The following is a 57,671-nucleotide window of genomic DNA, read 5'->3' on the forward strand; positions in this document are numbered from 1 at the left end:
TAAACCTTTATTCGTTACAACTACTTTCATACCATCGCTATCGTATTCAAAAAATTTAGATACAGAATGTATAATAAAAAACAAAATTCCAAAACTTAATGCTATAATAAAAAATAGTACTAGTGGGTTATTACTAATTGCATTAAATGTTCTAAACATTATTGCAAAAATAATAGCTAAAAATACAAGTATGAAATATACAGAAACTATGAATTTTCTTGCTTTATTATTGTTTGTTCTCATTTATATTATTTTCCTTAAGATATAATTTATTTATTTTTCTTCTTCTATTATATCTAACTCCACTTTTAAATTATTAATAATAAACTCTTGTCTTGTAGGCGTGTTTTTTCCCATGTAAAAATTTAGTAATTCTTCAATAGACATATCTTTATCTAACATTACAGGGTCTAAACGAATATCTTCACCAATAAAATGCACAAACTCATCTGGAGATATTTCACCAAGACCTTTAAATCGAGTGATTTCTGGTTTTGGTTTTAATTTGTCTATTGCACTTCGCCTTTCGTCTTCGGAGTAACAATAAATTGTTTCCTTTTTATTACGTACTCTAAACAAAGGTGTTTGTAGAATATACAAATGCCCTTCTTTTATTATTTCTGGGAAAAACTGCAGAAAAAAGGTTATTAATAATAAACGAATATGCATACCATCAACATCGGCATCTGTTGCAATTACAATATTATTATATCGCAAATCTTCTATGCTTTCTTCAATATTTAAAGCTGCTTGAAGCAAGTTGAATTCTTCGTTTTCATAAACTATTTTTTTACTTAATCCATAGCAGTTTAAAGGTTTTCCTTTTAAACTAAATACAGCTTGTGTATTAACATCACGGGATTTTGTTATACTACCAGATGCAGAATCTCCCTCTGTGATAAACAAGGTTGTCTCAAGGTTTCTTTCGTTTTTAGTATCTCCAAAATGCACACGACAATCGCGTAGTTTTTTATTATGAAGATTGGCTTTTTTTGCTCTATCTTTTGCTAGTTTTCGAATTCCAGAAAGCTCTTTACGTTCACGTTCTGCTTGTAATATTTTACGTTGAATACTTTCCGCTACATCGGTGTTTTTATGCAGAAAGTTGTCTAGATATTTTTTTAGAAAATCGTTAATATAGGTTCTTACCGTTGGTAATTCTCCTCCCATATCTGTAGAGCCTAATTTGGTTTTTGTCTGACTTTCAAAAACTGGTTCCATTACTTTTATAGCAATAGCACAAACTACAGATTTACGTATATCTGAAGCTTCATAGTTTTTACCAAAATACTCTCTTATGGTTCGTACCAATGCTTCTCTAAATGCAGCTAGATGCGTTCCTCCTTGTGTGGTATTTTGTCCGTTTACAAAAGAATGATATTGTTCACTATATTGTGTTTTACTGTGTGTTAGTGCTATTTCAATATCGTCTCCTCGTAAATGAATAATTGGGTATGTACGGTCGGTTTCATTTATGTTTTCGGATAATAAATCTTTTAAACCATTTTCGCTGTAGAATTTTTCGCCATTAAAAACAATTGTTAATCCTGGATTTAAATACACATAATACTTAAGCATTTTTTCTACATACTCGCTTCTATACTTATAGTTTTTGAAGATAATTTCGTCTGGTACGAAAGACACTTTGGTTCCCTTTCGTCTGGAAGTATCCTCTAATAATTCTTGATTGGTAAGGTTACCTTGCGCAAATTCTGCGGAAGCGCTTTTACTATCTCGAGTAGATTCTACTCTAAAAAATGAAGATAAGGCGTTTACTGCTTTGGTACCAACACCATTTAAACCTACCGATTTTTTGAAGGCTTTCGAGTCATACTTTCCTCCTGTATTCATTTTAGATACTACATCTACCACTTTACCTAAAGGTATACCACGACCATAATCGCGAACAATTACTTTACTTCCTTGAATAGAAATCTCAATGGTTTTTCCTGCTCCCATAACATACTCATCGATAGAGTTGTCTAATACTTCTTTTAAAAGAATATAGATACCATCGTCTGGTGAAGAGCCATCACCAAGTTTCCCAATATACATTCCTGGACGCATACGTATATGTTCTTTCCAGTCTAATGAGCGTATATTATCTTCGGTATAATTGGTTTCTTGAGACATAATTGAGTAAAAAAGTATGATAAGTTGCTAATATAGTATTTCGCATTAAAAAATGAAATACCCAAGGCACAAAGTAATTAACAATAAAATAGTAATGTTGTTGAGAACATTAATTTAATAGATCGTTGAGTTATAACGTGTTATTTCTTCTTGCTTTTTGAAACCAATAATACTCCTAAAATAACGACTACTGTTCCTAATATTTGTAAATATGTAAGTTTTTCATTTAAAAAAATAACTGCAAGAATAATTGTTGAAATAGGTCCTATCGCAGCAACTACTGCAAAGTTAGAAGAGTTTATTAATTGTATAGATTTTGAAACTAAAAAAGAGGGTATTACTGTAGCAAAAAAAGCGACACAAAAACCTAAAGCATAAACTTGCCATGGATAATTTAAAATTTCCTTATTTAATGTTATTCCAAAATGAATAAAAACACAAATACAAGATACTATCATGGCATATGCTGTAAAACGTATTACTCCAAACTTAGGTATTAACCAACCACTACCAACTAAATAGGATGCATAAGTTAGAGCGCTTAAAAAGACAAATAAACCTCCTAAATAGACATTTTTACCATGCAAACTAACTTCGCTTCCAAAAGTTATTATAATACCAATATAAGTAATAAAAATTGCTAGTTTTTGTTTCTTTGAAATTGGTTTTTTTAAGAAAAACTTATTAAATAATAAGACGATTGTTGGATATACAAATAAAATGATTCGCTCTAAACTAGCTTTAATATATGTTAGTCCTATAAAATCGAAATAACTAGCTAAATAATACCCTACAACACCAAAAAATATAAGCCATAAGTAATCTTTTTGTAGATTGGGTATGTCTGTTTTTTTACTGCTATAAAAATAGGCTATAGCGATATAAAATGGAAAAGAAAATAACATCCTTAAAAATAATGCACTAATAGCATCTATCTTATATTGATACATTAGTTTTACCATGACTGCTTTAGAAGAAAACATAACAATACCTAAAACACCTATTAAAATACCATATGTAAGTTTTTTTCTATCTTTCATAAGATAAAAGTAAATACTTAAATTTTAGACAAAGATATTTATGAGGCTTCTTTACGATAGTCAAACGATTAATATTCTTGTTTTCTATATCTTAAGAACTTATTTCTAAGGAGTAACAGCTTTAGAGTATGTGATTTTAAAACACCATAAAACGCATATAAAATTTTACAAAACAAAAAACGAGATGAAAATTCATCTCGTTTTTTGTTGTATTCTCTACTCTATTTTCTTTAACCTTTTACACGTTAAATAAGAAGTGCATTACATCGCCATCTTTAACTATATAATTTTTACCTTCTACTCGCATCTTACCAGCTTCTTTTACTTTAGCTTCACTACCAAAAGCAACATAATCATCGTAAGCTATTACCTCTGCTCTAATAAAACCTTTTTCAAAATCGGTATGTATAACTCCTGCTGCTTGTGGTCCAGTTGCCCCTACATTAACTGTCCAAGCTCTAACTTCTTTTACTCCTGCTGTAAAGTAGGTTTGCTGATTTAATAACTTATAAGCCGAACGAATTAATTTTGCTGCTCCAGGTTCTTCTAATCCAATATCTTGAAGAAACATTTGTCTTTCTTCATAATCATCCAATTCATTTATATCTGCTTCTGTACCAACTGCAAGCACTAATACTTCTGCATTTTCATCTTTTACAGCCTCTCTAACCTTCTCTACATAATCATTTCCAGAAACTGCCGCTCCTTCGTCTACGTTGCAAACATACATTACTGGTTTGTCTGTAATTAATTGACTAGGCTTAACAAACTCTAGATAATCTTCTTCACTAAACTCTAAAGCTCTAACCGAAATTCCTGCTTCTAAGTTTTCTTTTATCTTTAATAAAATAGCTTCTTCTTTTTGGGCTTCTTTATTCCCGGTTTTAGCGGCTCTTTTTACTTTTTCTAATTTTTTATCTACAGTTTCTAAATCTTTTAACTGTAATTCCATATCTATAGTTTCCTTATCTCTAATAGGATCTACATTACCATCAACATGCACAATGTTATCATTATCAAAACAACGTAAAACATGTAAAATAGCGTCGGTTTCTCTAATATTTGCAAGAAATTGATTCCCTAAACCTTCTCCTTTACTTGCTCCTTTAACCAAACCTGCAATATCTACAATCTCTACAGTTGCTGGTAAAACACGTTCAGGCTTTACCAATTCCTCTAACTTTTCTAATCTTGGATCCGGTACATTTACTACTCCAATATTTGGTTCAATAGTACAAAACGGAAAGTTTGCACTTTGCGCTTTAGCATTAGATAAACAATTAAATAAAGTTGACTTTCCTACGTTTGGTAATCCTACAATTCCTGCTTTCATATGTGTTTTTCCGCAAATGCGAAAATCTTTAAATTAAACTTCTTTTTCCTACTAAAGGCATGTACCTTTAAGGAAACTATTTTTTATTAGCGATTGCAAATATAGTTAATTATATACTTTTTTAAACATAAAAAAACCGAGCAATTGCTCGGTTTTTTTATGTTTAAAATATATTAAATATTTAATCTTCTGGATGCATAAATTTTTGCTTTCCTAAAAGTACTTCTTCAGTTTCTACATGATCATCATCTGGTACACAACAATCTACTGGACATACAGCAGCACATTGTGGTTCTTCATGAAAACCTTTACACTCTGTACATTTATCTGGTACAATATAGTATATTTCGTCACTTATAGGTTCTTGTGCTTCATCTGCATCTACCGATTTTCCATTTGGTAAAACCAATTTACCATCTAAACTTGTTCCGTCTTTGTATCTCCAATCGTCAGCACCTTCATAAATTGCTGTATTTGGGCATTCTGGTTCACAAGCACCACAATTAATACATTCGTCTGTTATTATTATTGCCATAGCGTAATATTTCTATTAAATTTTATAGTGTTAAAAAAAGATTCCAATTGTACAAAATTGAAATTTTTATTGAATCCATTTTATTCCTTTTAAAAAAATAGAATTAAAAAAAATTCGTTCATTTCATTTTTCTAACTTTGCGCAAAAATAACGCCAAAAGTATTCATAACCAAATACAAGATGAATTTAGACCAAAGAATTACCGCTTTTGCAAAATTAGGAGCCTTTTTAAGCCAATTTACTTCTGAAAACTTTCAGAAAAAAGAAAATATTGCGCATAATGAATTATTCTACGAAGGATTCAAACATCAAATAAAACTAGCACAAGAACATAATGGCTGGTTTACTAAAAAGAACCTCATTTTTACTTTTAATAATTGGTCTAGATCTTTAACAACCCAAAACATAAAAAGCTGGTTAGAAGTCTATGATCTTAAAGCAGGAAACACACAAAAAGTAGCGATAATCATGGCAGGAAACATCCCGCTTGTTGGTTTTCATGATTTTTTATCTGTTTTAATTTCGGGACATGAAGTTTTAGTTAAGCAGTCTAGTAATGACAAACACCTTCTACCCTTTTTAGCAAAATACATAGAACATGTAGAACCAGGTTTTAAAGGAAAAATAACTTTTACAGAAGAGAAGCTTCAAGATTTTGATGCAGTAATAGCTACAGGAAGTGATAATACTGCACGTTATTTTGAATATTATTTTAAAGGAAAACCTTCAATCATTAGAAAAAATAGAAATTCTGTTGCCATTTTATCAGGAAACGAAACAGAAGAAGAACTTAAAGCCCTATCGGAAGATATTTTTAGATACTATGGTTTAGGATGTAGAAATGTATCTAAGCTTTTTGTACCAAGAGCCTATAATTTTGATAGTTTTTTTAAAGCAATGTATCACTGGAGTCCAATAATAAACGAAAGTAAATACGCCAATAACTACGACTATAATAAAGCAGTATATTTAATGAGCGAATTTGAAATGCTAGAAAACGGTTTTTTAATGATTAAAGAAGATCTAAGTTTTGCATCACCAATAGCTACTGTTTTTTATGAATATTATAATAGTCCAGAAGCGCTTAAAACATATATTGATGCTAACACAGACAACATTCAATGTATTGTATCTAATGGTTTTAACGAAAACGAAATAGTATTTGGTAAAACCCAGCAACCAGAACTTTTTGATTATGCAGATGGTGAAGACACAATTGCATTTTTATTAAAAATTTAGTGAATAATTATCATTTTAATAACATAATTCCCTTCAAAAATTAGCACCTTTGTAACTGTTTAAAAATAAAAATTTCCGGTTTTCGGAAATGAAAAATAAATTTTTCAATGAAAAAACATAATTTTAGTGCAGGACCTAGTATTCTTCCACAAGAAGTATTATTAAAAGCTTCAGAAGCTATAATGGATTTTAACAATGATGGATTATCCTTATTAGAAATATCACACAGAAGTAAATCTTTTGTAGATGTTATGGAGAAAGCAAGATCATTAGCTTTAGAGCTTCTTGGTTTAGAAGGTAAAGGTTATAAAGCTTTATTTTTACAAGGTGGAGCTAGCACGCAGTTTTTAATGGTTGCACTTAACCTTTTAGAAAAAAGAGCTGCATATTTAAATACTGGAACCTGGAGTGATAAAGCTGTAAAAGAAGCTAAGATATATGATGATATTCTAGAAGTAGCATCTTCTAAAGATGCTGGTTATAATTATATTCCTAAAGGATTTGATATTCCTAGTGATCATGATTACTTACATATCACATCTAATAATACCATTTTTGGTACACAAATGAAAACAATTCCTAACTCTCCTATTCCTCTTGTTTGTGATATGAGTAGTGATATTTTTTCAAGAACTTTAGATTATTCAAAGTTTGATTTAATTTATGCTGGAGCGCAAAAGAATATGGGACCAGCTGGAACAACTTTAGTGATTGTTAAAGAAGATGTTTTAGGAAATGTATCTCGAAAAATACCATCGATGATGGATTATAAAGTGCATATTAGCAAAAGCAGTATGTTTAATACACCTCCTGTATTTGCTGTTTACACATCTATGTTAACCTTAGAATGGTTAAAAAACCTTGGCGGAATTAAAGCTATAGAAGAAGTAAACGAAATGAAAGCTCGTGTAATGTATTCGGAAATAGATCTAAATCCATTATTTAAAGGATATGCAAACAAAGAAGATCGTTCTAACATGAATGCAACCTTTACACTTGCTAACGAAGACTTAAAAGAAACCTTCGAAACCATGCTTAAAGAAGCAGGTATTAGTGGTTTAAATGGTCACAGAAGTATTGGCGGTTATAGAGCATCTATGTACAATGCATTACCTTTAGATAGTGTAAAGGCATTAGTAGAAGTAATGAGCGAACTAGAAACAAAAGCATAAAATAAATTTTAATTTAAAGTGGAAATGGTAATCGTGTAAAAACGTTTTGTTTTCCACTTTCATATAATATATAAAACATGAAAGTATTAGCAAATGACGGAATTTCTCAAAGCGGAGTAAAAGCTTTAGAAGAAGCAGGTTTTGAAGTTTCAACTACTACAGTAGCACAAGAACAACTAATAAACTACATTAATACAAATGATATTAGCACATTACTAGTTAGAAGTGCAACAACAGTACGTCAAGATTTAATTGATGCTTGCCCAAGCTTAAAAATTATTGGTCGTGGTGGTGTTGGTATGGACAACATCGATGTAGAATATGCACGTAGCAAAGGTTTAAACGTAATTAATACTCCAGCTGCATCTTCACAATCTGTTGCCGAATTAGTTTTTGCACACTTATATGGTGGTGTTCGTTTTTTACATGACTCGAATAGAAATATGCCACTAGATGGAGATTCTAAATTTAAAGCATTAAAGAAAAATTATGCTAAAGGAATCGAATTAAGAGGAAAAACTATTGGTATTATTGGCTTTGGGCGTATTGGACGTGAAGTAGCAAAAATAGCTTTAGGTGTAGGTATGAAAGTAATAGCTGCAGATATGTTTATTGAAAATGCTGAGATTGCTCTTGATTTCTTTGATGGACAGTCATTAAAATTTAATATCGCAACACAACCTTTAGAAGCGGTTTTAAAAGAAGCAGATTTTATTTCTTTACACGTACCAGCACAAAAAGACTATGTTATTGGTAAAGCACAATTTGAATTAATGAAAGATGGTGTTGGTATTGTTAATGCAGCAAGAGGTGGTGTTATTGATGAAGTTGCTCTAATTGAAGCTTTAGAGTCAGGAAAAGTTGCCTTTGCAGGTTTAGATACTTTTGAAAACGAACCAACTCCAGCTATTCCAGTTTTAATGAACGGAAGAGTTTCTCTTACTCCTCATATTGGTGCAGCAACAAATGAAGCACAAGATAGAATTGGTACTGAATTAGCAGAACAAATTAAAAACATACTTTTAAACGCATAAAAGAAACACTTTATCGTTGATTTTATGTGAATTAAAAAAACAAAGCCTTAACAAAAACGTTAAGGCTTTTTTTGTGTAAATTAGTGGTATACCTTTTGGTATATAAATTTTATTATTAATTTAAATACAAAATAAAAATGTCAGGAATTTTAGACTTATTAAACAGTGACCTTGGAAAAACTATCATTAGTGGTGTATCAGGTTCAACTGGAACAGATCAAAACAAAACTAGCAGCGTATTAACTATGGCTTTACCAGTTTTAATGAAAGCTATGGAGCGTAACGCTTCTACTCCTCAAGGTGCCGAAGGTTTAATGGGAGCCTTAAGTGGTAAACATAATGGAAGCATACTAGATAACCTTGGTGGTTTATTTGGAGGTGGTGTTGATGATGAAGTTACTAATGATGGTGATAAGATTTTAGGTCATGTTCTTGGTGATAAAAAACAAGGAGTTGAAAAAATTCTTGGTGAAAAATCTGGTTTAGATGCTGGTTCTGTTGCCAACATCTTAAAGGTTGCAGCCCCAATTTTAATGGGAGTTATAGGAAAGCAAGCAAGTCAAAACAATGTTAGCTCTTCAGGAGATTTAAGTGGATTATTAGGTGGATTACTAGGTGGTAGCGGAGCACAAGAAGAACAAAGTTTCCTTGAAAAAATATTAGATGCTGATGGAGATGGTAGCGTAATTGATGACGTTGCAGGAATGGTTCTTGGTAATGCCAACAAATCTGGTGGACTTGGTGGTTTATTAGGTGGTCTTTTTGGAGGGAAATAATTATTCCTCATTTAATTTAACTTAAATGCCAAACGAAAGTTTGGCATTTTTTGTATTTTTATATAAATAACTCCATATGAAATCTTTAATCTATATACTATTTATTTGCACTTTATTAGTTGCTTGTAATACAACTAAAAATAAACCTGTTGTACAAGAAACAAAACATGCAATAGAAAACGATACGGTTAGTATAATAAACAAAGAATTAGAATATGAGGTAATAATTATTGAACCTGGTTTTAATACTTGGCTAGTTAGTAGAGCTAAACCAGAAGGTTATTACACACAAAGTTATTTAGAGAATAAAAACATTCTATTTGTAAATGAATGGAATACACGTGTTCTTAACCCAAGTAAGTATGATCCCAATCTATATGAAATGAGAATAAATTACGAATATGGTGTCGATTATGGCTATGAGGTTAATTATAAAATATACAACTACTTTATATTCTTTCAATTACAATATAATCAACAATTAACAGGTTTTATTCCTAGAAATTAAACTCTGTTATGTATTTTTGCATGGAAATAAAATGCATGGAAAAATTTAAACAACGCTGGGAAATTCAAAAAAATTGGCAATTGCTTTTTCCTTTACTAGGTATACTAATAATTTTGTACTCTGCTTTTAAAATTTCTAATAGATTAGCTGCAAATTTTCATACTAGCATTAAAATAGTTCTAACTATAGTTTTAGCTTATGCATTAATGCATTTCTTTTTATATCTATTTAAAAAAGTAAAAAATAAGTGGCAAGTAACCTATAGGTGGGAAATGATTACCATTTTTATTGTTTTTGCAATAACGGGTTCTTCTTCCTTATTTGTTGGAAGACCATTAATGAAGTGGATAGGAATTACTAAAGAAAACCTAAACATATTTGTTTATTGGATTCTTTATATTATTATTGGGCTAATTTTCTATCAAATACTATTAGTAACATTTGGTTGGCTATTTGGACAACATAAATTCTTTTGGGAATTTGAAAAGAAAATGCTAAAACGATTTGGCTTAGGTAGATTTTTATAATACATGAAACCCTTTCAAGAACATAGCGTCTTTAAATTACTATCTATAATCTTGATAGTAACTTTACTTACACCAAGTTTGGTGAAAGTAGGACATGTTTTTGAAAACCATAAACACGATGTTTGTACAGATAATTTAAGTCAAACACACCTTCATGCTCTAGACCTAGATTGCGAATTTTACAAGTTTAAGTTAAATACAAAATATTATACCGTTTTAAATAATTTTAGATTAAGTGTTGAAGAAAACTTCTCTAAAATTAACAATACATTTTATTACTTTCTTAATAATCATCAGCAATTATCTTTTTCTCTTCGTGGACCGCCTTCTTTAGTTTAATAAAAGTAATTATTTAAACTAAATTTATTTACAATGAAATATTATGTAATGATTTTGTGTTGTTTTTTATTCAACATAACACAAAGTCAAAACTGTAATTCTTCTTTATATGGAGAAATACATGATTTTCATGATGGTACAGCAATATCAAATGCTACCATATTTATTGAAAATCTAAACAAATATACAACCACAGATATTGATGGAAAATTTTCTGTAGCTAACCTTTGCGATGGTCAAATTACTATTGTTGTCTCACATCTAGCATGTGAAACCAAGAGATTAGAAATACAGGTTAAAGGGGAAACTTTTAAAACCATTAATTTAGAGCATCATATAGAAGAGCTTCATGAAGTAGAAGTTAAAGGAAGTGCAAACTCCAAATTAACCAAAACCTCTCAAGAAACACTCTTAAAAACAGAAACTATTGAGCGCTATAGTTCTCTTAATCTTGGAGATGCTTTAAAACAAGTTAGTGGTATATCTTCTATTAACACAGGTAGTACTATAGTAAAACCTGTAATCAATGGATTACATAGTAGTAGAATTATTGTAATGACAAATGGTGTTAGGTTACAAGATCAAGATTGGGGTATTGAACACGCTCCAAATATCGACTTAAATACAGCTGGAAGCATTACTGTTTTAAAAGGAGCTAATGCCTTAGCTTATGGAGGAGATGCAATTGGTGGTGTAATTGTAATTGAGCCATCTAAAATTAGATTAAATGATTCGCTTTACGGAAAAACAATTATTAGTGGTCATACCAATGGCAGAGGCTATAGTTTTAATACTTCATTAACCAAAACCTATCAAAAAGGATGGTATCTAGGTGCACAAGCTTCTATGAAACGTTTTGGTGATTTTGAAGCTCCTGACTATAGTTTAACCAACACTGGCTTAAATGCTAAAGGATTTTCTATTAATGGAGGTTATAAAACATTTGAACAAGGTTTTAATGTAAATTACAGCTATTTAGATAATGAAATTGCAATTTTAAGAGCATCTCACATTGGAAACATTGAAGACCTTGTCAATGCCATTAATAGTCCACAACCCTTAGTAATCAATGATTTTAGTTATGATATAGAGGCTCCAAAACAAGAAGTGACACATCAAATTTTAAAAACCTCTTTTTATAAACGTTTTAAAAATTTTGGGAGATTAGAAATACAGTATGACTTTCAAAACAACCAACGCTATGAGTACGACGTAAGACGGGATAGTGATGACAATGATAAGCCTGCTGTAGATTTAACCTTAAAAACACACACTTTAAAAACAAGTCTAAAATTAGATGCTAAAAGTAATTTCACCTATAATTTAGGTGTTAATGCTGGTTATCAAAATAATTTTGCCGACCCAAGTACAGATGTTAGACGTTTAATTCCGGATTATGATAAGTATGACTTAGGTGCTTTTATTATTACGAATTACAGAATAAATAATGACGTGCATTTGGATTTTGGGATTCGATATGATTTTAACCAAATTGATGCAAAGAAATACTATCTAACTAGTCGTTGGGAAGAACGTGGTTATGATGTCGATTTTAATGATATTGTTATAGAAGATTTAGGAACACAATTATTAACAAATCCTAAATTTGAATACCATAATATCTCTGCTTCTGCTGGAGTTTCTTATAAAGTAAACGATAAAAATAGTTTCATTTTAAATTATGGTTTATCCAATAGAGCGCCAAATCCTTCCGAATTATTTAGCGATGGATTACACCATTCGGCAGCAAGAATTGAATTAGGAGACTTACGTATTCAAAAAGAGACTTCTAATAGAATTTCTGGGACGTACCATTATGAAAACAAAGGACTTTCATTAAATTTTGAAGCATTTTATAATCATATAAACAACTATATTTTTATAAAGCCAACTGGAGTTGAATACACTAATCGTGGTGCTTTTCCTGTATGGAGCTATAATCAAACCAATGCTGCTTTATATGGATTAGACTTAACTGCAAACTATAATTTTAACACGCAGTGGTTTTATAAAAACAAATCGTCTTATATAAAAGGAAACGATTTAAGTCAAAACGAAGACTTAATTGACATTCCATCTATAAAGACAGTCAATATTATTGGGTATTCTAATGAAAAATGGTTGCATTTTAATACCGAATTACAAAGCGAGTTGGTGTTGAGACAAAAGGATTATCCAAATAATAATTTTGAAGTTTATATTCCAACAACTGAAGAAATGGTAGAATTAGATATTAGTTCTACTCCACCAACCTATCACTTATTACATTTACAAAGTAATATTACACTAGATCTATCTAAAAAAACAGATGTAAACATAGGTCTTAATATTACCAATATTTTTAATACTAATTATAGAGAAAACCTGAATAGATTACGATATTTTGCTGATGATCTAGGAAGAAATATCATGTTACAATTAAAATTAAATTATTAACAAGTTAAAAAACACAAAATGAAAACATTAAAAAACACATTATTTATATTATTAGCCACTGTAGTATTTTCGGCATGTTCAAGCGATGATGACAATCCTGATCCAGTAAACGAAGAAGAAGTGATTACTACTTTAACTGCAACTTTAACACCTGTTGGTGGCGGTACAACGATTACTTTAAAATCACAAGATTTAGATGGTGATGGTCCAGATGCTCCTGTTATTACGGTTTCTTCTCCTATAGCTGTGAACACTACTTACAATGGAAGTTTAGAATTATTAAATGAAACAGAATCTCCTGCAGAATCTATTAATGAGGAAATTGAAGAAGAAGATGACGAACACCAGTTTTTTTATCAAGCATCTAATAGCATAGCTACTTTTGCTTATCTTGATTTTGATGGTGATGGTAATCCTGTTGGGTTAGAATTTACGGTAACTACGGCTGCAACAGCAGGTTCTGGAAATATTACTATTACATTACGTCATGAACCTAGTAAAGATGCTTCTGGTGTAAGTGATGGAGATATTACGAATGCTAGTGGAGAAACTGATATTCAAGCAGTATTTCCTGTTACTTTACAATAGGTTTTATTTCTTTAAAGTAAAAAATCCTTTCCATTTATTTGGAAAGGATTTTTTGTTTTTATGGTAATTGTTTTCTAATATTCGCTATTCTGCATCGACTTCTATAATGGTATCTTCTGGTTTTGTTTTTTTTATCACATTGGTATAAAACCACATAATAGTAAATGTTGGTATAAAATCTAACCCAGGAATCGCTTCTTCTATAAAAGTAATTATCCCAGCGTATTTTCCTATTTCTCCTTTATATAGCTTTGTCATTATATAACCAGAAAGTGGAGCCCAAACGATATCGATAAAAGGTATTAAACCAATAGCATCTAAAATGATACTAAAAGCTAAAAGTTTGTATTTATTTTTAAATTGTAAATTCATAGTAATTATAGTAAACAAAAAAAGTGCCAAGATTATTTGACACTTTATTAGTATATATTATTACCTAAATGTTACAGTGTAAGCGTTTAAGAAAGACTTGAACTAATCAATTTTAAAAATTCGTTTCTAGTTTCTATTTTTTCAAATTGTCCTCTAAATCCAGATGTTGTAGTTACAGAATTCTGCTTTTGTACACCACGCATCATCATGCACATGTGAGACGCTTCAATAACAACTGCAACCCCCTCGGGTTTTAAAGTATCATTAATACAATCTAATATTTGATGTGTTAATCGTTCTTGTACTTGTAATCGCCTAGCAAAAACATCCACAATTCTTGGTAACTTACTTAATCCAACAATTTGCCCATTAGGTATATAAGCTATATGTGCTTTTCCGAAAAATGGCAGTAAATGGTGTTCGCATAAAGAGTATAATTCTATATCTTTAACAATTACCATATCCTTATAATCTTCTTTAAACATAGCACTTTTAAGAATATCTTCTGGCTCTTGATTATAACCTTGTGTTAAAAACTGCATTGCTTTTGCTGCACGTTCTGGAGTTTTAAGTAATCCATCACGTTTCGTGTCTTCCCCTAAATCTTCAATAATGTTTTTATATTGGTTTTTAATCCCTTCGGTGACTTCAATATTATACTCTTCAAATTGTTTGTATGGCATTTTTTATAAATTATATATGTAAAAATAAGTAAAAAAAAATAGTCGTAAATAAACATTCATAATTACGTTTATATCTATATTTAAGACGTTTGTCCAGTTATTTTCAGTATAACAATATAGTTATGTATTTTAGTTTTTTTTAGATATACTGTAACATTTATTTTTTTTAATGGTCTTTAGAATATCAATTAAAAAACGAAACACTAAACCAAATGAGACATTTATCTATCTTCTTACTTGCAATGATTACTGCTATTACTTTGCAAGCACAAGAAAAAAAGTCCCTTAACATTAAAAGAACAGATCAAGCACCAAAAATTGATGCCATTTTAGATGATACTGCATGGCAAGATGCTGAGGTTGCAAGTGATTTTATTCAATTTAGACCAGATGCTGGAGCTTTAGAAAAAGAATATCAAAAAACCGAAGTAAGGGTGACTTATAATGATAATGCTATCTTTTTCGCTGCATATTTGCATGATAAACCTGAAGAAATTATTAAACAATTTTCGCAACGGGATAATTTTGGTATTTCCGATTTTTTCGGAATTGTATTGAACCCAAATAATGATGCTCAAAACGATGTCGAATTTTTTGTTTTCCCTACAGGACATCAAGCAGATGCAATTGCAAACCCTTCCATAGGAGAAGATTTTGGTTGGAATGCCGTTTGGGAGAGTGCAACTAAAATTGTGGAAGATGGTTGGATTGTTGAAGTAAAGATTCCCTATTCTACCCTTCGATTTTCGAATCAGAAAGTGCAAACTTGGGGTTTACAATTTCATAGAAGATTTAGAACAAATGGTTCTCAATATGCATGGAACCCAATAAATGTAACTAAAGGTAATATTGGTTTATATCATGGTGAAATTAATGGTATAGAAAATATAGAACCTCCTACTCGATTAAGTTTTTATCCTTTTGCCTCTGCAACTTACAATAGTCTTCAAAGTCCCGATTATGGTTTAGGTATGGATCTTAAATATGGAATAAGTGAAAACTTTACTTTAGATGCAACACTAATTCCAGATTTTAGCCAAGCTGGTTTTGATGATGTACAACTTAATTTAGGCCCTTTTGAGCAACAATTTTCGGAGCAAAGACAGTTTTTTACCGAAGGTGTAGATTTGTTTTCTAAAGGAAACTTATTTTATTCTAGAAGAATTGGTAGTGCTCCAATTGGAGAGGTTACTTTAAACGACAACGAAGAAATAATAGAGGAGCCAGAAAGAGTAAATATGCTTAATGCTATTAAGGTTTCTGGTAGAACTAAAAACGGCTTAGGTATTGGTGTTTTTAATGCTATTACAGAAAAAACAAAAGCACAAATAAAAGATAATGTAACCAACGCTACTCGGGAAGAAGTAATTGAACCTTTAGCCAATTATAATATACTAGTTGTAGACCAACAGTTTAATAAAAACTCTTCTGTAAGCTTAATAAATACAAATGTTACAAGAAATGGGCATGCAAGAGATGCAAATGTTACAGGATTACTTTTAGATCTTGTAAATAAGAATAATACCTATGGTTTTATAGCACAAGCTAAAAGAAGTGATTTAAATCTTCCAGATGAAAATAATCAAGTTGGATATAGTACAAATCTTGGTTTTGGAAAAAATAGTGGGAAATATAGATTTTATTTTGAGCATGAAGCTGTTGATAAAAAATATGATATTAACGACATGGGTATTTTATTTAGAAACAATTACAGTAATTTTTATGCAAACGGAAGCTACAGAATATTTGAACCTACAAAAACACTAAATGATTTTCAATTATACGTTAATGCGAATGTGAGTTACTTATTTAAACCACATACGTATACCGGTAAAAATTTTAATGTAAACTTTAACTCCACTATAAAAAAGAATTTAATGGGCTTTGGTGCCTATGTAGCAATTCAACCAGGAAAACAGTATGATTATTTTGGCCCAAGAGCAGAGAATCGCTACTTTATTTCTGAAGATTGGTTAAACATGAATGGATGGATTTCTTCAAATTACAACAAGACTTTTGCTTTAGATGCAAATCTTGGCTACGAAACACTTTTTGAAAGTGGTAGAGATTATACAAGCTACTTCTTTAGTTTATCACCTCGTTTAAAACTTGGAGATAGATTTATTATGCAATATTCTTTTGATTACGATATCGAGTTAAAAGAACGCGGTTATGTAGAAACTCTAGATAATGACGCTATAATTTATGGTCAACGTGATCAAGAAACAATAATTAACAGCATATCTGGAAGCTATAATTTTAATTCTTTTCATGCCTTAAACCTAACGTTTAGAAACTATTGGAGTACCGTTACTTACGAGGACGATTTATATGCGCTACAAGAAAATGGAAGACTAAATCAAGACGATGGTTACACAAAAGAAGATGTTGATAATCCAGATGTTAATTTTGATACTTGGAATTTAGATTTGTCCTACTCATGGCAATTTGCTCCTGGAAGTCAATTAACTGCATTGTACAGAAATAATTTGCTTAACTTTTCTAATGCTTCTGAAGAGGATTACTTTACGAGTTTAGACAATTTATTTAAAGAAGACATTAACCACACATTTTCTATTAGAATGGTATATTATATAGATTATAATAATGTGAAAAACATCTTTAAATCGAAACCTAAAAACATTTAAAGTTGCTGGATTAAGCATAAAGTAGTACTTTCATAGCTTGATAAAGAGATCATGATTCAAGCCAAAAATATTCATAAATATTACGAAGATTTACACGTTTTAAAAGGTGTAAATCTTCATATTAAAAAAGGAGAAATTGTATCAATCGTTGGTGCTTCCGGAGCAGGAAAAACTACACTTTTACAAATTCTTGGTACATTAGATAAAGCTTCAAAAAAAGAAGATACAAGCTTTAAGATTAAGGGAACAGATATTCCTTCATTAAACGATAAAGCATTAGCAAAATTTAGAAATGAAAACATTGGTTTTATTTTTCAATTTCATCAACTTTTACCAGAATTTACTGCATTAGAAAACGTTTGTATTCCTGCTTATATAAAAGGAACAAAACCTGCAGAAGCTGAAAAAAGAGCTAAAGAACTGTTAGATTTTCTTGGTTTAAGTCACAGATACAAACACAAACCAAATGCCCTTTCTGGTGGCGAACAACAACGTGTTGCTGTAGCAAGAGCTTTGGTGAATAATCCAGATTTAATTTTTGCCGATGAACCTTCTGGAAATTTAGATAGTACTTCGGCAGAAAACTTACACAATCTCTTTTTTAAATTACGTGATCAATTTGGGCAAACCTTTGTTATTGTTACACATAACGAAGAACTTGCAAATATGGCAGACCGAAAACTAACCATGGTAGATGGAAAAATAGTAGATAGTTTGTAATAGTGATTTAACACTACTTCAAAACATTATATTATAATTGCACTTGTTGGAGTATCTTTTTTATTTTACATTTATGAGCTAATAAAACCTATGTTTTTAATTCTTCTTTCTTGGCTCTATATTCTTGCAATAAGCAGCATTATTGGAATTAGCATAAATCGTTTTTTACAACTTCAAAAAAAAGATAGTATAATCACTATTTTTTTCGGCTTTTTTGGCATTACACTAATGGCTAGTATTTGGGCAATTCCGTTTGCTATTAACAGTTATTTCCATGCTTTATTACTAAGTATTACTATCCTTTTAGGATATAAAATCAGAAAAAAAGTTATCCCATTCTGGCTAGAATTAAAAACAAGCCTACTTAACTTAAACACTTTTTTTAAAATCTTTATAGGTGTTATTAGTATTCTCATTTTAGCGCAAAGTGCTTCTCCTCCATTTATTATTGATAACGAATCCTATTACATACAAACCATAAAATGGCTTAACGAATATGGTTTTGCAAACGGCCTAGTAAACCTACATGTGTTTTTAGGCCAAACTTCTGGTTGGCACATTTTACAAAGTGCTTTTAACTTTAGCTTTATTTACAACAGATTTAACGACTTAAGTGCTTTAGCACTACTACTTGCTAACGTATATGCTATTGGATTATTAAACAATTATTTCACTAAAAAAGAAGACTCAAAACTAAACCTAATATTTGGGTTGTTTCCGCTATGGAATGTGTTCTTTTTCCAATTTATATCTGTTCCTTCTCCAGATATTGCCATTTATATATTAAGCTTTATTCTTTTACATCAATTTATTTTGTGCTATGCTAGTTATACAAAACAAGCATTTCTTGCCGTTGTAATGCTCTCTTTTTTTATGATATTTATTAAGCTTACAGCTTTACCTTTCTGTATTTTCGCTTTGGTTTTATATAAACGATATTATGTATTTACAAGAAGTACATCTTCAATTATTATATTGTTTGGAAGTCTAACCTTATTCCTTTTTGCTATTAAAAATATAATAGTAACTGGAAACTTATTATTCCCAATACAAGGAATAGAAAGTTTGAAAACTTCGTGGAGTTTACCCGAAAATATAGAAACTTATTTTGCTAATTACACAAAGCCTTATGCGTTTCATTTAGCTGCAGATACTTTTGAAAATGCTTCGTATTTAACTCGCTTAAAAAGTTGGTTACTTGCTCCAAGCCTTCATGGTTTTTTCAATAAACTAATCCTACTTTGTTTGGCTATTTGCCCTTATACAATCTATAAATCAAAAAACAAAAAAGCATTTTATACTATATATTTTGTTGCCATTTTAACAATGCTATTCTTGTTTTTAACTTCTCCTCAATATCGCTTTTTCTTTCCGTTTATATTATGTTTTAGTTTACTGTTAGTTTCAAAAATAATACTACATAAAAAAAGCATGGAAGTAGTTTTAGTAGTTTGCACAATACTTACTACTATACCATTGTTTTTTAAAGTAAATAATCAGCAAATAACAAATAATAAGCAGCTTGCAGTGTCAAGTACTTTTTCTTTAAAATACATTATAACTCCGTATAAAAACAGCAAGTATTCTGAAGATTATATAACCATACAACTAAAAGAAACTAATATAAACACACCAACAAATGTTGACTTTTTTTGGGGAACTGGAGATATTCCGTTACCAGCCTTAAACCAAGAACAATTAGATTTTTTTAAAACCTATTTCCATAGGATTCCGCAACAAAGGACAAAAAATTTAAAAGATGGTTTTATTAGCAAAAAAACCAAATAAAGGATTTAAATATTATTTAATTCGTTTCGCTTCTGTAGTAAAAGACAAACCTTGTTTTCCCATTGTTGAAGTCATAATACCTTCAAATAAAGGTTCTGGAGTATTTTTAGGTATCTTCCATTCAAAAATAAAGTTAGAACCAGTTCCGCCAGCAATATCAATTTCATCTATAATAATTTCTGCGGTTTCTAATGGAGCCAAATAAATTGGTGAATCAAAATATTTTCTAACAGATGTTCCATGTGTATCAAAATACTCGGCTTTTAATATATAAATAGTATCTAAATCGCTAATATTTCGCATACTCACCATAACTGTTAAATTATGAGTCTTATGTTCGGATAAACTATAAATTTGCGAATAAGTGCTTAGGTAAGATTTACCATATTGCAAGGAATCTTTAGTGCTAATTTTCGTCATTCTTTTAGACCAGTTCTCGACATTAATAGAACTAACTTCTTTTTGCTCATCACAACTTATCAGGATGAAACTTACTAAAATAAATACGATACCCTTTTTCATTATTACTATTTTGAATTGAATTTTAGAATAAAATGAAAGTTAAATTATTTTCATAGAATTACAAAGAAGAGTAGTCTATATTTATTTGTTATTTTATTTTTTAAGTTGACGCAACCAAAAGCTAAAATTTACATCTAGTAATAAACAAACCTTTATGATTAAGAAAACCATTCAATCTTTTGTCTTTTTTGCACTTTTTCAAGTCTTTATTTTTTCGTGTTGTACAGAAGATTATAATATGTATTATGAATCTTTATATTTTGTTGCAGAAGACCAACTCGATGGAGATACCACAACAGTAAAGTCTGAAGATTTGTTCTTAAATTTTGAAACGCTGTTTGATTATGTAGTTGCATCTAACTACAAAGAATTAAAAAAATTCACAAATGCAGCTTATGCTACTACATGTGATGAAAATTACACTTTAAAAGAACACGTTTCCCAAATTATAATTACTTCAAATGAAGATGTTTTTGGCATTCCTGCAGGAAATTCTTTAAATAGCAAATTATCGTTTTTAAACCCAGTAACACTAGAAAACGAACCTGTAGAAAATATTATTTCTGTTTTAAATCAAACCGAAGGCTATTATTACAACAGGAAAGATTTTGTATTCAATGAAACTATTCCTGAAGGAACTATACTTGCATTTACCATTACGATTATTATTGAAGAAAACGGCAGAATACTAGAAGCTACAACAGATATGGTTACTATAGAATAACTATATTTGTGCTGTGAAAAAACTAAACCAAAAAGAACTCAAAGAATTTCTTGATACTAAGGTAGCGGAATATAATAACCCTAAGTTTATTGAGAGCGATCCAATTCAAATTCCACACGAATTTTCTAAAAAAGAAGATATTGAAATCGCTGGTTTTTTAACTGCTACAATTGCTTGGGGAAATAGAAAAAGCATCATTAATAATGCAAAGAGAATGATGCAAATGCTAGATCATACTCCTCATGATTTTATTTTAAACCATCAAGAAAGTGACCTAGAAAAATTAGAATCTTTTGTACACAGAACTTTTAATGGCTTAGACTTTATAACTTTTGTAAAAGCTTTACAATACATTTATTTAGAACATGAAGGCTTAGAAACAGTATTTGCTAATCATATAGAAATGGGTTCGATGCAAAAATCGATTCATTACTTTAAAAAAACCTTTTTTGAAATTGAACATCTACAAAGAACTCAAAAACATGTAAGCGATCCGCTAAAAAACTCAGCAGCAAAACGCATCAATATGTTTTTAAGATGGATGATTAGAAACGATAATGCAGGAGTAGATTTTGGCATTTGGCAAAGCCTCTCTCCTAGTCTGTTATCTTGTCCTTTAGATGTTCATTCTGGAAATGTAGCACGAAAACTAAGATTACTTAAACGCAAACAAAATGATGCAAAAGCTTTATTAGAGCTAGATACCGCATTACGGAAACTAGACGCTAAAGATCCTGTAAAATACGATTTTGCGTTATTTGGACTTGGTGTTTTTGAAGGTTTTTAATTACTTTCTATGCTTTTTAAACTTTTTATATAATGCAACATTTAATGCATCTTGACTTTCATAAATTTTACCACTAAAACCAATACATTCTCCTTCTTTTAAAAAAAACTTCTCTTCATTTGTTAATCGATAACTACCATTAGGATAAACAATAGTTCCATTGTTTAACTTGAAAATTTTTTCTAATAAATCAATTTTACCGTTTTGGTTTTTAAAAACTTTTCCGTCTATCGAAATGCAAAAATTAGCATCTTCAATTTCTGTTTTATCTTGAGCAAAAAAACTTCCAGTTGTAAAAAATGCAAGTAGAAATAATAAATAAATATTTTTCATTTTAAATAAAGATTAATTAATAGCGTATTTAAATATAGTATTTTTTCAATTCATTTAAGATATTTTACTAATCTATTCTTAAAATAAGAATATAATTTTAGTAAAAAGAAAAAAAATAGATACATTTACATTACTAGGTTTAAATAAATCATAAAACTCCCTGTTTATTTTTTTAAAACCATTAATAAAATGATTGAACCCAAACTACCAAACAATGAAAAAGAACGCATTAAATGTGTTACAGAGTCTGGGCTACTAGACACTTTACCAGAGAGTGACTTTGATAATATTACAGAGTTAGTAGCTGCAATATGTAATGTTCCAATTTCTTTAATTACGTTATTAGACGCAGATAGAAATTTTTTAAAATCACATCATGGTTTAGATATTTCAGAATCGCCTAGATCCATTTCTTTTTGTGGCCATGCTATTTTACATGAAGAAGATATTTTTATTGTAGAAGATTCAAGAAAAGACAAGCGCTTTCAAGGCAATCCCTTACTAGAAGGCTTTAAAGCTATTTTTTATGCTGGCGTGCCTTTAAGAAATCCGGAAGGGTTGGCACTAGGAACTTTATGCGTATATGACCACGAACCAAGAGAATTAACAAAAAGTCAGATTAATGCATTGATTTCTTTAGGGAAACAGGTAATGAATTTATTTGATTTAAAAAAGAAGAATGATTTACTAGAGGGCCTTCAAAAGGAACTTGCAAATAGAAATAAACATTTAAGAAGTTTTGCAAGTCATGTTTCCCATGATTTAAAATCTCCTCTAGCAAATATTAGTTCTCTAACCGAGTTATTAAAAGATGAAAATAAAGATAAATTATCTGAAGAATCGTTACAATACATTGATTATATTGATGAATCTGCCGAAACATTAAGAGACTATATAGATGGTATTTTAATGCACTATAAAGCAGATGAGCTTGTAAACAAAGAGTTTGAAGATGTCGCTGTACCTAAGCTTTTTGAGAAAATTAAAACCATTTTAATGCTTAAGGATACTAACTTTCAATATTCTAAAGATGGATTTATACATAATCAAAATGTCGCTGCTATAACGCAAGTATTACTTAACTTAGTAGATAACGCCTTTAAATATAATAATAAACCAAACCCATTAATTTCACTAGATTTTTCTAATACGGATAAAGAGTATGTTTTTAAAGTAACAGATAATGGAAAAGGAATTAAGCCTGAAAAACAAAAAGATATTTTTAATCTTTTTAGCACTACCGGAATTAAAGATATACGTGGAAAAAAAGGTACAGGAATTGGTTTGTATACAGTAAAGACTTTAGTAGAAAAACTTGGAGGTACGATAAAACTAGATTCGGAACCAGAAAAAGGAAGTACATTTACTTTTACAATTGCAAAATAAAAAAACGCCTGATATTATTTATCAGGCGTTTTTTTTAATCTTTATTACTTACTTTTTATCCTTTTAACCAAGCTTTACGTAAAGCATTTTGTGCTTCGGTAGCATCTGCTTTTGGTTTTAATTTTTTTCCTATTGTAAAAGATTCTGTAAGTGCAGTATTTATTACTACTTCTTTACCATCTCTTTCTAGAACAACATTAATTTCTTTTCCAGGTTGCCACATGTACATACCTCCAATAATTTGTTGTGCAGAAGCCATTGTTAAAGCAACACCATCTACAGATTTCACAATATCGCCAGCTTTCACACCATTGTCATTCCAAAAGCTATTGTTCGCAACTGCTGGAGAAAAAGCAATAGTTTGTGTTTCTCTGTTTGGAGCAAAAATAAATTCACCATCATTTTGAATATAGTTTGTTTTCACTTTACTTTTTTCAAATGCTAATCCTGCTTTTTCAAAAAACATATTATAATCAATAGGAGTTGTCCCTTCAACATGTGTCTTTAAAAATGTTCCAATAGATGGATATGTCATTGCTGTTATTTCGTCAATAATGGTATCATCGTTAAAAGGTTTGTTTTTTCCGTACTTAGCAGAAAGTTCTTTCATTAAAGTAAGCATACTTCTATTACCATTACTTTCCTCACGCATTAAAATATCAATACACATTCCTATTAAAGCACCTTTCATATACACGTTATAATATTGTGGTGCATAAGGTTCTTCCAATACGTTTTCACTCATTTTGGTGAAACTCATGGTATCGTTCATATTCGCTGCAGTTTTTATCTTACCCAACATTGTTGTGTAAAATTCATCTTCTGTCATTAACCCTTCATATACTTGAAAGTGCTGTGCAAAATATTCTGTCACACCTTCATACATCCATAAATGTTTAGAAAATGTAGGTTGATCGTAATCAAAATAATGTACATCGTCACTATGCACACTTAAAGGTGTTACAATATGAAAAAACTCATGTGCAACCACATCCGTCATGCTTTTTGCTAAACCATCAGCAGGAGAAGATTCTGGCATTACTACAACAGTAGAAGTATGGTGTTCTAAAGCTCCAAATCCTTTTGGAGAATCTTCTTTACCTTCACTTAAATACAAGAAAATATCATAACGAGGTGTACTATTTACATCGCCTAAATATTCTTTTTGAGCTTGCATCATTTTATACATCGTCTCTTTTAATGAAGCTGCCGTATGTACTTTATTTGGTGAGTATACACTTAATACCACTTTAATATCTCCTACTTGAAACTCTTCAACATCTAGATTACCATAAAACATTGGGTTATCTGTAATATCAAAATAACGAGGTGCAAAGTAGCTAGTTGTTGTAGAAGCTCCATCTTTGCTAGTTGTTGCACCTACTTCTTGAATTGCAGAAGAACGTTTAAAACTAACTGGTGCAGTTACATCTAACTTGTATTGTGCATTTTTTAAAGAATCGAAATAACCAATAAAACCATGTAAATTTAATACATAATTTGTAGGTTCAATATTTGTTCCTGCTGGTGAAAATGGATTGTCTCCTCCTATTCCTCCAGAGCTTTCTGTATCGAAAGTATCATTTACATTATAGCTAATTTTGTCTAAAGTAGTTGCATTTGTTATAGTCCAAGAATTATCATCTAATTTAGTTGTAGGTATTTCATTTCCTTTATAGTCAAAAGCTTTAAAATCGTCTACATATTTTCCGAAATCACTTACAGAATATGTTCCTTGCACTACTCTAGGTAATCTATAAGTTACTGTTTCTACCGTAAAGCGTCCTGGATTAATTGTTACAGGAACCTTATCGTTAGTAACTTTAGTTAAATCTAATGCCGTTTCAATTGCTGTACTTGTTGCTAAAGCGTCTGATGTCGTTTTAGAAGTTCCACAAGCTACTAACAATGTACTTAAGCCAAAAATGGCAAATACTCTTTTCATAATTAATAATTTATTTTACTCTCTTTTTAAGAGAAATTGGTTTTAGTTAATCTATTGACGCCCAAAAGTACAATGTGTTACAATTTAAATCCTTAACTTTTTGTTAAAATGAAGATTTCCTATATTCGCCATATGCAAGAACCTCTTATTAGTATAATTACTCCTTTTAAAAATACCGAAGCTTTTTTAACTGCTTGCTTAGACTCTATTCTTAATCAAAGTTATACCAATTGGGAACTTATTATAGTCGATGATAACTCGACGGATTTTAGCTATCAACTTGTAGAACATTACGCTAAAAAAGATACTAGAATTAAGCTATTAAAAAATAATGGTGAAGGTATTATAGACGCGTTACAACTTGCGTTTAAAAATAGTTATGGAACGTATATTACCAGAATGGATAGTGATGATATTATGCATCCAAATAAGTTAAAAATTATGTTGTATAGTTTACTAGAAAAAGGAAAAAAACATGTTGCAATTGGATTAGTAAAGTATTTTAGTGAAACTGGTATTAGTAATGGTTATGCGCGTTATGAAACTTGGATAAATGATTTAACTCGTAAAGGAACCAATTATTCTGAAATATATAAAGAATGCGTAATTCCTTCTCCATGTTGGATGTTACATCGTGAAGATTTTATTGCAGCTGAAGCTTTTAATCCTAATCGTTATCCTGAAGATTATGATTTAACGTTTAGATTTTATAAGCAAAATTATAAATGTATTCCTTGTAATCAAGTACTTCATCAATGGCGAGATTATAGTACTAGAACCTCTAGAACGCATGAGCATTATGCACAAAACTATTTTTTAGATATAAAACTCCATTATTTTTTAGAACTAGATTATAATACTAAAAGACCTATAACCATTTGGGGAGCAGGAACAAAAGGAAAAAACATAGCAAAGGCTTTAATCGAAAAAAAAATCCCTTTTTATTGGATTTGCGATAATGAGAAAAAAATTGGAAAACACATTTACAATCAAGAGCTTCATAATTTCGATTACTTAAAACAAATTGAAAATCCGCAATGTATTGTAACCGTTGCAAACGCTGAAGCACAGAAAGAAATAACAAGCTATTTTAATACACATAAAATGAAGCCTATGACAGATTATTTTTTCTTTTGTTAAAACAAAAACAAATTACTCTCAAATTCACAATCATTTTTTATCTTTGACCAATCTAAAATAGTATGCAGTTTAAACACCCAGAAATTCTTTACGCATTATTTGCACTGCTTATTCCTATTATTGTTCATTTATTTCAGCTTCGTAAGTTTCAAACTGAGAAATTTACTAACGTTGCTTTTTTAAAAAAAGTAAACCTACAAACACGCAAAAGTGCCATTATAAAAAAATGGCTAACCTTATTAACTAGATTACTTATACTAGCTGCTGCAATCTTCGCTTTTGCGCAACCATATACTTCAAAAACAAACAGCTTAAATACTAAAAGCGAAACGGTTATTTATTTAGACAACAGTTTTAGTTTACAAGCAAAAGGAGCACAAGGTGAATTATTTAAAAGAGCGATTCAAGATCTCATTACTGAAGTTCCTGAAGACGAAAACATATCTATTATAACCAATAATCAAACTTTTAAAAACACAACACTTAAAGCTATTAAAAACGATTTATTGCAATTAGATTATGCACCAAATCAATTAAGCTACGAAGCTGTTCTATTAAAAAGTAACACCTTATTTACTAAGGAAACTAATCGCAATAAGAATTTGATTTTTATTTCCGATTTTCAAGAAAAAGGAAACAATTTTAATCCAAAGATAGATTCGCTAATACAAATTCATGCAGTTGCTTTAAAGCCTGTAAACACAAATAATGTTTCAATAGATAGTGTTTACATATCCAACACTACAGCAACAAATGTAGATATAAGTGTTCGATTAAAAAATACAGGAATCGCTTTAGAAAATATTCCAGTTTCCTTATCGAATGATGGCAAACTCATTGCAAAAACAGCTGTTGCACTACAAGGCGAAGCGACAACTAGTTTTACTATTCCTATAAATGAAAGTATTCATGGAGAAATTACCATTGAAGACACACAACTGCAATTTGATAATAGTTTCTATTTTAATATCAATAAAGCTTCAAAAATCAATGTGCTTAGTATAGATAATTTTAACGAATCTTATTTAAAACGAATCTTTACAGAAAATGAATTTAACTATTCTAGCTCGAAACTCAATCAGTTAAACTATAGTGTTTTTGACCAACAAAACCTTATCATTATAAACGAATTAAAAGAAATACCAAACGCATTATCTACTGCGCTTACTGCTTTTACAGAGAACGGAGGGTTTCTTATTATTATTCCTAATCAAGAAATAGCGCTTTCCTCCTATAACAATTTACTATTGCAATCTGGTTTAGCATTTAATACTAAAAATACTTCTAAGAAAAAGATAACAAGTATTAATTATTCGCATCCTTTATATACTAATGTTTTCGATAAACAAGTTGCTAATTTTCAATACCCTAAAGTAAATAGTTATTATACGTTTCAAACCGAAAACGCTTCCAAAATACTACAATTTGAAGATGCCAAATCCTTCTTAACAAATAGTAAAAACCTATTTGTATTTGCTGCTGCTTTAAATAGTAAAAACTCGAACTTTGTAAATTCCCCTTTAATCGTTCCTACTTTTTATAATATAGCAAAACGTAGTTTACAAATCCCGAATTTATATTACACCATAGGAAAAGAAAATAGTTATGATGTTGCTGTAACACTACAACAAGATGATATTTTATCATTAGTAAAAGAGGACGTTAATATGATTCCGCAACAGCAATATTTTAACAATAAAGTATCTATTATTACAAACGAAACACCAAACGAAGCAGGAATTTATACTGTAAAAAACAAAGTAGAACGTTTAAAAAACGTAAGTTATAATTTAGATAGAACGGAAAGTAATTTGGTATATCAAGACATTAGTAGCCTTAAAAATATAACCACAAGTAAATCGATAACCCAATTATTTAATACCTTAAAAAGTGACTCAAAAATTAACGAGCTATGGAAATGGTTTGTTATTTTTGCCTTACTATTTTTGATTATTGAAATGGGCATCTTAAAATATTTTAAATGAACGTACTCATAAAATCGGCAACCATTATTGACTCTAAAAGCGAGTTTCATAATACTGTTCAAGATATTTTAATAGAAAAAGGAGTAATTAGTAAAATTGGTGAAAACATCAATAATACTAATGATTACAAAGAAATCATTCTAGAAAACCTACACATTTCACAAGGATGGTTCGATAGTAGTGTGTGTTTTGGTGAACCTGGTTTTGAAGATAGAGAGACTATAAATAATGGTTTGCAAACTGCAGCGCTTTCTGGCTTTACAACTGTTGCCTTGAATGCAAATACGCAACCTGTTTTAGATTCGAGTTCTAATATTGCTTTTGTAAATAATAAAGCACAAAATCATGCCGTACAATTATTACCAATAGGAGCTTTAACAAAAGACAGTAAAGGAGAGCATCTTGCAGAAATGTTCGATATGAAAAATGCTGGAGCCTGTGCATTTCAAGATTATAAAAAACCGATTGCAAATGCCAATATGCTAAAAATTGCATTACAATACGCTAGTAATTTTGGTGGCTTGGTGTACTCTTATCCGCAAGACAATGCTATTAGCAGAAATGGTGTCGTAAATGAAAACATTACAAGTACAACCTTAGGTTTAAAAGGAAACCCTAATCTAGCCGAAGCATTACAAGTAGCTAGAGATTTATTTTTATTAGAATATACCGAAGGTAAATTGCATATTCCAACTATTTCTACTGCAGAAGCTGTAGACCTTATTCGAGAAGCAAAAAAGAAAAAACTAAATGTAACTTGCAGTGTTGCTATACACAACCTGTTTTTTACTGACGAGGTTTTAACAAATTTTGATACGAACTTTAAAGTACAACCTCCTTTACGAATACAAAAAGATGTAGATGCTTTAATAGAAGGTGTAAAAGACGGAACCATAGATATGGTTACAAGTGACCATAACCCATTAAATATTGAACTAAAAAACATTGAGTTCGATTATGCGGACTTTGGAACCATTGGTTTAGAAAGTGCTTTTGGTGCATTAAACACCTTATTTACAACAAAGAAAGCCGTTAGCCTTTTAACCAAAGGAAAAGATCGATTTGGAATAGAAAATAAAACGATTACCGAAGGAAATAAGATGCATGCAACTTTGTTTAATCCGAATACCAAATATATTTTTGGAAAAACGAACATACATTCCAAATCTAAAAATAGTATATTTTTAAACACAAATCTTAAAGGAAGCGTTTATGGTATTATTGCAAACAATAAAATGATTCTTAAGTAAAATGACAGAACAAACAATAGAAGAAGGTAAAAAACTAGCAATTATAGCGTACATAACCATATTTGGTCCTATTATAGCTTATTTTTTAAATAACGAAAAGAAAAACGATTTTTCATCATTTCATATTAGACAAGGATTAGGATTATGGATCTTATTTTTAATGCTAGGAAGAGTCATTTCTTCTTTTGATAGCTGGTTAATAAGTTCTAGTTTCTATTTATGTTTTGCTGTTCTATTTATTTATGGCATTTCGTCAGCAATTTCTGGTAAAATGCAACAAGTACCTTTAGTTGGTGCTTTTTTTCAGAAATTATTCGCAAATATTGGTACATCTGATTCTAATTCATAATGACTACACAAAATCTTTCCCTTTATCATATAATTCGTCAATCCTCTTTAAAAGAAAATGCTCCTTTACTAATTCTTTTTCATGGTTATGGAAGTGATGAAAACGACCTGTTTTCTTTTGCTTCAGAACTACCAGAAGAATTGTTTATTATTTCTGTAAGAGCGCCTCAGGCCATGCAACCTTATGGTAATGCTTGGTACACCATTAATTTTGATGCTACAGGAGCTAAATGGAGTGATGACGAAGAAGCTAAAGCATCTAGAGATCTTATTGCTAAATTTATTGATGAAGCAACTGCTACTTATCCTGTAAATAAAGATAATGTTTCTCTTTTAGGATTTAGTCAAGGTACAATTTTAAGCTATGCAGTAGCATTAACGTATCCCGAAAAAGTAAAAAATATAATTGCTTTAAGTGGTTATGTAAATCCTGCAATTTTACCCGAAAATGTTGCAATTAAAGATTATTCTAATCTTAATTTTTATTGTTCACATGGTAGTGTAGATCAGGTTATACCTGTAGATTGGGCTAGAAAAGCACCAATATTTTTAAAGTCTTTAAATATAAAGCATGAATATAGTGAGTTTCCTGTAGGACATGGTGTTGCTCCACAAAATTTTTATGCTTTAAAAGCATGGTTAGTAACTAAAATATAATAGTAAATAGATTTATTTAATAAAAAAGACCACTAGTTTTAGTGGTCTTTTTATGAATATATCATTCGCTACTTAATTTGTGGGATATAAAAACGAGTCTACAATCTCAAAAGTGAGTTCTCTATTTTCACCTATAGTATATTTTAAAAATAATTCTCCCCAATATTCGCCATCATTAAAATTACAAATTACCCATTTGTGATTTAATACACGAACAGCATTGATAATCATTTTTCCTCCTGGAGACATTGCTGCATAAGGAATTAAAGGGTTTGGTTCTGTTTTTAAATTCAATTCATAAAGAGATTCTTCTATTAACGCTATTAACTGGTCACTTTCATAACCTCGTTTTTCAATATAATTTAATGCTTCCTCCGAATAGCCTAAGCTAAATTCAGAATATTGAAAAGCCTTATCTCCTAATACAGTAATCGAATCTTTATATTTTTCAATTTTCTTTACATAACCATCTAGTTGTACTTTATCTGCTTCAAAAACATTTTTAGAATTTACATATTGAAACACCACAAGTAATGCTGTAAAAATAAACAAGTACATAAAAATCTTATTCTTCATAATAATCTTAATTATAGGTTAATGGTTAATCCATCATAAGCCAGGTAAACGTTTTCTGGAAGTTTTTGTTGTACTTCATCATGAAAACCTAACCAATGACTTATATGTGTTAAATAGGCTTTTTTTGGATTTACTTTTACAATAAAAGCTAATGCTTCTTCTAAATTGAAATGCGATATATGTTCTTTCTCGCGTAAAGCATTAACCACTAAAACATCTACATTTTTTAATTTTTCAATTTCTTCATCTGCAACCGTTTTCATATCCGTTAAATATGCAAAATCTTTAAATCGGAACCCGAAAACTTGCAAATTATTATGCATACCATTTATAGGTATTACTTTTAAATCTTCAAGAAAAAAAGAATTATTTGTAATCCTGTTTACCTGTACACTTGGCGCACCAGGATATTTGTTTTCGGTTTCAAAAATATAATCAAATCTTCTACGAAGAGATTGTAGCACTCTTTGGTGTGCATAAATAGGAATATCCCCTTGTTTAAAAAAGAAAGGTCTTATATCATCTAAGCCAGCAGTATGATCTGCATGTTCGTGGGTAAACAAAATGGCATCTAATTTGGTGGCATTTTGACGAAGCATTTGTGCTCTAAAATCTGGCCCACAATCTATTACATAAACGTTTTTGTTATGCGTAATCATTATAGAAACACGCAGTCTTTTATCTTTTTCATTTTCACTTAAACACACAGGATGTGTGCTTCCAATAACTGGAATACCTTGAGAAGTTCCTGTGCCAAGAAAAGTTACTTTCAATTGTAATAGATTTTAAAAACAAAAATAAGTTTATTTTTTTGTTTGGTATACTAATTTAATACCTTTGTTATAATAGCAAGTAAACCAAATTTAAAATGGAAATAACCATTAAAGGTGATAAAGAGTTTGATGAAATTCCTTCATTAAAAACAAAAGCACTTCGAATAAACTTAAACGAAAATATATACGGAACCTTTGCAGAAATTGGCGCAGGACAAGAAACTGTACGTCAGTTTTTTAGAGCTGGTGGCGCTTCTGGAACTATTGCTAAGGCCATGTCGGCTTATGACAAAGCATTTAGTGATGCCATATATGGTATTGAAGATGATAAGCGTTACGTTACTGAAGCACGTTTACGTAAGATGTTAAACCATGAAGTTCGATTGATGGAAGAGCGTTTAACACGTGATGATAATCCGCATAAACTGTTTTTCTCTTATGCGAATACAGTTGCTACTATTGATTTTGCTAAAAAATACAAAGGTCATGGTTGGGTTGGTATTAAATACCAAATAGAACCAGATCAAGAGTATAATGAAATTATTCTTCATGTTCGTTTTAAAGAAAACGATGCTAGATTGCAACAAGAAACTTTAGGTATTTTAGGTACAAACCTTATTTATGGTGCATTCTATAAATTTAATGAACCAAAAAAATTATTAAAATATTTATACGACCATTTAGATAAAGACCAATTAGAAATTGATACTATTAATTTCTCTGGGCCTGTTTTTGAAGATGTTGATAATAGATTAATGAGTTTGCAACTGGTTAAAAATGGTATGACAGATGCTGTCATGTTTGCTCCAGATGGAAATAATGTATTACCAGCAAGAGTATTATACAAAAAAAATATATTAGCACTTCGCGGTAGTTTTAGACCGGTTACTAAGGTGAATATGGATATGTTCCATAAATCTTATGACATGTTTATTAAAGAAAATAAAGTAGATGAAGCAAAAACACAGGTGGTTTTTGAAATTACTTTATCGAACCTTCGTGCAGAAGGTGAAATTGACGAACAAGATTTTATGGATAGAGCCAAACTGCTTTGTTCTCTTGGTCAAACCGTTTTAATTTCAAACTTTCAAGAATATTATAAACTGGTAGAGTACTTCTCACAATACTCGAAAGCGAGAATGGGACTTGCTATGGGAGTTAACAACTTAGTAGATATTTTTGATGAAAAATATTACCGCCATTTAAGTGGAGGTATTTTAGAAGCATTTGGAAAATTATTCTTTAAAGATTTACGTGTGTACTTATATCCTATGGAAAATGGAGATGGCACTTTAACTACAAGTGAAGATTTAAAAGTACATCCTAGAATGAAAGAATTATATAAATTCTTTAAATACAATGGAAAAGTAGTAGATATTGCAGATTACGATCCTAAAATACTTTCTGTATTCTCAAGAACAGTATTAAAAATGATTGCAGATGGAGAATCTGGTTGGGAAGGAATGCTTCCTGAAGGTGTATCTAAAATTATAAAAGAGAAAAGTTTATTTAGTTGCGAAACCGAAGAAATTTATAGCGAAGAGCAATAAATTATAACTATATCAAATAAAAAGCGACCATTATTAATGGTCGCTTTTTTTATGATTGCAATTAATCTAAAATCTGCGCTGCGTGATCTTTCGTTTTTACTTTATCAATAACTCTTTCTACTACTCCATTTTCATCTAATAAAAAAGTTTTTCTATGAATACCGTCATAGGTTTTTCCCATAAACTTTTTTTCTCCCCATACACCAAAAGCATTAATCACTACTTTTTCTTCATCTGCTAATAAAGGAAAAGGGAATTCGTATTTATTTCTAAAATTAGTTTGTCTTTTTTCCGAGTCAGCACTTACACCTAGTAATTCATAACCTTGTTCTTGTAATACTTTGTAATTATCACGTAGATTACAAGCCTCTACTGTGCATCCAGGAGTGCTCGCTTTTGGATAAAAGAAAACAATCAATTTCTTTCCTTTATAATCACTTAAAGATATTGCTTCTCCATCTTGATTATTAACGGTAAAATTTGGAACCGTATCTCCTACTTGTAATGTCTTCATATTTCTTATTTTTGTTACCAAAGATACAATAATGACCAAAAAAGAAAAAGTAGATTTTGTTATAACAACGTTAAACAAGCTATATCCAGAAATTCCAATTCCTTTAGACCATAAAGATCCATATACTTTATTAATTGCTGTTTTGCTTTCTGCACAATGTACAGATGTTAGAGTAAATCAAATTACACCTTTGTTATTTGCTGAAGCAGATAATCCTTATGATATGGTGAAATTATCTGTAGAAGAAATCAAGGAAATTATTAGACCTTGTGGCTTGTCTCCTATGAAAAGTAAAGGTATTTACGGATTATCTAAAATGTTAATTGAAAAGCATAACGGAATAGTCCCACAAAGTTTTGAAGCTTTAGAAGCATTTCCAGCTGTTGGACATAAAACAGCAAGTGTAGTGATGAGTCAAGCTTTTGGAGTACCAGCTTTTCCTGTAGATACTCACATACATCGTTTAATGTATCGATGGAATTTAACCAATGGAAAAAACGTTAATCAAACCGAAAAAGATGCGAAACGTATTTTCCCTAAAGAGCTTTGGAATGATTTACACTTACAAATTATTTGGTATGGTAGAGAATATTCTCCAGCGCGTGGTTGGGATTTAGAAAAAGATATTATTACTAAAACGATAGGAAGAGCTTCCGTTTTAAAGGAGTATTATGCTAAAAACTAATACCTACTACTGTTGTAAGAATACAGTATATAGATTCCTGCAGTAACTGGAATAAAAAATCCTGAATTAATTCAGGATTTTTTATTTAGTTAAGAACTGTTTCAAAATTCATATTATTAAATTTTAAGACATTTAATGCCTTAGAATAATTAAGAAGAAAATCTACTGTTTCCTGCTTAGGGTTCCTTTTAATTTTTTCCCTTTTGGGGTTTTGAGAGTAAAGTTTTGCCATTTAAAATGTTTTAGTTATACTCTGAAAACGAAACAAACTTTATATTATTGTTAGTTTGTTAAAATAATATTATGCTTATCAATAATTTTACGCATATTAATTAATGCATAACGCATTCTTCCCAAAGCAGTGTTTATGCTTACACCTGTTTTTTCAGAAATTTCTTTAAAACTTAAATCATTATACATACGCATTACCAAAACTTCTTTTTGGTCTTCAGGAAGCTCATCCATAACACGTCTAACATCCCGTTCTACTTGTTCTTTAATTAGTGTTTTTTCTGCATCTAAAGCACTATCACTTAATACCGAAAAAATACTAAACTCACCGCTATTACTGAACTTTGGCATTCTGTTACTTTTTCTAAAATGATCAATAACTAAATTATGAGAAATACGCATAACCCAAGGTAAAAACTTACCCTCTTCATTATAAGAACCTCGTTTTAAAGTTCGTATCACCTTAATAAAAGTATCCTGAAAAATATCTTCAGCAATATCTTTATCATATACTTTAGAGTATATAAAACTGTAAATTCGTTGTTTGTGTCTAGTAATTAAAATTCCTAGCGCGCCTTCATCTCCTTTAATGTAGTTACTAACAAGAGTAGCGTCGGTTATAAGTTCTTTTTGCATAATGATTACTTTTTTGCACAGAAGGAAACCTTCTAATACTTGGGGTTAAAATTTAAAAAGTAATGTTATGCTATAAGCTAGTATTTTGTTATTTATGTTAGTATGAGTCAAATATAACAAGAATCATTCCTAAAAAACAAAAAATAAATACTTTTTTTAACATTTTATTACACAATAATCTATTTTTTAAGCTGAACTAGTTATAGTATCTTTGCAGAATTATTCCTTTAAAAGCTTATGAACACTAATATTTCTAAAGTAAATCCAAAAAAAAATATCATCATTAAAGGTGCAAAATTGCATAACCTAAAAAATATTGATGTCGTAATCCCTAGAAATAAATTAGTAGTTATTACAGGTTTATCTGGTTCTGGAAAATCTAGTTTAGCTTTTGATACTTTGTATGCAGAAGGACAAAGACGTTATGTAGAAAGCTTATCTAGTTATGCTAGGCAGTTTTTAGGACGTTTAAACAAACCAAAAGTAGATTATATAAAAGGTATTGCTCCTGCTATTGCTATTGAGCAAAAAGTGAATTCTACAAATCCACGCTCTACAGTAGGTACAACAACAGAAATTTACGATTATCTGAAACTTTTATTTGCTAGAATAGGAAAAACATACTCGCCAAAATCTGGAAAAGAAGTAAAAAAAGATACCGTTGCAGATGTAATTAAATATGTAAAATCTTTCGCTGAAGGCGAAAAACTCTTGCTCCTCGCTCCCATTTTTCTTGAAGAAGGAAGAAAATTACAAGACAAATTGAAAGTTTTAAATCAGCAAGGTTATGCAAGAATTAAAGTGAAGGATAAGATTATTAGACTAGATGAAACTCAAGAAATAAAAGAAGATGTAAAAGATATTTTCTTGGTAGTAGATAGAATTATTACTAAAGACGACGAAGATTTTTATAACCGACTAGCAGATGCCGCGCAAACTGCTTTTTTTGAAGGAAAAGGAGAATGTTTTTTAGAAACTTTAAGTGATAATAAACAACAACAATTTAGCAATAAATTTGAACTGGATGGTATTACGTTTTTAGAACCTAACGTGCATTTGTTTAGCTTTAACAACCCATATGGTGCTTGTCCAAAATGTGAAGGTTATGGTGATGTTATTGGTATCGATGATGATTTAGTAATCCCTAACACAGCACTTTCTGTCTATGAAAATGCTATTTTCCCTTGGAGAGGAGAAACTATGAGTTGGTATAAAGACCAATTAGTCAATAATTCACATCATTTTAATTTCCCTATTCATAAACCTTATTTTGAATTAACTCCAGAACATAAACAGCTTATCTGGACAGGAAACGAACATTTTGAAGGTCTTAACGATTTCTTTGCTGAATTAGAAAGCAAAGCATACAAAATACAAAACCGAGTAATGCTATCGCGTTACAGAGGAAAAACAAAATGCAAAATTTGTAACGGAAAACGTTTACGAAAAGAAGCTGATTTTATTAAAATTGGTAGTGCAACAATTACAGATTTAGTAGAAATGCCTTTAAATAAATTGGCTGTTTTCTTTAAGCAATTAGAGCTCAATGATTATGATGAAACTATAGCAAAAAGGCTTTTAAAAGAAATAAACAACAGGCTTTCTTTTTTATCTAATGTAGGCTTAGATTATTTAACTTTAAATAGAAAATCTAACTCGTTATCTGGGGGAGAAAGTCAACGCATCAACCTTGCAACCTCTTTAGGTAGTAGCCTGGTTGGTTCTATGTATATTTTAGACGAGCCCAGTATTGGTCTACATCCAAAAGATACAGAACGTTTAATAGTAGTTTTAAAAGCACTTCGCGATTTAGGAAACACTGTAATTGTTGTAGAGCATGATGAAGATATCATGAAAGAAGCAGACGAAATTATTGATATTGGTCCAGAAGCTGGAACTTTTGGAGGTAATGTTGTAGCTACAGGAACATTTGCAGATATATTAAATTCAGATTCTTTAACTGCACAATATTTAAATGAAGCGCTAAAAATTGAAGTACCTCAAAAAAGAAGAACCTCAAAATATGCTGTGGAAGTTATAGGAGCAAGAGAAAACAACCTTAAAAATGTAGACGTAACTTTTCCTTTAAATATGTTAACGGTAGTTACAGGAGTTTCAGGAAGCGGTAAAAGTACGCTTGTAAAAAAGATTCTTTTCCCAGCAATACAAAAACACTTAACTGGCTTTGGAGATAAACCTGGACAGTTTTCTGAATTAAAAGGAAACTACACCAATGTTAAACATATTGAGTTTATAGACCAAAACCCAATTGGTCGTTCTTCACGTTCTAATCCGGTAACCTACGTAAAAGCTTATGATGATATTCGTGCTTTGTACGCAAATCAGAAATTAAGTAAAATACGAAACTATGCTGCCAAGCATTTTAGTTTTAATGTAGACGGAGGACGCTGTGAAACCTGTAAAGGGGAAGGTGAAGTTACTATTGAAATGCAATTCATGGCAGATGTGCATTTAGAATGTGAAACCTGTAAAGGAAAGCGTTTTAAAAAGGAAGTTTTAGAAGTTACTTTTGGAAATAAAAGTATCGATGATATTTTAAATCTTACTATAGACGATGCCATAGCTTTTTTTACAGCGCATGAGCAGAAAAAAATTCAAACCAAATTACAACCATTACAAGATGTAGGCTTAGGCTATGTTACTTTAGGTCAGAGCTCTTCTACCCTTTCGGGAGGAGAAGCACAACGTATTAAGCTTGCAACGTTTTTAGGAAAAGGTTCCCGACAAGAAAATGCTTTATTCATTTTTGATGAACCTACTACTGGATTACACTTTCATGATATTCAAAAATTATTAAAATCCTTTTATGCTTTAATTGAAAAAGGACATTCCATTATTGTTGTAGAGCATAATTTAGAATTAATTAAATGCGCAGATCACATTATAGATTTAGGTCCGGAAGGTGGTGAAAATGGTGGCAAACTTGTAGCAGCAGGAACTCCAGAAGAGATTGTAAAAGTTAAAGCATCGGTTACAGGGAAATATTTAAAAGAGAAACTTTAAAATAGCATTACTGCAAACACAAGTACTATACATCCAGCAATTAATGCTACAGGAAAAAATAATAGAGTTATAAGACTTGTTTTTAAATAACTTTTAAACCAACCTTGTTTGTAAAAACGTTTTATTGCTAAAAAAAGGTAAATAAAAGTAGATAGTACAATTAGCCAATCTATCCAATTTGGAATTTCAATTATATAATTCACTCCTACAATAAGGCTAAAAACAGTGAACAAGAAAGAAAAGTAATAAAAACTAAATACCAAATGATGTGAATAGCGACCAGTTTTTCTAAAAAACAACTTGAGTATTAATGCAAAAATTGGTAATATAAAAAACATGGCAATAGACATCGTATCAAAAAAAGATTGAAAAATCCCTCCAACTTTTCGTTGTTTATAAAACTTTACTCCTTGCCTATAAAGACGTTTCGTTAAATTTCCATCGTCTTTTTTTAGTCCTAATTCTTTATAAATAATTACATCTGGAGTATCTTTTGCTATTAAAGAGTCTAACTTTTTTGTAAAATCAAAAGAAAAATCTACAGCTCTAAAATTTTCACTTGAAACTATAGAATCTATTTGTTTCTCAGAAAATCCTGTATAAATTTTATTTTCTTCTAAAACTTTTTTAACCTCTATTCTATCTATAGAATCTTGTTTCATTCTATCTGCTAACATAATGGAATTAATAGAGTCGATTTTAAAATCTCCTGTATTAGTATCTATATCTTGAACTTGATTTAAAACCTTTCCAATTCCCTTATCAAATTCAGAAGACATCCTATTAATTCTAAAAGAATTTAAAAAGAAAAAAACAATGGCTACAAATAAATACATTTGAGCAGGATGTAAATACAATAAACGTTTACCTGCTATAAATTTTTCAGCTAAAAAACCAGGTTTAAATAGTAATGGGAAAAAGCTTTTAAAAAAACGAGCATCAAAAGAAAAATAATTGCTTATCGTGTTATAAAATAAAAGACCTAAAGTTAAATCGTCTTTATCTTTTTGTCCACAGTGCGGACAAAATTCATAAGCTTCATCAAAAGGTTTTTCGCAATTCTTACAATCTTTTATTTGAACAGACATGGTTTTTGGTAAGTTTTCATAAAAATATAAAAAAGTAAACAATAAAACACACGTGTTAAAATACTAACAATCAAGCTTATACGTTTTTGGCACGACAATTGAAACTAACAAAACAAATAGCGTAAGCCGAAAAGCTAAATGAGTAGGCATAATCTAATACCTATATACTATGAAAAAATTAGTACTATTATTTACAGGAATGTTAATGACATTAACAACTGTAACCGCAGCAGAAAAAATTACTGCAACACAAAAACAAGGTGAAGATTTAAATATTTCACGCTACAGTTTTATACAACCAATTCAGTTTGTAGAGCGTGGTGTGGAGTTCTTAATCTTTCCTGATGGAAGTTTCGATTTTAATACAAATCTTGACTACACACAAGGTGACACATATTATAGAGCGCCTAACCCTAGGACTACAACTACACGTACAAGAAGTGTAAATACCACTTTTGGAGCTCCTGGAACTAGAGTAACGTATAGTAACTCTAGCATTAGACCTACAGGTGGAGTAATTATAACCCATGACAGAGATGGTAAAGTACGTAGAATTGGAAATGTATTTGTTAACTACAACAGAGAAGGTCAAGTAAAACGTTTAGGTTCTGTTTATATCAATTATAACAGACAAGGTTTATTAACACAAGTTGGTGGTTTACAAATACGTTATGACAGAAACAATAATATAATTGCAATTACTGGTCATGTTAATTATAGTAACCAAGGTTATAATGTTTTTAATTCTGGTTACGCTTCCAATAATGATTGGGATAATAACCATAACGATTATAACAATGATGATTTTTACTACTACAAAAAAGATGGTAAAACCGTTAAGCAAGAAAAGCTTAAAACAATAAAGAGATAATATTCTCAATTAAATAAAATATAACCTCACGAGACAGTCACCCTAAGCGACTTCGTGAGGTTTTATTATTTTAAACACCTATCAACACTTGTTAACAATTAATTCTTCCAAAAACGAAATTTCATTTTTACAACTATAGAATATCATTTACATTTGAAAGTAATCCAAAACTTCTACCAAAATGCGCATAGAATACGATATCAAACTCGGTTTTAAAGATGTCATGATAAGACCAAAACGCTCAACTTTAAAAAGTAGATCGCAAGTATCTTTGCAACAAGAATTTAAATTCTTAAATAGTAAAACAATTTGGAAAGGCATACCAATTATGGCTGCAAATATGGATACTGTTGGTACTTTCGAAATGGCTTTAGCTTTAAGTAAAAAAGAATTATTTACAGCGATACACAAACACTACTCTATTGAAGATTGGAAAATATTTTCTAAAAACGCACCAAAAGGAATTGAAGAATACATTGCAATTAGTACTGGAACAGGAAAAAATGATGCTGAAAAATTAGCTGCAATATTTAAAATAAACCCAAACTACAAATTTATTTGCATTGATGTTGCCAATGGTTATTCTGAACATTTTGTAGGTTTTGTAAAACATACTAGAGCACAATATCCTGATAAGGTGATTATTGCTGGAAATGTAGTAACTGGCGAAATGGTAGAAGAACTTCTACTCTCTGGGGCAGACATTATTAAAGTTGGTATTGGACCAGGAAGTGTTTGTACTACACGTGTAAAAACAGGTGTTGGCTATCCGCAACTCTCTGCAATTATAGAATGTGCTGATGCTGCGCATGGCTTAGGAGGACACATAATTAGTGATGGTGGATGTACCATTCCTGGTGATGTTGCAAAAGCCTTTGGTGCTGCTGCTGATTTTGTTATGCTTGGCGGTATGTTAGCAGGACATGAAGAATCTGGTGGCGAATTAATAGAACAAAACGGAAAACAATACAAACAGTTTTATGGTATGAGCTCAAAAACTGCAATGAAAAAACATGTTGGTGGCGTTGCCGAATATAGAGCTAGCGAAGGAAAAACGGTTTCTGTACCTTTTAAAGGAAAAGTAGAAAAGACCCTATTAGATATTCTTGGTGGCATACGAAGTACATGTACATATGTTGGTGCTTCTCGTTTAAAAGAACTTACCAAAAGAACTACTTTTATTCGTGTTGCAGAACAAGAAAACCAAGTTTATACTAAAGAATAAACCAATACACCAAATAAATAAACGTACCTTTGCAACTTATAAAAATGACATATATAATTTGTCATTCAACAATTACTATATGTCATTTAAATCTTTAGGCTTATCAGAAGCCTTATTGAAAGCTATCCAAAAAAAAGGATATACAACTCCAAGTCCAATTCAACAAAAAGCAATACCTCCAGTATTATTAGGAGTCGACGTTTTGGCTTCTGCACAAACAGGAACAGGAAAAACTGCAGGTTTTACTTTACCATTATTGCATTTACTTTCAGAGAATCCGAAACAAAAATACAGACCAATTCGTGCTTTAATACTAACACCTACAAGAGAACTAGCTGCACAAGTATATGCAAATGTTAGAGAATACAGTGAATTTACAAATATTAGATCTGCTGTTATTTTTGGAGGTGTAAATCAAAAACCACAAGTAGCAACCATACGTCAAGGTATAGATGTTTTAGTAGCTACTCCTGGACGGTTATTAGATTTAGAAAGTCAAGGATTATTATCCTTAAAACGTGTAGAAATTTTTGTTTTAGACGAAGCAGATAGAATGCTGGACATGGGATTTTTAAGAGATATTGAACGTGTCATGAAATTAATGCCAGCTAAAAGACAAAATTTAATGTTTTCGGCAACCTTTAGCAAAGACATTAAAAAACTGGCTAATAGTATACTTAATAATCCTGCACAAGTAGAAGCAACTCCCGAAAATTCAACGGTTGATGCTATCAATCAAAAAGTATATCGTGTTGCCAAATCAAAAAAAGCAGCTTTATTATTAAAGCTAATTATTGATGGGCAATGGGATCAAGTATTAGTATTTACACGAACCAAACATGGTGCAAACAACTTGACAAAAAAATTATTAGGAGCTAGTATTTCTGCTGCTGCAATTCATGGAAATAAAAGTCAAGGAGCAAGAACAAAAGCTTTAAAAGGTTTTAAAAACGGAACTATAAGTGTTTTAGTAGCAACAGATATTGCAGCACGAGGATTAGATATACCTTTATTACCTCATGTTGTAAATTATGAAATACCAAACATTTCTGAAGATTATGTACACCGAATTGGTAGAACAGGTCGTGCAGGAGCAAAAGGAGAAGCGCTTTCGTTAGTTTGCACAGAAGAACTTGGGTATTTACGCGATATTGAAAAATTAGTTGGTATGAAAATACCATCAGAAACATTAGAAGGTTTTGAACCAGATCCAAATGAACCCACAGCTCCTAAAAAGCAAGGTCAAGGAAGAAATAGAAATGCTCGTTCTGGTAATTCTAATTCAAGAGGAAGAAACAATTCGAATAAAAAAGAAGGAAATAAATCTAATACTAGTAATAGAAACCGAAACTCTAGACGAAGTAGAAATTAATATACAATGACAAAAGCTTTAAAAGATAAAATAATTAAGGTTTGTAATTTAAAAATTCAGCAAAAAGGAGACAATGTAGGTTTGTCTTTTTATGCTTTTTTTGCCAATAAAAATGATAATCCAGAATTACTAATGGAAGCTGCTACTTGGTGGATTATGACGCATAAGTTAGATCATTTTGAAAAAGCCGTAAAAATATTAGCCCTTGTAAATAAATAAAATGAATGAAATTCCTGCATTCACAGGAATGACTGTTATGAGCACACAACCCAACAATCCTTTACATGGTGTAAAACTAGAACAAATTATTAATGATTTAGTTGCACATTATGGTTGGGAATATTTAGGATACACAATAAATATTCGCTGTTTTACACATGATCCTTCTGTTAAATCCAGTTTAAAATTTTTAAGAAGAACACCTTGGGCTAGAACTAAAGTGGAGAACTTGTATTTAAACATGCTTTCTAAAAGAAAAAAATAGAAACTCACACGCTTATAAAAGTTTAACAGAGAGTTAATTTTTAATAATACCTCTATTTTTCAGCACTTGCAAACACGTCGTTTTTAGCTAGTCGCAGTTTCTTAACTTCCATTTTTTTAAGCATCCAATCTGGATAATTAGAAGGGTCTTCTGCTTCAAAAATTCGCAATTCTTGTGTAGCATCTTCTTTTAATAAATCATCTTGCTGACAACCTAAAATAGTTGCTGCTGTTTGCACACCAGAATAACCAGCACCTGTAACACCATGAGCAGCAATGGAAGCTCCACACATATATAAATTTTCAATTTCGGTTTTAGGTTTATACGAAAAGGGACCAATATGTCGTAAGCTTTTTTCGGTTCCGTACACACTTCCTTCTGTAGAGTTGATATAATATTCGTTAGTCATTGGTGTACCCAAGTCTTTATGAACAATTTTATTTGAAATTCCTGGAATTACTTTTTCTAAAGTGACTAAAAACTTTTGAATAATTTGCTCCTTAAAGACAAGATATTCTTGAGAACGTTCTTCTGTTTCATTTTTAAATGCTTCAAAAGCATCATAATGAATATAGGTAATTGCTTCTAAAGTGTGGTATCGACCATCAAAACTAATTGGATCTTTTAAGGAGGTACAACTAATAAACATTCCAGAGAATTCTTCGCCATCTAAAATGTCTTTCTTTTGCATGTCTTTAAAAGAATCATCCATGTTTTGGTTTGGAATTCGCCAAATATTTCCGGAGTCTAAACCTGCTTTTTTCACATCCATATCTACTGTTAAAAACAGCATTAATGAAGTACAAGAATATGTTGTTTTGTTGAGTTTCTTTAGTAATTTAGTACTTAGATTATCTTTTCCAATAAGATTTAAATAAGTAATTCCTGGATCGGCATTCGAGATTATACGATTAGCATAAATCTTTTCTCCCGAAGCTAATTCTACTCCAATAGCCTTTTTATTTTTTGAGCCTTCTTTTAATAAAATACGTTTAACCGAAGCACTTGTTTTTACTTTTCCTTCATAGGATTTTATTTTATTCGTCATCGCTTTCACTAAAGCTCCACCTCCACCCATTGGGTAAAACCCACCTTCTGCATAATGACACATAATGGCTGCATGCATGATAAAACTTGCTTTTCCAGGAGGCAAGCCATGATTACCAAATTGTATATTTAGTATATTTTGAAGTAATGGATCTTTAACGTGCCAATTAATTACACGTTTTAAAGTAAATGGAGAATATTTACCCATATGTTTGGTTCGGAACGGAATAGTTAATTGTTGCCACAACCCTTTAACTTTAGGTATAAGTTGTAATTGTCTACCAACATTTCGAATCAGTTTTAAGTACTTTATAATCCCTTTTTTTTCGTGTGGAAAACGAGTAATAAGATCTTGTTGAAATTCTTCCCAATTTGCAGAATAATTAAAGCGCTCTTCGCCAATCCAACAATGATCAAACCCTTTAGGATTCATTCTATAAAACCCAATGTCATTTGCAATACCTAAACCAGAATATAATTGGTTTGAAGATTCTCCTGGGCTCATTAGACCAACGTAATGTACACCTGGAGTAAAACGGTAACCATTTAAGTAAAAACTGTGACACCAACCGCCAGGAACATCATGCTGTTCTAAAACTAAGACCTTTTGTCCTGCTCTAGCTAAACAAATTGCAGAGGTTAATCCTCCAACTCCGGAACCAATAATTATTGTGTCGTAACTATTTTGAGTAATATTTTCTTGCAAAGCACTTTTTTTTTATGCTTTACAAGATAAATTTAATTTTTAGAATTCTTATAACTTAATTCCTTTTATTAATAATTCTGCTGTTTTAGGATTCGTTGCAAGAGGAACGTCGTGCACATCACATAGACGCATTAACATAAGTACGTCTGGTTCGTGTGGATGTTTTTCTAAAGGGTCTCTAAAAAACAAAACCATATGGCATTTACCTTCTGCCACTCTAGCTGCAATTTGCGCATCACCACCAAGTGGTCCAGAAAGTAATCTGGTAACTTCAAATCCAGCTTTTTTAACTTTTTTTCCAGTGGTACCAGTAGAAATTAAGGAAATTTGCTTTTGCAGTAAAACATCTCTATGTTCGTTTAAAAACTGAACCATTTCTGCTTTTTTTCCATCATGTGCAATAATTGCAATTTCCATTAGCTTAAATTATTTGCGTGAAATTTTAATAAACCTTCAATTGGTCTTCTTTCGAAATTGCCAACAGTAAAACCTAATTCTGCTGCAACTTCTTTTATTTCTTCTTGCGAGAAAAATGCTATAGAACCTGCAAAATGTACTGGAACCGTTTTTAATTCTTCTTTAAATTGAAAAATCATGTTTTTGGCAAAAACACGAATTCCTGATTTAATTAATTCTTTAATATAAGAAGATTCTTTATTTAAAAACATAAACTCTGCAAATGCAGCTAAGTATGCATTTGGGTTTGGTTGTTTATATAAATTGTATTTAATATAATCGGATTCTACATTATACTTACCAGCAAAAGCTACTTTTAAATCTTCTGGCATATGATTAAAATAATAATCACGAATTAATTGCTTACCAAAATAATTACCTGAAGCATCATCCATAAGTGTATAACCTAAAGAATTTACACGCTGATGTAATAGTTGTCCATCAAAAAAACTACAATTAGATCCTGTACCTAGAATACAAACTACAGCAGCTTCGTCTTTAGTATTTAGTGTTGCTCTTACTGCCGCCATAGTATCTTCTTGTACTTCTACAATAGCATTTTTAAAAATAGATTCTAAAACACCCTTTAAGAGCATTTTTGGTTTTTCGGTTCCACAACCTGCTCCATAAAAGAATATATGCGTTACTTCTTTCTTACTTTGCATAAGAACTTCGCTACTTTTTATGGTTTTTTTTAGTTTTTTTTCTGGAAGAATTGCTGGATTTAATCCTTTAGTTCTTACTTTTTCAAAACATTGGTTTCCTTTGTTGTCTACTGCAATCCAATCGCATTTTGTAGAGCCACTATCTACTATTAAAATCATAAGCTAAAAGTAAAAAAAAAGCTGCTCATAATGTATGAGCAGCTTTTTTAAATTATATTAATTAAAGTGAATTAACTTTTAAAGCTAAATCTACTAATTTATTAGAATATCCAAACTCATTATCATACCAAGAAACTAATTTGAAAAATTTTGAATTTAATTCAATTGCTGAATCTGCATCAAAAACACTAGTTCTTGTTTCACTTACAAAATCTTGAGAAACTACAGCTTCTTCGGTATAACCTAAAACACCTTCCATTTCTCCATTTGCAGCTTTTTTAAATGCCGCTTTAACTTCTTCTAAAGAAGTGTCTTTTTTTGTTTTTACAGTTAAATCAACTACAGATACATCTACAGTTGGTACTCTAAAAGCCATTCCTGTTAATTTCCCATCTAATTCTGGAATTACTTTACCTACTGCTTTTGCAGCTCCTGTTGTAGAAGGTATGATGTTGTTTAGTGCAGAACGACCTAAACGATAGTTTTTTCTTGAAGGTGCATCTACTGTAAATTGTGTAGAAGTAGCAGCGTGAATAGTTGTCATTAATGCTTCTTCAATTCCAAAGTTATCTTCTAATACTTTAGCTATTGGAGCTAAACAGTTAGTAGTACAGGATGCATTAGAAACAATATTATCATTTGCTGTTAACTTGCTATCATTTACTCCCATTACAAACATTGGAGCATCTTTACTTGGTGCTGAAATAACTACTTTTTTAGCTCCTCCATCTATATGATATTGTGCGGTTTCTAAAGTTGTGAAAATTCCAGTACATTCTGCAACTACATCTGTTCCAACTTCGTCCCATTTTAAGTTTTTCGGATCTCTTTCTGCTGTTACACGAATGGTTTTTCCATCTACAATTAAGTTACCATCTTTTACTTCGATAGTACCATCAAATCTTCCATGAACAGAATCATATTTTAATAAATAAGCTAAATGTTCTACATCTAGCAAATCGTTTATTGCTACAACATCTACGTTGTCTCTTTTTACAGTTGCACGGAAAACAATTCTTCCAATTCTACCAAATCCGTTAATTCCTAATTTTAATGTTGACATAATTTATTTACTGATTATGTGGTCTTTAATTAGACACACGTTTAATTTTATTTTTTTAATTTATATTGACATGATGTCTGAAACTCTAAGGAGTTCCATATTAATTTTTGATTTACCTTTTACTGCTTGATCAAATGGTGTTATATCTATTACATCATTTTTTAGTCCCACCATATAATTACTTTGACCATCTAAAAGACATTCTACCGCTTTTACTCCCATTCTACTAGCTAGAACTCTATCGAAACAAGAAGGTGCTCCTCCACGTTGTAAGTGCCCAAGAACGGATACTCTTACTTCGTATTCCGTCATATTTTCTTCGACGTAATCTTTTAGTTCGAAAACGCTTTTTCCAATTTTATCACCTTCGGCAACAACGACAATACTTGAAGATTTTCCAGATTGTTTACTTCTTCTTAAAGATTCTAAAAGTCTATCTAATCCTAAATCTTCTTCTGGGATTAGAATTTCTTCCGCTCCAGCGCCAATACCAACATTTAATGCTATATGACCAACATCTCTACCCATTACTTCTACAAAGAATAAACGGTTATGCGAGCTAGCTGTATCTCTAATTTTATCGATTACTTCTACAACTGTATTTAATGCAGTATCGTAACCTAGTGTGTGTGTTGTACCAAAAATATCGTTATCAATAGTTCCTGGAATTCCCATTACTGGAAAGTTGAATTCTTGATTAAAAATCATTGCTCCAGTAAAACTTCCATCACCTCCAACTACGACAAAGGCATCAATACCTGCCTTTATTAGTTGTTCATGTGCTTTTACTCTTCCTTCTTTAGTTCTAAACTCTTTAGATCGTGCCGATTTTAATATGGTTCCTCCTTTATTAATAATTCCTTTTACACTTCGAGCATTCATTTTAATAAAATCGCCTTCGATCATACCTTCATACCCTCTATAAATACCATAACATTCTATATTATGATATGCACATGCTCTTACTACAGAACGTATTGCAGCATTCATTCCTGGAGAATCACCTCCAGAAGTCATTACACCAATTTTTTTTATGGTTTTTGCCATTATTTTCATCTATTATTTAGTAAATCTAATAAAGAAATTTAACAAAAAAGGAAGCTTTTGTCATAATTTAACACAATGTTGAAACTATAACGTTTTAGTTGATAAATTATATGTGAAGTATTTAGTTTTAAGAATAAAAAACTATCAAAAAAGTTAATTTACAGTGTCTTTTTTCTTTTTGAAACCAACATAATCTGGTAGAGCATTAGACTCTTTTTGTTTTGCCTCTTCTTCCTCTTTTTCTTTAGCTATTTTCTTTTTGCCTTTAAAGATAATTTGAATAAGTTCTGAAAAAGTATCAAAATCTACATTATACGCAATACCTAGTCCTTGAGTATACCCAATTTCTTCTCCAAAATTTCGAATACTATTTTCTCTATTAAAAACATTTGCTGTAAAAGTTCCCTCTTCATTTAGTAGAAAATCTATTTGTACATCTCCTGCAACTGCTGTTTGGCTAATCCCACCAATTGGGACACCTACTTTACCATTAATACGAATACGATCGCTAATATTGGTTTGCAGTGTTACTCCTAGTCTATCGTCGGATTGATAATCTGGAGTATTTTCACCAAGTTCTACATTTAAACCTACTTGTAGTTTATTATCGCCATCGGAAAGTAAACCGTTAATTATTCCATTTATTCTTTCTTCTATGGTACCATTTACATTAAGCTCGCTTAAACTACTAGAAAAGGATCCTGTTGCTAATAGATAAAGTGCTTGGTTACTTCTATCGTCTTTAGATTCTAATCTGTAATTTAATTCGGAAATTATTATAGAACTTAAATTTGGAAATTGAAAATTATAATCGATATCTAGTTGTTCTAGTTCTCCTGTTAGTTCTATACCTAAGTTTACAGGAATACGTCTATTTATTGGTGAATCTAATAAAGGAGAAGGATTTGCTTGGGTTTTATAAATTGCTTCGATATCTATTGTAGCCTTTAGTGGATCTCCATTCCAACCTAGAGTACCACCGGGAACTACAGTGAAATCTTTTTGGATAACTCCTCCGTAACGAAATTTATATATTCCTTCAAAAACGGAAAAATCGCCATACATATTAAATTTCCCATTGGTATTAATTTCGGCAAGTAAACCACCTTCACCTCTACCTCTTATAGTACTTCCGCTCTCTTTGTCCATTACAATTTCAATTTCTGCATCTTGTGTTACATCTAAATCGAAATCTAATTCTAGACCAGAAATATCTTCGTTTATTATATCACGTCCTTCTAGTTTTGCTTGTTTTTCTTCTGGGCTTAAAAAATGAATATGAGAATTATCTCCAAAAGATTCGGAATCATTTAAAGGGATTACAAAGACAGTCCCTTTTTTAGTTTCTCCTATAACATTTATTCGTAATTGGCTTGCTGGACCAGAGATACTTGCACTACCTCCTACAAAACCAGTTCCGTAATATAATCTGTCTTCATCTTCTGTAGTATTTAAAACTAAAAGTCTATCGGTTTCTAGATTTAATCGCATTCCCCAATCGCCAAAATTGTTATGGTTTAATCTTCCATCCAATACTGCTTTTGTATTGTAAACCGTATCTGTAATATCGATACTATTAAATATAAAACTTTGGTTTCTTAGAGTAACCGAAGATTTATCTGCGAAACTATAATCTACATTTAATTCTGAAATCCCTAAACCACCTTTATTTAACTCTAATTCACCATCAATACTTGGTTTATTTAAGTTCCCTGTTACTTTAACTTTACCGGTAGCCAATCCTCTAATATCTTTTAAAACACCCTCTAAGAAAGGATTTAAAGGCTGTAAATTAAACTGATTAAAAAGTAATGCTACATCTATACTAGGTGCTTTTGAAGATACATCGATATCTCCTATAGCGCTAAAAGATTTTTTTTCGTCGTCTTTTATACTTGCGTTTATAGTATAGTTAGTTAGTGATTGGTTTCCTTTAATATTTGCTGCAAAAGAGCCTATAATGAGTTCGTTTACTTCTAAGTCATCTATGGTTATACTAGATTCGGGAAGATATTTTCCGTTTTGTTGTATAATATCTAGGTTCCCATTTACTATACCTTTTAAGCTTAAAGATTCAATGTCTGGAGTAATTTTATCTAAAAACACATTCTTAAAATTCAGCTGTAAATCTTTCGTATTATTCCCTTTCATTATTCCCGAAAGTTGAATTTTTTCATCATTATGATTTAGTACAAATTGATCTATATTAAAGTTTTCAAAATTAGTGTCGAAAGTTACTTTATTAAAATTATTTTTTTCTTCATTAATGTACCATTTATTTCCTTTAAAAGTTACATCCGATTTTTTAAAACCAACTATAGACTGGTTTGCTTCATTTTTAGTATGATAAAAACTTAAATTATATAAATCGTTATTTGTTTTTCCTCCTTTAAATTCGGAACGCATAAATAGCGTATCATTAATAGTTACATTAATTAGGTTGAATTTAGAAATATTATAGACATCTGTATGCAAACTATCTACTTCTACGTAGGTGTTAAATAATGGGTTTTTATTATCTACTTGTAACTCAATAGCATTTGCAAAATAATCTAACCATTCTATTTTGGGAGACTTAAATGTTAAAGTAAATTCTTTTTCGTCGCTTTCTACCCTTCCTTTTACAAAAGTGTTTTTACCAAGTTGTAATTCTGGTACAAAAACCTCTATAATCTTATTGTAAATTTTAAAATTGAAGTCTATATATTGATTGGTTGAAACTTCGTAAGGACTATATTTGGTATATAAACTCCCAATAGCATTAATAAATAGCTCGTCGATATTATCGATAAGAAAAACGCCACTCATTTGGCCTTCAATAATATCTGGCGAATTAACATTTATATATCTTACTTTTTCTTTGAAGGAAGAATTTACAGCAAAATCATCGAAGAAGTACTCATCGTTTTCATTTTGATAATAGGTCTTATTAAATTGTATGCTTCCAACAGCATTATCTAAAGTAGTTCCTTGCATTTTCATATCGACGATACCTTTAAACACAGACATGCTGTCTTTTTTAATAAAGTTTAGCGCTTTAAGGTTTGCATAATCTACATTAGCCACAAAATCGAACTTGTTTATTTCTTCAGAAAAATCTGCCAGTCCATTAAATTTAAGTTTAAAATTTTTGTCTTGCGAATCTACCTTTCCATTGAATACTTTATCTTTTAAGTTACCTGAAATATTAATATTTTGATATACATAATCATTATAACTTATAGAATATACATCACCTTTTACTTTAGTATTAAGGTTTTCTTGAGTGAAACCTTTTCCATCCACGTCAAGATTTAAAGAAGCTTTTTTTAAGTTTGGATCATTTAAAAAAGTCCCAATATCAAATTCATCAAAAATGATATTTCCTTTATATGTTGCATTATCTATATCGTCAATTTTTTTCATTTCTAGGTTAGAAATAACATAACCCAAATCTGTATCAATTTTAAGATCTGCTTGTATTGTAGACGTTGTAATAAACGATGTTCCATTGATGCTAAAGTTACCAAGCTTATCAAAAACAGAGGGAATTGCTTCTCCTAAAACATTTGGCAATAATGCTTTTAAATCTTTATAATTAGAAGATAGGTTGGCAAATTTTCCTTTCATAGAAAAATTATTTTCCTCAATATTAAATAAGTTTTTAAAGTCAATATCTCCATATATTCTAGTTCTTGAACTCGTATTTAACTTTAAATTATCTACATGTAAATCATTTAGTGTTCCAGAAATATTTGCATTAAAATTTGCTCGTTGTCCAATACCAAACTCATTATAGAACACATTTAACTCATCTAAAGCGACACTAGCATCTGTAAAATTAGCTTCAACATTTACCTTGTTAGTAAAATCTGAAAAATGTTCTCTGTTATATAAAAATTTTAAATCTCCTTCTAACGACGAACTTGTTGTTTTAAGTTTTAGATTATCCAGCGTAATATCTTCTAGCGTATATGCAAAATTTGAAGAAAGATTCTTCATTATTAAACCACGACTATCTTTAAATGCTAATGTGTTTATTCTAGTACTTACATTTGGTCCATTAATTAAAAAGTTAGTTGCATTTATATTGATAGCTGTAAATTCTAAAATTTTTGGTGTTTCTTTATTTTCATCAATAAGCCTGAATATTCCATCATAAATAGAAATATCGCTAGAAGACATTAAAAAGGTATTTACACTTTCTCTTGGATTATCTTCATCAAAACGAGCAACAAAAATGTCTAAATTTGTTTCTTCTTCTCCTTTATACTTTATAATATTAAAAATTAACCCTTCCAAATCAATATCCCCAAAAGCAAGTTTACTATTAGCAAGATTTTTAAAATTTAAAATGGAAGTATTCAGCTCGACTGCACTAATAAGCGTGTCTTTTTTATAATCTCTTATCAGGATTTCTTTAAGTTCGACATCGCCATTAAACTGAAGTCCAACTCTATTAATATTAATATTTGTACCATATTCTGTATTTAACCAATTGGTAGCGTATTTACCAAGCCTTGTTTGAACAGCAGGAATAGAAAGCACCAACACCAATATGATGAAAAGAAGTAGCAATACAGCTACAATTTTTGATGCTATTTTTAAAAATTTTTTGATACGTTTTAAAGTTATAACTTTGAAGTCAAAATTAACAATTATTGTGCCTAATATTTACTAATGTCCTCACAAAATATTTACATACTAGCAATTGAGTCATCTTGTGATGACACTGCTGCCTCTATCTTACTAAACGGCAAGGTTTTAAGTAATGTTGTTGCTAACCAAAAAATACACGAAGAATATGGTGGTGTTGTTCCAGAGCTTGCTTCGAGAGCACATCAACAAAATATTGTTCCTGTTGTACATCAAGCTATTGAAAAAGCAGGAATAACGAAAGAAATGCTTAACGCCATTGCTTTTACAAGAGGTCCAGGATTAATGGGGTCTTTATTAGTTGGTACTTCTTTTGCTAAATCGTTGGCTTTTGGTTTAAATATTCCGCTTATTGAAGTAAACCACATGCAAGCACATATTTTAGCACATTTTATAGACGAAGAAGGATTTAACAAACCTCCATTTCCGTTTCTTGCTATGACTATTTCTGGAGGACATACACAAATTGTAAAAGTTTCCAATTACTTTGAAATGGAAGTTATTGGAGAGACCATAGACGATGCTGTTGGTGAAGCTTTTGATAAGAGCGGAAAAATTCTAGGCCTTGGCTATCCTGCTGGTCCCGAAATAGATAGACGCGCACGACTTGGTAACCCAAAAGCATTTGCCTTTACAAAACCTAAAGTAAATGGTTTAAATTTTAGTTTTTCTGGACTAAAAACGGCTATTCTATATTTTATACAAAAACAAGTAAAAGAGAATCCTAATTTTATTGAAGAGAATCTAAATGATATTTGTGCTTCTATTCAATATACTATTATTGGTATTTTAATAGATAAATTAAAACTGGCAAGCAAACAAACAGGTATTTCACACATTGCTATTGGTGGAGGTGTTTCCGCTAATTCTGGAATACGAGAAGCGTTAAAAAATGGGGAACAAAAATTTGGTTGGACCACTTATGTTCCAAAATTTGAATTCACTACAGATAATGCTGCCATGATTGCTATTGTTGGTTATTTTAAATATTTAGAAGGAAACTTCACTACACAAGGCATTACAGCATCGTCTAGATTGAAAATATAGTTATATTACTTAAGAAATATATTTTATATAATAAGTTATGGCATATAACGAACAATTAGCTAACCGAATTAGAGAACAACTTCAATTTTATTCGGAAGTATTCACAGAAAAGAAAATGTTTGGTGGACTTACATTTCTATATAAAGGAAAAATGACTATTGGCGTTATGAAAGAAAATTTGATGGTTCGAATTATTTCTAATAAAATCGAAAACGAATTGACCAAACAGTTTGTAAGACCTATGGATTTCACAAAAAAACCAATGAAAGAATTTGTATATGTTTCTTTGGAAGGGGTAAGCACCGAAATACAACTTTTACATTTTATAGAATTAGGTTTAGAACACGCAAAAAGCAAACTATAGCTTCTATTGTTGAAATTTCTGTTAATAACCTTATAGAAAATAACACATCTAATCTATAATTTTTGTTTTTTTGCTACTTAAGATTAATTCCCAAACACAAATGAAAAAACTTTTATTACTATCCTTACTATTTACCATTAGTATTTATGCACAAGATGCACAAGTCAAAGATTTTGATTCTATACTCAATATCGAAGATGCTAAAACCTACATTAAAGCAGCGAAGTCAAAAAAAAATAAAATCATTACGTTTAATGAAGCTAAACATCAAACAGGTTTAGCTTTAGAACTTTATAAAAGCGGTAAAGCAACAGTAAAAAGTGATACCGATAAAATAAAATATAAGGTCATTGAAAAATCTACAACTACCAATTATAGAGTCAGTTATATTTTCTTTGATGGGTTAAAAATGACAGTCTCACAAATTAATTCTACCAGAGATAAAATACGTACTAAATACAAAGAAGGAACTCCTTTTAGTCAATTAGCAAAACAATATTCTATGGATGACAATGCAAACCATGGAGGAGATTTAGGCTGGTTTGAAAAAGGTGTGACGCATCCAACTTTTGAAGCAGAGATATCGAATAGTATTTATAAAATTGGTGATGTTTTCACCATTGATATTGTACAAAACCAATGGTACTATGTGATTTTAAAAACACATGATCCAAAAGAAATTCAAGAAATTAAAGTATTAAAAGTTGTAGATCCTTTAAAATAATGCAGTTATTCTATAATCCAGACATTACAGAAAATACCACAGAATTTACTTTTAACAAAGAAGAAAGTAGACATATTATTAAAGTGTTGCGTAAATCTGTAGGTGAAAAATTGCAAATTACAAATGGAAAAGGTTGGTTCTTTAATGCAAAAATTACTATAGCAGATATTAAAAATTGTGTAGTACAAATTATAGATAAAAAACTACAAGCAAAAAAAGACTACACGCTTCATTTAGCAGTTGCACCAACAAAAATGAATGATCGTTACGAGTGGTTTTTAGAAAAAGCTACCGAAATCGGTATCGACAGCATCACTCCAATTATTTGTGAACATAGCGAGCGTAAAATTATTAAGCCTGAACGTTTTGAAAAAATTATTCAGTCTGCAACCAAACAATCCTTAAACTGTTATCTTCCAAAACTGAATCCAGCAATTCCTTTTAAAGAATTTTTACAACAAGATTTTTCTGGAAACTTATTTATTGCACATTGCGAGGAAACCGCTAAAAAATCACTTAAAAACGAACTACAACCAAAACAAAATATTACTATTTTAATTGGTCCTGAAGGCGATTTTTCTGTTAAAGAAATAGAAATTGCAATACAAAATAAATTTATTCCTGTAACTTTGGGAGAAACCAGATTACGTACAGAAACAGCAGCTATTGTCGCTTGCCATTCTGTAGCCTTTATAAATGAAGAATAATAACAAAAATTACAACTTATTTCTTTCCCCTCTGGAAAGGTACTTGAAAGGCGGAAAGGGCGTTTTTACTTTTGCCTTTTGCCTTTTTACTTTATACTCATTTTCTCAAGAAGTAGCAGTTTTAAAATACAAAGGTGGTGGAGATTGGTATAGTAATCCTACTGCATTACCAAATTTAATTACCTTTTGTAACAACAATATCAACACAAAAATTACAGCAAAACCAGAAACTGTAGAAACTGGTAGTACAGATATTTTTCAATACCCTTTTTTACACATGACAGGTCATGGAAATGTGTTTTTTAGTGCTGCGGAAGCAGAAAACCTTTATAACTACCTAACTTCTGGCGGTTTTTTACATATAGATGATAATTATGGTATGCAACCATACATCGTTAAAGAATTAAAAAAAGTATTTCCAAACCAAGAATTGGTAGAACTTCCTGCAAATCATGAGATTTTTAATATTGCGTATAGTTTTCCAAAAGGCTTACCAAAAATTCATGAACACGAAGGTAAAAGACCACAAGCGTTTGGTGTATTTCACGAAAACAGATTAGTATTACTTTTTACTTTTGAAAGCGATTTAGGGGATGGCTGGGAAGATCCTGCCGTACATAACGATCCTAGAGATGTTAGAGAAAAAGCTTTACAAATGGGAGCAAATATTATTAAATATGCTTTTAGCAATTAGACAATTTGAAAAGAAACTCTTTTACCAAATAAAAGTAAGTTATTATATAAAAAGGAGTCTAAAGTATTTTATATCTTATTGAATTTAATGTATTGAAATCTTTCAAATTAATACTTCCTATCATTGTATTCTCGCAATTTTGCTGTACCTCTCTTTGGTTTGCAGGAAATAGCGTGATACATGATTTAATATTAAACTTCAACTTACCAGCAAATGCTTTAGGGCATTTAACTTCTGCTGTACAATTCGGTTTTATTATTGGTACACTTCTATTTGCAATTTTAACTATTGCTGATCGGTTTTCACCTTCAAAAGTTTTTTTTATTAGTGCTATTTTAGGTTCGCTTTTTAACTTTGCTGTAATCTATGAAGCAAACAAC

At 30.6% G+C, this 57,671-nt stretch carries 55 protein-coding genes (2 of these 55 running past the window's edge); 34 read left to right on the plus strand and 21 right to left on the minus strand.

All coding sequences use genetic code 11. The features are described from left to right. The 5 genes from Q4512_RS07720 to Q4512_RS07740 form a co-directional block, all read right to left on the minus strand. Positions 1–243, minus strand: partial view of a hypothetical protein gene (locus tag Q4512_RS07720; protein ID WP_303423635.1) — the 5' portion only. The gene continues 240 nt to the left of window position 1, outside the view; only the first 243 of its 483 coding nucleotides appear in the window; its start codon is at positions 241–243; its stop codon lies off the left edge, out of view. Between the two features lie 30 nt (positions 244–273). Then, positions 274–2,133, minus strand: a complete 1,860-nt coding sequence (locus Q4512_RS07725) for a DNA topoisomerase IV subunit B (RefSeq protein WP_303423637.1) — start codon at positions 2,131–2,133, stop codon at positions 274–276. 140 nt (positions 2,134–2,273) lie between these two features. Next, positions 2,274–3,173 (minus strand): DMT family transporter, encoded by a 900-nt coding sequence (locus Q4512_RS07730; protein WP_303423639.1) that lies wholly within the window; start codon positions 3,171–3,173, stop codon positions 2,274–2,276. A 238-nt stretch (positions 3,174–3,411) separates the two neighbouring features. Then, entirely contained in the window at positions 3,412–4,506 is a 1,095-nt protein-coding gene (gene ychF, locus Q4512_RS07735; protein WP_303423641.1) for a redox-regulated ATPase YchF, read from the minus strand. A 181-nt stretch (positions 4,507–4,687) separates the two neighbouring features. After that, entirely contained in the window at positions 4,688–5,041 is a 354-nt protein-coding gene (locus tag Q4512_RS07740) for a 4Fe-4S dicluster domain-containing protein (protein WP_303423643.1), read from the minus strand. A gap of 180 nt (positions 5,042–5,221) precedes the next feature. Here Q4512_RS07740 and Q4512_RS07745 point away from each other — a divergent pair, with 180 nt between their 5' ends. The 9 genes from Q4512_RS07745 (at position 5,222) to Q4512_RS07785 (ending at position 13,660) form a co-directional block, all read left to right on the plus strand. Beyond that, complete coding sequence (locus tag Q4512_RS07745; RefSeq protein ID WP_303423645.1) at positions 5,222–6,280, plus strand: acyl-CoA reductase; 1,059 nt, start codon at positions 5,222–5,224, stop codon at positions 6,278–6,280. 107 nt (positions 6,281–6,387) lie between these two features. Then, positions 6,388–7,452, plus strand: a complete 1,065-nt coding sequence (gene serC / locus Q4512_RS07750) for a 3-phosphoserine/phosphohydroxythreonine transaminase (protein ID WP_303423647.1) — start codon at positions 6,388–6,390, stop codon at positions 7,450–7,452. Between the two features lie 77 nt (positions 7,453–7,529). Beyond that, the gene (locus tag Q4512_RS07755) at positions 7,530–8,486 is read left to right on the plus strand and encodes a D-2-hydroxyacid dehydrogenase (RefSeq protein ID WP_303423649.1); all 957 of its coding nucleotides are present in this window, start codon (positions 7,530–7,532) and stop codon (positions 8,484–8,486) included. Positions 8,487–8,623: 137 nt separating this feature from the next. Continuing rightward, positions 8,624–9,262, plus strand: a complete 639-nt coding sequence (locus Q4512_RS07760) for a DUF937 domain-containing protein (RefSeq protein WP_303423651.1) — start codon at positions 8,624–8,626, stop codon at positions 9,260–9,262. Between the two features lie 76 nt (positions 9,263–9,338). Beyond that, positions 9,339–9,770 (plus strand): DUF6146 family protein, encoded by a 432-nt coding sequence (locus Q4512_RS07765; RefSeq protein ID WP_303423653.1) that lies wholly within the window; start codon positions 9,339–9,341, stop codon positions 9,768–9,770. A 35-nt stretch (positions 9,771–9,805) separates the two neighbouring features. Next, entirely contained in the window at positions 9,806–10,297 is a 492-nt protein-coding gene (locus Q4512_RS07770) for a DUF6787 family protein (RefSeq protein ID WP_303423655.1), read from the plus strand. A gap of 3 nt (positions 10,298–10,300) precedes the next feature. Beyond that, on the plus strand, positions 10,301–10,636 hold the full coding sequence (locus Q4512_RS07775) for a hypothetical protein (RefSeq protein WP_303423657.1): 336 nt from the start codon (positions 10,301–10,303) through the stop codon (positions 10,634–10,636). 33 nt (positions 10,637–10,669) lie between these two features. After that, entirely contained in the window at positions 10,670–13,072 is a 2,403-nt protein-coding gene (locus Q4512_RS07780; RefSeq protein ID WP_303423659.1) for a TonB-dependent receptor domain-containing protein, read from the plus strand. An 18-nt stretch (positions 13,073–13,090) separates the two neighbouring features. After that, positions 13,091–13,660, plus strand: coding sequence for a type 1 periplasmic binding fold superfamily protein (locus Q4512_RS07785; RefSeq protein ID WP_303423661.1), 570 nt, complete (start codon positions 13,091–13,093; stop codon positions 13,658–13,660). 84 nt (positions 13,661–13,744) lie between these two features. Here Q4512_RS07785 and Q4512_RS07790 read toward each other — a convergent pair whose 3' ends face one another. Both Q4512_RS07790 and folE read right to left on the minus strand, forming a co-directional pair. After that, a complete protein-coding gene (locus Q4512_RS07790) occupies positions 13,745–14,032 on the minus strand; it encodes a hypothetical protein (protein ID WP_303423663.1) in 288 nt (95 codons plus the stop codon). An 86-nt stretch (positions 14,033–14,118) separates the two neighbouring features. Further along, positions 14,119–14,715: a GTP cyclohydrolase I FolE gene (gene folE / locus Q4512_RS07795; protein WP_303423665.1), complete on the minus strand. Its 597-nt coding sequence runs from the start codon at positions 14,713–14,715 to the stop codon at positions 14,119–14,121. A 212-nt stretch (positions 14,716–14,927) separates the two neighbouring features. Between folE and Q4512_RS07800 the strand changes: the two genes are divergently transcribed. The 3 genes from Q4512_RS07800 to Q4512_RS07810 all read left to right on the plus strand — a co-directional run bounded on the left by Q4512_RS07800 (position 14,928) and on the right by Q4512_RS07810 (position 19,871). Continuing rightward, positions 14,928–17,363, plus strand: coding sequence for a DUF5916 domain-containing protein (locus Q4512_RS07800; protein ID WP_303423667.1), 2,436 nt, complete (start codon positions 14,928–14,930; stop codon positions 17,361–17,363). A 51-nt stretch (positions 17,364–17,414) separates the two neighbouring features. Next, positions 17,415–18,083 carry an ABC transporter ATP-binding protein gene (locus Q4512_RS07805; protein ID WP_303423669.1) on the plus strand — a complete coding sequence of 223 codons (669 nt, stop codon included), beginning with the start codon at positions 17,415–17,417 and terminating at the stop codon, positions 18,081–18,083. 90 nt (positions 18,084–18,173) lie between these two features. Continuing rightward, on the plus strand, positions 18,174–19,871 hold the full coding sequence (locus Q4512_RS07810) for an LIC_10190 family membrane protein (protein ID WP_303423671.1): 1,698 nt from the start codon (positions 18,174–18,176) through the stop codon (positions 19,869–19,871). A 12-nt stretch (positions 19,872–19,883) separates the two neighbouring features. On the opposite strand, the gene Q4512_RS07815 is transcribed toward Q4512_RS07810, so the two are convergent. Beyond that, the gene (locus tag Q4512_RS07815; protein ID WP_303423673.1) at positions 19,884–20,393 is read right to left on the minus strand and encodes a DUF3124 domain-containing protein; all 510 of its coding nucleotides are present in this window, start codon (positions 20,391–20,393) and stop codon (positions 19,884–19,886) included. A gap of 154 nt (positions 20,394–20,547) precedes the next feature. Here Q4512_RS07815 and Q4512_RS07820 point away from each other — a divergent pair, with 154 nt between their 5' ends. Together Q4512_RS07820 and Q4512_RS07825 are read left to right on the plus strand one after the other, a co-directional pair. Next, the gene (locus tag Q4512_RS07820; RefSeq protein WP_303423675.1) at positions 20,548–21,117 is read left to right on the plus strand and encodes a hypothetical protein; all 570 of its coding nucleotides are present in this window, start codon (positions 20,548–20,550) and stop codon (positions 21,115–21,117) included. Between the two features lie 13 nt (positions 21,118–21,130). After that, on the plus strand, positions 21,131–21,904 hold the full coding sequence (locus Q4512_RS07825; RefSeq protein ID WP_303423677.1) for a TIGR02757 family protein: 774 nt from the start codon (positions 21,131–21,133) through the stop codon (positions 21,902–21,904). Here Q4512_RS07825 and Q4512_RS07830 read toward each other — a convergent pair whose 3' ends face one another. Next, positions 21,905–22,237 (minus strand): DUF6799 domain-containing protein, encoded by a 333-nt coding sequence (locus tag Q4512_RS07830; RefSeq protein ID WP_303423679.1) that lies wholly within the window; start codon positions 22,235–22,237, stop codon positions 21,905–21,907. Between the two features lie 189 nt (positions 22,238–22,426). Between Q4512_RS07830 and Q4512_RS07835 the strand changes: the two genes are divergently transcribed. Beyond that, positions 22,427–23,623, plus strand: coding sequence for a GAF domain-containing sensor histidine kinase (locus tag Q4512_RS07835; protein ID WP_303423681.1), 1,197 nt, complete (start codon positions 22,427–22,429; stop codon positions 23,621–23,623). A 55-nt stretch (positions 23,624–23,678) separates the two neighbouring features. Here the strand turns inward: Q4512_RS07835 and Q4512_RS07840 are convergent, their stop codons facing one another. Then, positions 23,679–25,568 (minus strand): peptidase M61, encoded by a 1,890-nt coding sequence (locus Q4512_RS07840; RefSeq protein WP_303423683.1) that lies wholly within the window; start codon positions 25,566–25,568, stop codon positions 23,679–23,681. Between the two features lie 132 nt (positions 25,569–25,700). Between Q4512_RS07840 and Q4512_RS07845 the strand changes: the two genes are divergently transcribed. The 5 genes from Q4512_RS07845 (at position 25,701) to Q4512_RS07865 (ending at position 30,948) form a co-directional block, all read left to right on the plus strand. Continuing rightward, positions 25,701–26,708 carry a glycosyltransferase family 2 protein gene (locus Q4512_RS07845; protein WP_303424031.1) on the plus strand — a complete coding sequence of 336 codons (1,008 nt, stop codon included), beginning with the start codon at positions 25,701–25,703 and terminating at the stop codon, positions 26,706–26,708. A gap of 62 nt (positions 26,709–26,770) precedes the next feature. Beyond that, complete coding sequence (locus Q4512_RS07850) at positions 26,771–28,693, plus strand: BatA domain-containing protein (protein WP_303423685.1); 1,923 nt, start codon at positions 26,771–26,773, stop codon at positions 28,691–28,693. Further along, entirely contained in the window at positions 28,690–29,943 is a 1,254-nt protein-coding gene (locus tag Q4512_RS07855) for a dihydroorotase family protein (protein ID WP_303423686.1), read from the plus strand. The genes Q4512_RS07850 and Q4512_RS07855 overlap by 4 nt, the downstream gene beginning before the upstream one ends. A gap of 1 nt (position 29,944) precedes the next feature. Then, positions 29,945–30,292: a hypothetical protein gene (locus Q4512_RS07860; protein WP_303423689.1), complete on the plus strand. Its 348-nt coding sequence runs from the start codon at positions 29,945–29,947 to the stop codon at positions 30,290–30,292. Then, positions 30,292–30,948, plus strand: a complete 657-nt coding sequence (locus tag Q4512_RS07865; protein WP_303423691.1) for an alpha/beta hydrolase — start codon at positions 30,292–30,294, stop codon at positions 30,946–30,948. The genes Q4512_RS07860 and Q4512_RS07865 overlap by 1 nt, the downstream gene beginning before the upstream one ends. Before the next feature lie 72 nt (positions 30,949–31,020). Here Q4512_RS07865 and Q4512_RS07870 read toward each other — a convergent pair whose 3' ends face one another. Beyond that, positions 31,021–31,524 (minus strand): hydrolase, encoded by a 504-nt coding sequence (locus Q4512_RS07870; RefSeq protein ID WP_303423693.1) that lies wholly within the window; start codon positions 31,522–31,524, stop codon positions 31,021–31,023. A gap of 11 nt (positions 31,525–31,535) precedes the next feature. Then, entirely contained in the window at positions 31,536–32,297 is a 762-nt protein-coding gene (locus Q4512_RS07875; protein ID WP_303423695.1) for an MBL fold metallo-hydrolase, read from the minus strand. Positions 32,298–32,392: 95 nt separating this feature from the next. Here Q4512_RS07875 and Q4512_RS07880 point away from each other — a divergent pair, with 95 nt between their 5' ends. Next, positions 32,393–33,847: a TonB-dependent receptor gene (locus Q4512_RS07880; protein ID WP_303423697.1), complete on the plus strand. Its 1,455-nt coding sequence runs from the start codon at positions 32,393–32,395 to the stop codon at positions 33,845–33,847. A 61-nt stretch (positions 33,848–33,908) separates the two neighbouring features. Here the strand turns inward: Q4512_RS07880 and bcp are convergent, their stop codons facing one another. After that, positions 33,909–34,361 (minus strand): thioredoxin-dependent thiol peroxidase, encoded by a 453-nt coding sequence (gene bcp / locus Q4512_RS07885; protein ID WP_303423699.1) that lies wholly within the window; start codon positions 34,359–34,361, stop codon positions 33,909–33,911. A gap of 31 nt (positions 34,362–34,392) precedes the next feature. On the opposite strand from bcp, the gene nth reads away from it, so the two are divergent. Beyond that, entirely contained in the window at positions 34,393–35,046 is a 654-nt protein-coding gene (nth, locus tag Q4512_RS07890; RefSeq protein ID WP_303423701.1) for an endonuclease III, read from the plus strand. Between the two features lie 282 nt (positions 35,047–35,328). Here the strand turns inward: nth and Q4512_RS07895 are convergent, their stop codons facing one another. Further along, on the minus strand, positions 35,329–35,913 hold the full coding sequence (locus tag Q4512_RS07895) for an RNA polymerase sigma factor (protein WP_303423703.1): 585 nt from the start codon (positions 35,911–35,913) through the stop codon (positions 35,329–35,331). 237 nt (positions 35,914–36,150) lie between these two features. Here Q4512_RS07895 and uvrA point away from each other — a divergent pair, with 237 nt between their 5' ends. Continuing rightward, positions 36,151–38,937 (plus strand): excinuclease ABC subunit UvrA, encoded by a 2,787-nt coding sequence (gene uvrA, locus Q4512_RS07900; protein WP_303423705.1) that lies wholly within the window; start codon positions 36,151–36,153, stop codon positions 38,935–38,937. Here uvrA and Q4512_RS07905 read toward each other — a convergent pair. Next, positions 38,934–40,025 carry a DUF3667 domain-containing protein gene (locus Q4512_RS07905; RefSeq protein WP_303423707.1) on the minus strand — a complete coding sequence of 364 codons (1,092 nt, stop codon included), beginning with the start codon at positions 40,023–40,025 and terminating at the stop codon, positions 38,934–38,936. The genes uvrA and Q4512_RS07905 overlap by 4 nt on opposite strands. Positions 40,026–40,194: 169 nt before the next feature. On the opposite strand from Q4512_RS07905, the gene Q4512_RS07910 reads away from it, so the two are divergent. The 5 genes from Q4512_RS07910 to Q4512_RS07930 all read left to right on the plus strand — a co-directional run bounded on the left by Q4512_RS07910 (position 40,195) and on the right by Q4512_RS07930 (position 43,977). Further along, positions 40,195–40,896 carry a hypothetical protein gene (locus Q4512_RS07910; protein WP_303423709.1) on the plus strand — a complete coding sequence of 234 codons (702 nt, stop codon included), beginning with the start codon at positions 40,195–40,197 and terminating at the stop codon, positions 40,894–40,896. 181 nt (positions 40,897–41,077) lie between these two features. Next, positions 41,078–42,121, plus strand: a complete 1,044-nt coding sequence (locus Q4512_RS07915; RefSeq protein WP_303423711.1) for a GMP reductase — start codon at positions 41,078–41,080, stop codon at positions 42,119–42,121. Positions 42,122–42,200: 79 nt separating this feature from the next. Next, positions 42,201–43,493 carry a DEAD/DEAH box helicase gene (locus tag Q4512_RS07920; protein WP_303423713.1) on the plus strand — a complete coding sequence of 431 codons (1,293 nt, stop codon included), beginning with the start codon at positions 42,201–42,203 and terminating at the stop codon, positions 43,491–43,493. Between the two features lie 6 nt (positions 43,494–43,499). Then, the gene (locus Q4512_RS07925; protein WP_303423715.1) at positions 43,500–43,712 is read left to right on the plus strand and encodes a DUF6500 family protein; all 213 of its coding nucleotides are present in this window, start codon (positions 43,500–43,502) and stop codon (positions 43,710–43,712) included. A gap of 37 nt (positions 43,713–43,749) precedes the next feature. Next, positions 43,750–43,977 carry a VF530 family protein gene (locus tag Q4512_RS07930; RefSeq protein WP_303424032.1) on the plus strand — a complete coding sequence of 76 codons (228 nt, stop codon included), beginning with the start codon at positions 43,750–43,752 and terminating at the stop codon, positions 43,975–43,977. Positions 43,978–44,029: 52 nt separating this feature from the next. Here Q4512_RS07930 and Q4512_RS07935 read toward each other — a convergent pair whose 3' ends face one another. From Q4512_RS07935 to Q4512_RS07960, 6 genes are all read right to left on the minus strand, one after another. After that, the gene (locus tag Q4512_RS07935) at positions 44,030–45,730 is read right to left on the minus strand and encodes an NAD(P)/FAD-dependent oxidoreductase (RefSeq protein ID WP_303423717.1); all 1,701 of its coding nucleotides are present in this window, start codon (positions 45,728–45,730) and stop codon (positions 44,030–44,032) included. 48 nt (positions 45,731–45,778) lie between these two features. Then, positions 45,779–46,147, minus strand: coding sequence for a methylglyoxal synthase (locus tag Q4512_RS07940; RefSeq protein WP_303423719.1), 369 nt, complete (start codon positions 46,145–46,147; stop codon positions 45,779–45,781). Continuing rightward, positions 46,147–47,010: an N-acetylglucosamine kinase gene (locus tag Q4512_RS07945; protein ID WP_303423720.1), complete on the minus strand. Its 864-nt coding sequence runs from the start codon at positions 47,008–47,010 to the stop codon at positions 46,147–46,149. The genes Q4512_RS07940 and Q4512_RS07945 overlap by 1 nt, the downstream gene beginning before the upstream one ends. A 61-nt stretch (positions 47,011–47,071) precedes the next feature. After that, positions 47,072–48,073 (minus strand): type I glyceraldehyde-3-phosphate dehydrogenase, encoded by a 1,002-nt coding sequence (gap, locus tag Q4512_RS07950; RefSeq protein WP_303423722.1) that lies wholly within the window; start codon positions 48,071–48,073, stop codon positions 47,072–47,074. A gap of 60 nt (positions 48,074–48,133) precedes the next feature. After that, entirely contained in the window at positions 48,134–49,120 is a 987-nt protein-coding gene (gene pfkA, locus Q4512_RS07955) for a 6-phosphofructokinase (RefSeq protein WP_303423724.1), read from the minus strand. 153 nt (positions 49,121–49,273) lie between these two features. Beyond that, positions 49,274–53,677 (minus strand): translocation/assembly module TamB domain-containing protein, encoded by a 4,404-nt coding sequence (locus tag Q4512_RS07960; protein WP_303423726.1) that lies wholly within the window; start codon positions 53,675–53,677, stop codon positions 49,274–49,276. Between the two features lie 102 nt (positions 53,678–53,779). On the opposite strand from Q4512_RS07960, the gene tsaD reads away from it, so the two are divergent. From tsaD to Q4512_RS07990, 6 genes are all read left to right on the plus strand, one after another. Beyond that, on the plus strand, positions 53,780–54,802 hold the full coding sequence (gene tsaD, locus Q4512_RS07965; RefSeq protein WP_303423728.1) for a tRNA (adenosine(37)-N6)-threonylcarbamoyltransferase complex transferase subunit TsaD: 1,023 nt from the start codon (positions 53,780–53,782) through the stop codon (positions 54,800–54,802). Between the two features lie 37 nt (positions 54,803–54,839). Continuing rightward, positions 54,840–55,166 (plus strand): TfoX/Sxy family protein, encoded by a 327-nt coding sequence (locus Q4512_RS07970; protein WP_303423730.1) that lies wholly within the window; start codon positions 54,840–54,842, stop codon positions 55,164–55,166. A gap of 100 nt (positions 55,167–55,266) precedes the next feature. Beyond that, positions 55,267–55,890, plus strand: a complete 624-nt coding sequence (locus Q4512_RS07975; RefSeq protein WP_303423731.1) for a peptidylprolyl isomerase — start codon at positions 55,267–55,269, stop codon at positions 55,888–55,890. Beyond that, a complete protein-coding gene (locus Q4512_RS07980; protein WP_303423733.1) occupies positions 55,890–56,597 on the plus strand; it encodes a 16S rRNA (uracil(1498)-N(3))-methyltransferase in 708 nt (235 codons plus the stop codon). Before Q4512_RS07975 ends, Q4512_RS07980 begins: the two co-directional genes overlap by 1 nt. Further along, on the plus strand, positions 56,587–57,291 hold the full coding sequence (locus Q4512_RS07985; RefSeq protein WP_303423735.1) for a DUF4159 domain-containing protein: 705 nt from the start codon (positions 56,587–56,589) through the stop codon (positions 57,289–57,291). Before Q4512_RS07980 ends, Q4512_RS07985 begins: the two co-directional genes overlap by 11 nt. A gap of 92 nt (positions 57,292–57,383) precedes the next feature. After that, a protein-coding gene (locus Q4512_RS07990) for a nitrate/nitrite transporter (protein WP_303423737.1) crosses the window boundary here: on the plus strand, positions 57,384–57,671 show its start. It continues 888 nt past the right edge of the window; the window shows 288 of its 1,176 coding nt (coding positions 1–288); it begins with the start codon at positions 57,384–57,386; the stop codon falls past the right edge of the window.

This window comes from Oceanihabitans sp. 2_MG-2023 (assembly GCF_030547245.1).
Taxonomy (GTDB): Bacteria; Bacteroidota; Bacteroidia; order Flavobacteriales; family Flavobacteriaceae; genus Oceanihabitans.

Bases quoted from the DNA above. Each gene is read 5' to 3' on its own strand.
- Q4512_RS07980 (WP_303423733.1), top strand. From the start codon at position 55,890: ATGCAGTTATTCTATAATCCAGACATTACAGAAAATACCACAGAATTT.
- Q4512_RS07800 (WP_303423667.1), top strand. From the start codon at position 14,928: ATGAGACATTTATCTATCTTCTTACTTGCAATGATTACTGCTATTACT.
- Q4512_RS07975 (WP_303423731.1), top strand. From the start codon at position 55,267: ATGAAAAAACTTTTATTACTATCCTTACTATTTACCATTAGTATTTAT.
- tsaD (WP_303423728.1), top strand. From the start codon at position 53,780: ATGTCCTCACAAAATATTTACATACTAGCAATTGAGTCATCTTGTGAT.
- Q4512_RS07895 (WP_303423703.1), bottom strand. From the start codon at position 35,913: ATGCAAAAAGAACTTATAACCGACGCTACTCTTGTTAGTAACTACATT.
- Q4512_RS07925 (WP_303423715.1), top strand. From the start codon at position 43,500: ATGACAAAAGCTTTAAAAGATAAAATAATTAAGGTTTGTAATTTAAAA.
- Q4512_RS07985 (WP_303423735.1), top strand. From the start codon at position 56,587: ATGAAGAATAATAACAAAAATTACAACTTATTTCTTTCCCCTCTGGAA.
- Q4512_RS07745 (WP_303423645.1), top strand. From the start codon at position 5,222: ATGAATTTAGACCAAAGAATTACCGCTTTTGCAAAATTAGGAGCCTTT.
- Q4512_RS07780 (WP_303423659.1), top strand. From the start codon at position 10,670: ATGAAATATTATGTAATGATTTTGTGTTGTTTTTTATTCAACATAACA.
- gap (WP_303423722.1), bottom strand. From the start codon at position 48,073: ATGTCAACATTAAAATTAGGAATTAACGGATTTGGTAGAATTGGAAGA.
- Q4512_RS07920 (WP_303423713.1), top strand. From the start codon at position 42,201: ATGTCATTTAAATCTTTAGGCTTATCAGAAGCCTTATTGAAAGCTATC.
- ychF (WP_303423641.1), bottom strand. From the start codon at position 4,506: ATGAAAGCAGGAATTGTAGGATTACCAAACGTAGGAAAGTCAACTTTA.
- Q4512_RS07775 (WP_303423657.1), top strand. From the start codon at position 10,301: ATGAAACCCTTTCAAGAACATAGCGTCTTTAAATTACTATCTATAATC.
- Q4512_RS07765 (WP_303423653.1), top strand. From the start codon at position 9,339: ATGAAATCTTTAATCTATATACTATTTATTTGCACTTTATTAGTTGCT.
- Q4512_RS07865 (WP_303423691.1), top strand. From the start codon at position 30,292: ATGACTACACAAAATCTTTCCCTTTATCATATAATTCGTCAATCCTCT.
- Q4512_RS07820 (WP_303423675.1), top strand. From the start codon at position 20,548: ATGATTAAGAAAACCATTCAATCTTTTGTCTTTTTTGCACTTTTTCAA.
- Q4512_RS07835 (WP_303423681.1), top strand. From the start codon at position 22,427: ATGATTGAACCCAAACTACCAAACAATGAAAAAGAACGCATTAAATGT.
- Q4512_RS07915 (WP_303423711.1), top strand. From the start codon at position 41,078: ATGCGCATAGAATACGATATCAAACTCGGTTTTAAAGATGTCATGATA.
- Q4512_RS07785 (WP_303423661.1), top strand. From the start codon at position 13,091: ATGAAAACATTAAAAAACACATTATTTATATTATTAGCCACTGTAGTA.
- serC (WP_303423647.1), top strand. From the start codon at position 6,388: ATGAAAAAACATAATTTTAGTGCAGGACCTAGTATTCTTCCACAAGAA.
- Q4512_RS07790 (WP_303423663.1), bottom strand. From the start codon at position 14,032: ATGAATTTACAATTTAAAAATAAATACAAACTTTTAGCTTTTAGTATC.
- Q4512_RS07930 (WP_303424032.1), top strand. From the start codon at position 43,750: ATGAGCACACAACCCAACAATCCTTTACATGGTGTAAAACTAGAACAA.
- Q4512_RS07770 (WP_303423655.1), top strand. From the start codon at position 9,806: ATGGAAAAATTTAAACAACGCTGGGAAATTCAAAAAAATTGGCAATTG.
- pfkA (WP_303423724.1), bottom strand. From the start codon at position 49,120: ATGGCAAAAACCATAAAAAAAATTGGTGTAATGACTTCTGGAGGTGAT.
- Q4512_RS07810 (WP_303423671.1), top strand. From the start codon at position 18,174: ATGTTTTTAATTCTTCTTTCTTGGCTCTATATTCTTGCAATAAGCAGC.
- Q4512_RS07905 (WP_303423707.1), bottom strand. From the start codon at position 40,025: ATGTCTGTTCAAATAAAAGATTGTAAGAATTGCGAAAAACCTTTTGAT.
- Q4512_RS07845 (WP_303424031.1), top strand. From the start codon at position 25,701: ATGCAAGAACCTCTTATTAGTATAATTACTCCTTTTAAAAATACCGAA.
- Q4512_RS07940 (WP_303423719.1), bottom strand. From the start codon at position 46,147: ATGGAAATTGCAATTATTGCACATGATGGAAAAAAAGCAGAAATGGTT.
- folE (WP_303423665.1), bottom strand. From the start codon at position 14,715: ATGCCATACAAACAATTTGAAGAGTATAATATTGAAGTCACCGAAGGG.
- Q4512_RS07805 (WP_303423669.1), top strand. From the start codon at position 17,415: ATGATTCAAGCCAAAAATATTCATAAATATTACGAAGATTTACACGTT.
- Q4512_RS07730 (WP_303423639.1), bottom strand. From the start codon at position 3,173: ATGAAAGATAGAAAAAAACTTACATATGGTATTTTAATAGGTGTTTTA.
- Q4512_RS07880 (WP_303423697.1), top strand. From the start codon at position 32,393: ATGGAAATAACCATTAAAGGTGATAAAGAGTTTGATGAAATTCCTTCA.
- uvrA (WP_303423705.1), top strand. From the start codon at position 36,151: ATGAACACTAATATTTCTAAAGTAAATCCAAAAAAAAATATCATCATT.
- Q4512_RS07970 (WP_303423730.1), top strand. From the start codon at position 54,840: ATGGCATATAACGAACAATTAGCTAACCGAATTAGAGAACAACTTCAA.
- nth (WP_303423701.1), top strand. From the start codon at position 34,393: ATGACCAAAAAAGAAAAAGTAGATTTTGTTATAACAACGTTAAACAAG.
- Q4512_RS07840 (WP_303423683.1), bottom strand. From the start codon at position 25,568: ATGAAAAGAGTATTTGCCATTTTTGGCTTAAGTACATTGTTAGTAGCT.
- bcp (WP_303423699.1), bottom strand. From the start codon at position 34,361: ATGAAGACATTACAAGTAGGAGATACGGTTCCAAATTTTACCGTTAAT.
- Q4512_RS07860 (WP_303423689.1), top strand. From the start codon at position 29,945: ATGACAGAACAAACAATAGAAGAAGGTAAAAAACTAGCAATTATAGCG.
- Q4512_RS07755 (WP_303423649.1), top strand. From the start codon at position 7,530: ATGAAAGTATTAGCAAATGACGGAATTTCTCAAAGCGGAGTAAAAGCT.
- Q4512_RS07760 (WP_303423651.1), top strand. From the start codon at position 8,624: ATGTCAGGAATTTTAGACTTATTAAACAGTGACCTTGGAAAAACTATC.
- Q4512_RS07725 (WP_303423637.1), bottom strand. From the start codon at position 2,133: ATGTCTCAAGAAACCAATTATACCGAAGATAATATACGCTCATTAGAC.
- Q4512_RS07910 (WP_303423709.1), top strand. From the start codon at position 40,195: ATGAAAAAATTAGTACTATTATTTACAGGAATGTTAATGACATTAACA.
- Q4512_RS07740 (WP_303423643.1), bottom strand. From the start codon at position 5,041: ATGGCAATAATAATAACAGACGAATGTATTAATTGTGGTGCTTGTGAA.
- Q4512_RS07945 (WP_303423720.1), bottom strand. From the start codon at position 47,010: ATGATTTTAATAGTAGATAGTGGCTCTACAAAATGCGATTGGATTGCA.
- Q4512_RS07850 (WP_303423685.1), top strand. From the start codon at position 26,771: ATGCAGTTTAAACACCCAGAAATTCTTTACGCATTATTTGCACTGCTT.
- Q4512_RS07870 (WP_303423693.1), bottom strand. From the start codon at position 31,524: ATGAAGAATAAGATTTTTATGTACTTGTTTATTTTTACAGCATTACTT.
- Q4512_RS07815 (WP_303423673.1), bottom strand. From the start codon at position 20,393: ATGAAAAAGGGTATCGTATTTATTTTAGTAAGTTTCATCCTGATAAGT.
- Q4512_RS07830 (WP_303423679.1), bottom strand. From the start codon at position 22,237: ATGAAAAATATTTATTTATTATTTCTACTTGCATTTTTTACAACTGGA.
- Q4512_RS07855 (WP_303423686.1), top strand. From the start codon at position 28,690: ATGAACGTACTCATAAAATCGGCAACCATTATTGACTCTAAAAGCGAG.